The 52701-nt window shown below is 64.1% G+C and carries 45 protein-coding genes and 2 pseudogenes; 22 read left to right on the top strand and 25 right to left on the bottom strand.

The genetic code is table 11. The features are described 5' to 3' along the window. From AAE027_RS35790 to AAE027_RS35775, 4 genes are all read right to left on the bottom strand, one after another. Nucleotides 1-79 (bottom strand): helix-turn-helix transcriptional regulator (locus AAE027_RS35790; RefSeq protein ID WP_479714262.1); only part of this gene is annotated, 79 nt, incomplete at its 3' end. A gap of 56 nt (nucleotides 80-135) precedes the next feature. Then, entirely contained in the window at nucleotides 136-1098 is a 963-nt protein-coding gene (locus tag AAE027_RS35785; RefSeq protein ID WP_479714261.1) for a helix-turn-helix transcriptional regulator, read from the bottom strand. A 324-nt stretch (nucleotides 1099-1422) separates the two neighbouring features. Then, nucleotides 1423-4086 carry a bifunctional diguanylate cyclase/phosphodiesterase gene (locus AAE027_RS35780; protein ID WP_370990588.1) on the bottom strand — a complete coding sequence of 888 codons (2664 nt, stop codon included), beginning with the start codon at nucleotides 4084-4086 and terminating at the stop codon, nucleotides 1423-1425. A 108-nt stretch (nucleotides 4087-4194) separates the two neighbouring features. Continuing rightward, nucleotides 4195-4887, bottom strand: coding sequence for a hypothetical protein (locus AAE027_RS35775; protein ID WP_370990587.1), 693 nt, complete (start codon nucleotides 4885-4887; stop codon nucleotides 4195-4197). A 177-nt stretch (nucleotides 4888-5064) separates the two neighbouring features. On the opposite strand from AAE027_RS35775, the gene AAE027_RS35770 reads away from it, so the two are divergent. Together AAE027_RS35770 and AAE027_RS35765 are read left to right on the top strand one after the other, a co-directional pair. Beyond that, nucleotides 5065-6120, top strand: a complete 1056-nt coding sequence (locus tag AAE027_RS35770) for a LysM peptidoglycan-binding domain-containing protein (protein ID WP_370990586.1) — start codon at nucleotides 5065-5067, stop codon at nucleotides 6118-6120. Nucleotides 6121-6290: 170 nt separating this feature from the next. After that, a complete protein-coding gene (locus AAE027_RS35765) occupies nucleotides 6291-7559 on the top strand; it encodes a Spy/CpxP family protein refolding chaperone (RefSeq protein ID WP_370990585.1) in 1269 nt (422 codons plus the stop codon). On the opposite strand, the gene AAE027_RS35760 is transcribed toward AAE027_RS35765, so the two are convergent. Further along, nucleotides 7560-8387 (bottom strand): hypothetical protein, encoded by an 828-nt coding sequence (locus tag AAE027_RS35760; protein ID WP_370990584.1) that lies wholly within the window; start codon nucleotides 8385-8387, stop codon nucleotides 7560-7562. Nucleotides 8388-8625: 238 nt separating this feature from the next. Between AAE027_RS35760 and AAE027_RS35755 the strand changes: the two genes are divergently transcribed. Both AAE027_RS35755 and AAE027_RS35750 read left to right on the top strand, forming a co-directional pair. After that, on the top strand, nucleotides 8626-8856 hold the full coding sequence (locus AAE027_RS35755) for an AbrB/MazE/SpoVT family DNA-binding domain-containing protein (protein WP_091897901.1): 231 nt from the start codon (nucleotides 8626-8628) through the stop codon (nucleotides 8854-8856). Next, nucleotides 8853-9257, top strand: coding sequence for a PIN domain-containing protein (locus AAE027_RS35750; protein WP_370990583.1), 405 nt, complete (start codon nucleotides 8853-8855; stop codon nucleotides 9255-9257). Before AAE027_RS35755 ends, AAE027_RS35750 begins: the two co-directional genes overlap by 4 nt. 209 nt (nucleotides 9258-9466) lie before the next feature. Here AAE027_RS35750 and AAE027_RS35745 read toward each other — a convergent pair whose 3' ends face one another. After that, nucleotides 9467-11914: an adenylate/guanylate cyclase domain-containing protein gene (locus AAE027_RS35745; protein WP_370990582.1), complete on the bottom strand. Its 2448-nt coding sequence runs from the start codon at nucleotides 11912-11914 to the stop codon at nucleotides 9467-9469. Nucleotides 11915-12130: 216 nt separating this feature from the next. Beyond that, nucleotides 12131-14185, bottom strand: coding sequence for an AsmA family protein (locus AAE027_RS35740; protein ID WP_370990581.1), 2055 nt, complete (start codon nucleotides 14183-14185; stop codon nucleotides 12131-12133). 248 nt (nucleotides 14186-14433) lie between these two features. Here AAE027_RS35740 and AAE027_RS35735 point away from each other — a divergent pair, with 248 nt between their 5' ends. Then, on the top strand, nucleotides 14434-15108 hold the full coding sequence (locus tag AAE027_RS35735) for a Crp/Fnr family transcriptional regulator (protein WP_128930729.1): 675 nt from the start codon (nucleotides 14434-14436) through the stop codon (nucleotides 15106-15108). A gap of 7 nt (nucleotides 15109-15115) precedes the next feature. On the opposite strand, the gene AAE027_RS35730 is transcribed toward AAE027_RS35735, so the two are convergent. The 6 genes from AAE027_RS35730 to AAE027_RS35705 form a co-directional block, all read right to left on the bottom strand. Further along, nucleotides 15116-15406, bottom strand: coding sequence for a DUF4926 domain-containing protein (locus AAE027_RS35730; protein ID WP_370990580.1), 291 nt, complete (start codon nucleotides 15404-15406; stop codon nucleotides 15116-15118). After that, the gene (locus tag AAE027_RS35725; RefSeq protein ID WP_370990579.1) at nucleotides 15349-15681 is read right to left on the bottom strand and encodes a DUF6883 domain-containing protein; all 333 of its coding nucleotides are present in this window, start codon (nucleotides 15679-15681) and stop codon (nucleotides 15349-15351) included. The genes AAE027_RS35730 and AAE027_RS35725 overlap by 58 nt, the downstream gene beginning before the upstream one ends. Before the next feature lie 32 nt (nucleotides 15682-15713). Continuing rightward, nucleotides 15714-18863 carry an efflux RND transporter permease subunit gene (locus AAE027_RS35720; RefSeq protein WP_370990578.1) on the bottom strand — a complete coding sequence of 1050 codons (3150 nt, stop codon included), beginning with the start codon at nucleotides 18861-18863 and terminating at the stop codon, nucleotides 15714-15716. Next, complete coding sequence (locus AAE027_RS35715) at nucleotides 18863-19792, bottom strand: RND family efflux transporter (RefSeq protein WP_091899067.1); 930 nt, start codon at nucleotides 19790-19792, stop codon at nucleotides 18863-18865. Before AAE027_RS35715 ends, AAE027_RS35720 begins: the two co-directional genes overlap by 1 nt. 158 nt (nucleotides 19793-19950) lie before the next feature. Continuing rightward, the gene (locus AAE027_RS35710; protein ID WP_370990577.1) at nucleotides 19951-20622 is read right to left on the bottom strand and encodes an OmpA family protein; all 672 of its coding nucleotides are present in this window, start codon (nucleotides 20620-20622) and stop codon (nucleotides 19951-19953) included. Nucleotides 20623-20766: 144 nt separating this feature from the next. Next, entirely contained in the window at nucleotides 20767-22296 is a 1530-nt protein-coding gene (locus AAE027_RS35705; RefSeq protein WP_370990576.1) for a caspase family protein, read from the bottom strand. A 381-nt stretch (nucleotides 22297-22677) separates the two neighbouring features. On the opposite strand from AAE027_RS35705, the gene AAE027_RS35700 reads away from it, so the two are divergent. The 3 genes from AAE027_RS35700 (at nucleotide 22678) to AAE027_RS35690 (ending at nucleotide 25031) form a co-directional block, all read left to right on the top strand. Next, nucleotides 22678-23484: an N-acyl homoserine lactonase family protein gene (locus tag AAE027_RS35700; RefSeq protein WP_370990575.1), complete on the top strand. Its 807-nt coding sequence runs from the start codon at nucleotides 22678-22680 to the stop codon at nucleotides 23482-23484. 472 nt (nucleotides 23485-23956) lie between these two features. Next, nucleotides 23957-24652 carry an MBL fold metallo-hydrolase gene (locus AAE027_RS35695; protein WP_370990574.1) on the top strand — a complete coding sequence of 232 codons (696 nt, stop codon included), beginning with the start codon at nucleotides 23957-23959 and terminating at the stop codon, nucleotides 24650-24652. Then, on the top strand, nucleotides 24642-25031 hold the full coding sequence (locus tag AAE027_RS35690) for an MBL fold metallo-hydrolase (protein WP_370990573.1): 390 nt from the start codon (nucleotides 24642-24644) through the stop codon (nucleotides 25029-25031). Before AAE027_RS35695 ends, AAE027_RS35690 begins: the two co-directional genes overlap by 11 nt. Here AAE027_RS35690 and AAE027_RS35685 read toward each other — a convergent pair. The 3 genes from AAE027_RS35685 to AAE027_RS35675 all read right to left on the bottom strand — a co-directional run bounded on the left by AAE027_RS35685 (nucleotide 25015) and on the right by AAE027_RS35675 (nucleotide 28012). Further along, nucleotides 25015-25419: an alpha/beta fold hydrolase gene (locus tag AAE027_RS35685; protein WP_370990572.1), complete on the bottom strand. Its 405-nt coding sequence runs from the start codon at nucleotides 25417-25419 to the stop codon at nucleotides 25015-25017. The two genes, AAE027_RS35690 and AAE027_RS35685, sit on opposite strands and share 17 nt — an antisense overlap. Before the next feature lie 131 nt (nucleotides 25420-25550). Then, nucleotides 25551-27476 (bottom strand): potassium transporter Kup, encoded by a 1926-nt coding sequence (locus AAE027_RS35680; RefSeq protein ID WP_370990571.1) that lies wholly within the window; start codon nucleotides 27474-27476, stop codon nucleotides 25551-25553. Nucleotides 27477-27541: 65 nt separating this feature from the next. Continuing rightward, nucleotides 27542-28012 carry a hypothetical protein gene (locus AAE027_RS35675; protein ID WP_370990570.1) on the bottom strand — a complete coding sequence of 157 codons (471 nt, stop codon included), beginning with the start codon at nucleotides 28010-28012 and terminating at the stop codon, nucleotides 27542-27544. Nucleotides 28013-28309: 297 nt separating this feature from the next. On the opposite strand from AAE027_RS35675, the gene AAE027_RS35670 reads away from it, so the two are divergent. Then, nucleotides 28310-28999, top strand: coding sequence for a response regulator transcription factor (locus AAE027_RS35670; RefSeq protein ID WP_370990569.1), 690 nt, complete (start codon nucleotides 28310-28312; stop codon nucleotides 28997-28999). Between the two features lie 392 nt (nucleotides 29000-29391). Next, nucleotides 29392-30053: pseudogene (locus tag AAE027_RS35665) on the top strand (phytochelatin synthase family protein). Here AAE027_RS35665 and AAE027_RS35660 read toward each other — a convergent pair. Next, the gene (locus tag AAE027_RS35660; protein WP_370990590.1) at nucleotides 29973-30191 is read right to left on the bottom strand and encodes a hypothetical protein; all 219 of its coding nucleotides are present in this window, start codon (nucleotides 30189-30191) and stop codon (nucleotides 29973-29975) included. The pseudogene AAE027_RS35665 and the gene AAE027_RS35660 sit on opposite strands and share 81 nt — an antisense overlap. 44 nt (nucleotides 30192-30235) lie before the next feature. Here AAE027_RS35660 and AAE027_RS35655 point away from each other — a divergent pair, with 44 nt between their 5' ends. Continuing rightward, nucleotides 30236-30676 carry a hypothetical protein gene (locus AAE027_RS35655; protein WP_370990568.1) on the top strand — a complete coding sequence of 147 codons (441 nt, stop codon included), beginning with the start codon at nucleotides 30236-30238 and terminating at the stop codon, nucleotides 30674-30676. A 112-nt stretch (nucleotides 30677-30788) separates the two neighbouring features. On the opposite strand, the gene AAE027_RS35650 is transcribed toward AAE027_RS35655, so the two are convergent. After that, the gene (locus AAE027_RS35650; protein ID WP_370990567.1) at nucleotides 30789-31331 is read right to left on the bottom strand and encodes a MarR family winged helix-turn-helix transcriptional regulator; all 543 of its coding nucleotides are present in this window, start codon (nucleotides 31329-31331) and stop codon (nucleotides 30789-30791) included. Nucleotides 31332-31441: 110 nt separating this feature from the next. Here AAE027_RS35650 and AAE027_RS35645 point away from each other — a divergent pair, with 110 nt between their 5' ends. The 5 genes from AAE027_RS35645 (at nucleotide 31442) to fahA (ending at nucleotide 37088) form a co-directional block, all read left to right on the top strand. Next, complete coding sequence (locus tag AAE027_RS35645; protein ID WP_370990566.1) at nucleotides 31442-33055, top strand: FAD-dependent oxidoreductase; 1614 nt, start codon at nucleotides 31442-31444, stop codon at nucleotides 33053-33055. Between the two features lie 8 nt (nucleotides 33056-33063). Further along, the gene (locus tag AAE027_RS35640) at nucleotides 33064-33288 is read left to right on the top strand and encodes a DUF2783 domain-containing protein (protein ID WP_128930744.1); all 225 of its coding nucleotides are present in this window, start codon (nucleotides 33064-33066) and stop codon (nucleotides 33286-33288) included. 24 nt (nucleotides 33289-33312) lie between these two features. Beyond that, nucleotides 33313-34269 (top strand): MBL fold metallo-hydrolase, encoded by a 957-nt coding sequence (locus AAE027_RS35635; protein ID WP_370990565.1) that lies wholly within the window; start codon nucleotides 33313-33315, stop codon nucleotides 34267-34269. Nucleotides 34270-34271: 2 nt separating this feature from the next. Further along, nucleotides 34272-35618 carry a homogentisate 1,2-dioxygenase gene (gene hmgA, locus AAE027_RS35630; RefSeq protein ID WP_370990564.1) on the top strand — a complete coding sequence of 449 codons (1347 nt, stop codon included), beginning with the start codon at nucleotides 34272-34274 and terminating at the stop codon, nucleotides 35616-35618. A gap of 198 nt (nucleotides 35619-35816) precedes the next feature. Further along, on the top strand, nucleotides 35817-37088 hold the full coding sequence (fahA, locus tag AAE027_RS35625; RefSeq protein ID WP_370990563.1) for a fumarylacetoacetase: 1272 nt from the start codon (nucleotides 35817-35819) through the stop codon (nucleotides 37086-37088). Nucleotides 37089-37210: 122 nt separating this feature from the next. On the opposite strand, the gene AAE027_RS35620 is transcribed toward fahA, so the two are convergent. From AAE027_RS35620 to AAE027_RS35600, 5 genes are all read right to left on the bottom strand, one after another. After that, complete coding sequence (locus AAE027_RS35620) at nucleotides 37211-37522, bottom strand: DUF1272 domain-containing protein (protein ID WP_091896601.1); 312 nt, start codon at nucleotides 37520-37522, stop codon at nucleotides 37211-37213. Nucleotides 37523-37628: 106 nt separating this feature from the next. Further along, entirely contained in the window at nucleotides 37629-38753 is a 1125-nt protein-coding gene (locus AAE027_RS35615; RefSeq protein ID WP_370990562.1) for a CaiB/BaiF CoA transferase family protein, read from the bottom strand. A gap of 210 nt (nucleotides 38754-38963) precedes the next feature. Next, a complete protein-coding gene (locus AAE027_RS35610) occupies nucleotides 38964-39764 on the bottom strand; it encodes an FAD binding domain-containing protein (protein WP_091896509.1) in 801 nt (266 codons plus the stop codon). A gap of 15 nt (nucleotides 39765-39779) precedes the next feature. Beyond that, nucleotides 39780-42122: a xanthine dehydrogenase family protein molybdopterin-binding subunit gene (locus AAE027_RS35605; protein ID WP_370990561.1), complete on the bottom strand. Its 2343-nt coding sequence runs from the start codon at nucleotides 42120-42122 to the stop codon at nucleotides 39780-39782. 82 nt (nucleotides 42123-42204) lie between these two features. Beyond that, the gene (locus AAE027_RS35600; RefSeq protein WP_370990560.1) at nucleotides 42205-42705 is read right to left on the bottom strand and encodes a (2Fe-2S)-binding protein; all 501 of its coding nucleotides are present in this window, start codon (nucleotides 42703-42705) and stop codon (nucleotides 42205-42207) included. A gap of 453 nt (nucleotides 42706-43158) precedes the next feature. Here AAE027_RS35600 and AAE027_RS35595 point away from each other — a divergent pair. From AAE027_RS35595 to AAE027_RS35575, 5 genes and pseudogenes are all read left to right on the top strand, one after another. After that, a pseudogene (locus tag AAE027_RS35595) lies at nucleotides 43159-43364 on the top strand (SRPBCC family protein); the annotation flags it as partial. Nucleotides 43365-43778: 414 nt separating this feature from the next. Continuing rightward, nucleotides 43779-45494, top strand: a complete 1716-nt coding sequence (locus tag AAE027_RS35590) for a PQQ-dependent methanol/ethanol family dehydrogenase (RefSeq protein ID WP_128940953.1) — start codon at nucleotides 43779-43781, stop codon at nucleotides 45492-45494. Between the two features lie 139 nt (nucleotides 45495-45633). Beyond that, a complete protein-coding gene (locus AAE027_RS35585) occupies nucleotides 45634-46824 on the top strand; it encodes a c-type cytochrome (RefSeq protein WP_370990559.1) in 1191 nt (396 codons plus the stop codon). Between the two features lie 123 nt (nucleotides 46825-46947). Then, nucleotides 46948-47634, top strand: a complete 687-nt coding sequence (locus AAE027_RS35580; protein ID WP_091896604.1) for a response regulator — start codon at nucleotides 46948-46950, stop codon at nucleotides 47632-47634. Nucleotides 47635-47737: 103 nt separating this feature from the next. Next, complete coding sequence (locus tag AAE027_RS35575; protein ID WP_370990558.1) at nucleotides 47738-48430, top strand: response regulator; 693 nt, start codon at nucleotides 47738-47740, stop codon at nucleotides 48428-48430. Between the two features lie 146 nt (nucleotides 48431-48576). Here AAE027_RS35575 and AAE027_RS35570 read toward each other — a convergent pair whose 3' ends face one another. Together AAE027_RS35570 and AAE027_RS35565 are read right to left on the bottom strand one after the other, a co-directional pair. Further along, on the bottom strand, nucleotides 48577-49935 hold the full coding sequence (locus AAE027_RS35570) for a hybrid sensor histidine kinase/response regulator (protein ID WP_370990557.1): 1359 nt from the start codon (nucleotides 49933-49935) through the stop codon (nucleotides 48577-48579). Beyond that, nucleotides 49932-51098, bottom strand: coding sequence for an FIST N-terminal domain-containing protein (locus tag AAE027_RS35565; RefSeq protein ID WP_370990556.1), 1167 nt, complete (start codon nucleotides 51096-51098; stop codon nucleotides 49932-49934). The genes AAE027_RS35570 and AAE027_RS35565 overlap by 4 nt, the downstream gene beginning before the upstream one ends. A 258-nt stretch (nucleotides 51099-51356) precedes the next feature. Between AAE027_RS35565 and AAE027_RS35560 the strand changes: the two genes are divergently transcribed. Continuing rightward, on the top strand, nucleotides 51357-52701 hold a 1345-nt coding region (locus AAE027_RS35560), incomplete at its 3' end, for a HAMP domain-containing protein (protein WP_370990555.1).

The following is a 52701-nucleotide window of genomic DNA, read 5'->3' as shown; positions in this document are numbered from 1 at the left end:
AGCCATGCGGCGACAGCCCGGTGCTTTCCTTGAAGGCGCGGCAGAAGTGAAAGCGTGACAGACCGGCATCCGACGCCAGCGCAACGAGCGCTCCTCGCGATCGAGAAGGCCTCGTTGCGCTTCGAGCGGCCGTCGTTAGCGCGTGTGGCGCCTCCGCCAGTCGCTCGGCGTCTCGCCGGTCAGCTTCCTGAAGGCGGCTGCGAATGCCGTCTGCGAGGAATAGCCGAGCGCGGCTGCGATCGAGACCACCGCATCGTCACTGTCACGCAGCATCGTCATGGCCTGCTCCAGCCGGTGCTGGCGCAGCCAGCCATGCGGCGACAGCCCGGTGCTTTCCTTGAAGGCGCGGCAGAAGTGAAAGCGCGACAGACCGGCATCGGACGCCAGCGCATCGAGCGAGACGTCCGCATCGCTGTCAGACCGCAATCGTTCGATCGCACGGAGCAGGACTTTCGGCGACAGCCCGCCCACGGTCGGCTGCAACGTGGTCGGCGAGCCCGAATGGGCCGCCAGGACGCGCGTGGCCAGAAGATCCGTCAGCTGATGCCGGAACAGATTATCCAGCGCGCCATGGCCCTCCAGCGCGTCCGCCGCGCTCAGGAGCAGTCGGGACGTGATGGGATCGGGATGCGCCGTTCGCTCCAGCAGGTCGGCGGGTCCGGTGGTCCCGGCCTCGTCGGCAATGCGCTTCAGCGTCGCATCGGGAAGATAGAGTTGAACCACATCGACGGGTTTCGGTATGTCCCACCTGGAGCTCGATCCTTCCGGAATGATGATCAGGACCCCGGGGCGAAACGTACCGATCGCAACCGATCGTCCCGAGCGCCGCTCCATGCGCTGCATCACGCCGTTATAGGCCATGATCACGTGGTGACCCATGGGCTCGACGACGTCGTGCAGCGGATCGTGCTTCCAGTGCGCGATGCCGGCGCCGGAGGGATCCAGCGCCATGCGAAACGGTTCGGTCCTCAGCACGCGCGCCATCTCCGCACCGGCAGCGCGCCGGTCGGAACGGGAGCTGTCCTCCGGCTGTGCGCCAGGCGCGGGTGGCAAGCCCTGCTGCGAGGGATCGCGCGTGGAAGCTGTGTTTCCGGTCATTGTCGCGCCTCCTGATCAGTCGAGCTTCAAATCAGTCGCCCGTATTTGTACGGACCGGCGCGCGTTCTATGGCTGCGAGGGCCCAGCGTATTGCCTGAAGCGACCACGCTTTGTCCGATCCTGCTTTAAGCAGGCGCACGGTTTCACAAACGCACGATGGGGGCGGGGAGGGAAACGTTTTATGACAAAAGGTGTGACAGGCGCCCGCACGTGTCGCGAGCGAACGTTCCGCGTTCGGTCGCGTGGCATTCAGCCGCATCACGAGCGCTTCGGTGCCGATCGTCACGGACACCGCGGATCGAGCGGCAGTCATGAGCGCGCGGCTCAAGCCGCCGCGGCCTGCGCCGACAAGAGCTGCTTCAGTTTCGCCGCAGGTACCGCCGGGCTGAACAGCCAGCCCTGCATCTGGCTGCATCCGAGCTGGCGCAGCACCTCGCGCTGGGCCTCGGTCTCGACGCCTTCGGCGGTCGTCGCCATGCGGCGGGCGGCAGCCATGTGCACCACGGCCTGCACGATCGGCGAGGAATCCTCGGGTTCGCCGATGTCGCTGATGAAGCTGCGGTCGATCTTGATCTTGTCGAAGGGGAAGCGGTGCAGATAGCTCAGCGACGAATAGCCGGTGCCGAAATCGTCGAGCGCGATGCGTACGCCGAGCTCGCGCAGCTGCTGGAGGACGGTCAGCGCCTCCTCGTCGTCGCGAATGAGCACGGTCTCGGTGATCTCGAGCTCGAGCCGTTCCGGCGCCAGCCCCGACTCCGCGAGCGCGGCGGCGACCTTGAGCGCCAGCGTCCGCGACCGGAACTGCACCGGCGAGACGTTCACCGCAACGTGGATCTGGCCGGGCCAGCTCGCGGCTTCGGTACTGGCCTGCTTCAGCACCCATTCGCCGATCTCGCCGATGAGGCCGGTCTCTTCGGCAACCGGGATGAAGTCCGCGGGCGAAACCATGCCGCGCTCGGGGTGGCGCCAGCGCAGCAGCGCCTCGCAGCCGGTGACGACATTGGCCGCGAGGTCGACCAGCGGCTGGTAGTGCACCTCGAACTCGCCGCGCGCGAGCGCCTGCCGCAGATCGAGCTCGAGCTGCCGGCGCGCCTTCGCCTTGGCGTCGTATTCGGGTGAGAAGACGCGGAAGGTGCGACGCCCTTCCGACTTCGCGGCGTACATCGCAAGATCGGCGCGCTTGAGCAGGTCGTCGATATTATCGCCATGGTCGGGCGCGATCGCGATGCCGATGCTGGCATCGGTCGGAATCTCCTGGCCCTTGCAATTCACGGGTGTGCGCAGGGCATTCAAGATCGTTTCCGCAAGCGTGGTCAGCTGGGCCTCATCGTGGGTGCCGGCCTTGATGATGGCGAATTCGTCGCCACCGAGCCGTGCCACCATGTCGTTGCCGCTGACGCAGGCGCGCAGGCGGTTCGCGACCTGGCGCAGCAGCTCGTCGCCGACCTCGTGTCCTAGCGAATCGTTGACGCCCTTGAACTCGTCGACGTCGATATAGAGGATCGCGAACGGCTTGCCTTGGGCAAGCTCGGCGACGCGGCGCTCCAGATGCCCGCGCATCAGCACGCGGTTGGGCAGGTCGGTCAGCGCGTCGTAATGCGCCATATGGGCGATACGCTCCTCGGCGCGGATGCGCGCGGTGACGTCGTCATGGGTCGCGAGCCAGCCGCCGGCCGCGCCCGGCTGGTTCTTGATCTCGATCAGCCGGCCGTCGGCGGTCTCGACGATGGTGCTCTGGATGCGCCCGACATTGTTCAGGATGTCGTCGCAATAGGACGAGACGTCGCCGTCGAACGAGCCGGTGTCGTGGCGATGCTGGATCACCTCGCGGAAATGGGCGCCGGGCTTCACCACCTCGCTCGACAGGGCATACATCTCGATATAGCGGCGGTTGCAGACGATCAGCCGCTCGTCCTGATCGAACATCAGGAGGCCCTGCGTCATGGTGTTCATGGCGGTGTCGAGCCGCTGCTTCTCCACCGAGAGCCGGTGCGTCACCTGACGGAAGATCAGATAGAGCGTGAGCACGAGCAGGCCGATCGACACCACGGCCACCGTGACGAAGAACTTCGTCTGCGTGCGCCAGGTGGCGAGCGTCGCATCCATCGACTTGGTCGCAACCACCACCAACGGCTCGCCGGTGAGGAGGCGCGAGGCGACGATGCGGTCCTTGCCGTCGATCGGGCTTGCGAGCTTCGTGGTGACGAAGGTGCGCTCGAACACCGCCATCTGCTCGGGCGTGCCCTTGCGGTAGTTCTGCCCGATCATCGCGTCGACACGCGGGATGCGCGCGAGCAGCTGGCCGTTCTGGTGATGCATCGCGATCGAGGATTCTTCGCCCAGCCCAGTCGAGGCGAAGAAGGATTCGAGCTGCTCCGGCGCGATCGCGCGCGAGACGAGCCCAAGGAATTCGCCGTGCGGGCCGGAGACGCGCCGGGCGAACACGATCGCCGGTCCGTTGCCGAGCCGGCCCTGTACGACCTCGATCTCTTCCTGCGCGGCCGGATCGTTCTTGAGGCGCTTGAAATAGCCGCGGTCGGCCACCGAGATCTCGGCGACCGGCCAGCGCCGCGACGAGTTGATCAGCACGCCCTTGGAATCGAACACATTGGCGCCGGCGACGTCGGACCAGCCGCTGGCCTTTGCGCGCAGCACCTCGTGCATAGCGAGCGTGCCCATCTCGCTGCGGAACACCTCGGCGGATTCGATGCCGCGGCTTTCGAGCTCGGCGATGATGCTCTTCTGGAGCACCGCAAAGTCCTCGAACTCGCGGTCGAAATGCCGCGCCAGCATGCGGACGGAACTCTCCAGGCTGTCGCGGCCGCTCTCGATCGCGTTCTGCCGGAAGCGGTCGACGGTGAGCGCGGTGCCGATGGCGGTTGCGGCCATCAGCACGAAGCCGCCGACGATCAGCCATGTCAGCGGTGCCCCGCGCCAGCGGCGCAGCAACGCGCGCATCCGCGCGGTCCATCGGATCGATGTGCCCATCCAGCCCTCCCGTGGGACGCAAGATGCAGCAAAACCGACAAGACCCCGTTACCAGCAAGGGTTACGAAAATATGAATCGGAACGGAATCAGGAGGTTGTTCCCCGGCGTCACCGCCGGATCTCCCACTTCAGGGCTTCCGCATTCGCCTTGGCGAACATCGCCGGCACGTCGAAGGTCCCGGTCTTGAGATCATAGCGGCAGCGCCAGTCGGCGAGGCCCTTCATGGCGACGTTCTTCGGGTGCTTGTCCATTTCGCCCGACAGCGAGATCACGAGGTAACGGTTGTCGGGCCATTTCACGCCGAGGCCGCGATAGGCCTCTTCCGTGCCTTTCACGAGATTGGCCGAGATGTGGTAGTCGAGCTTCATCTTCCGCGTGTCCGGCCGGCTGTGGAAATAGGCCCAGGCGAGATCGCTCAGCGAATGCTTCGTCGCGCTGACGAAGGCGCCCTTCTCGACATGGTAGAGAAAGAGGTCCTGCTCGCCGGAGCCGGTCTTCTGCATCCGCACCAGCCATTGCGAATCGCTCGTGAAACGGAAGCCGGCCGGATAGCCCTGCTCGGGCTTCAGCTCGGTCATCCCTTCGCCGTGTCGCGCCCACACCTGCCATTTGACGTCGAAATCCTCGCCGTCCTTCATGTACTGCTCGAGCTTGGTGGCCTTGTCGGGCGAGGTGAAGCCGAGATCTTCATCGTCGGTGAGGACGAAGCCCGGCGGCGGGCCGGAGGCAGCAAGCGCAGGCGAGGCGGCCAGCGTCAGGGCAAGCGCCAGCCATGTTGCAGGGCGGCAAAATGCGTTCACGGGGCAAATCCTTAAAAAAATCGGGCGCAATGCGGTCTCGTTGATTTGACGCCAACGGGGCCCTGCCGGTTCATCTCGGGCGCGGCTGCGCATCATCCCAACGATCGTCTTGCTGCCGCAGCGAAATCGGCGCAATTTGCTGCCCTCGGCTGATTTGCGTCCCAAGGTTCATTTCCGATGATCACCGCATCCAAGGCCTTCATTGCCTTCTGTCTGCTCGCGGTGGGCGGCACCGTGCTGGTGATCGGCCCCACCGAACTGCGCCGCCTGCTGCCGGGCGAGGCGAAGACCGAAGTCGCCGTCGGCGCCAAGCCGGAGGCCAAGGCCGAAGCCAAAGTCGAACCCAAGGCCGAAGCCAAGCCCGCGCTGAAGCCGGAACCCAAGCCGGAAGAGCAAAAGCTTGCCGCCAACGCGCCGCCGGCCCCAGCCGCATCGCCGTCGCCGGCGCCCGAGCCGAAGGCGGGCGCGCTGGCCGAGACGCAGAAGCAGGTCACGGCGCTGGCCGACCTCGCGCCGGTCAAGCCGCCGCCGGCAGCGGCGGATGCGGGTCCGCGTTTTGACGTCGCGCGCATCGACGATCATGGCGAGGCGGCGGTGATCGCCGGCCAGGCCACGCCGGGTGCGAAGGTGGAGCTGCTGCGCGACGGCAAGCCGCTCGACACCGTCACGGCCGATGCGTCGGGCCAGTTCGTGATGACCCCGCCGCAGCTTCCCGCCGGTTCCTATGAGCTGACCTTGCGGGCGAAATCGACCGACGGGACCGTCACGCAATCCAGCCGCAGCATGCCGGTGACCATTGCCGAGGCCGCGCCGCCGCCGGCACCCGCCGTGCGGCAAGAAGCGAAACAAGAGGCGAAACAGGCCGAGAAGCCTGACGACAAGCCTGAAGTCGTGGCCTCCTTGCCCTCGGCATCGCCACACCTGGCCTCAGCGCCCGACAGGCCCACGGCTCGGCCCAGATTGATGGGTGCTCCGAAGCCGAAGGTCATGGCCCGGGCAGCGGCGACCGCAGTCGCATCGGCTTCCCCGGCGGACGCACTTAGCGCCACACCTGCGGAAGCGGGTGGCAGCCGTGTGATCTCCCGCGGCGACAGCCTGTGGGCGCTCAGCAAGCTCGCCTATGGTGACGGCGCCCGCTACGCCGTGATCTTCAACGCCAACCGCAACAAGATCCACAATCCCAATTTGATCTATCCCGGCCAGACCTTCGTGATGCCGCCAAAGGCGCAGTGACGGGAACGGTCTTTCCTCTCCCTCTCGCCAAAAGCGGGAGAGATAAGCAGTTGCCCGCGACGCTTTGCCCCCTGTGGTTCCGGAACAATCGGTTCCCCCGCGCGTCATTGTGATGCGACGCAGTGCGCGCTTGGCGTTGGGAGGAGGCCGAGGTGGTCAGGTCAGTTTTCATGTCCAGACGCATGGGACTGGCGCTGGCGGGCGCTGTCCTCCTGTTTGGAGCCGTGGTGCTGCCTGACAAGGCCGAGGCCCAGTTCGGATTGCGCGGCGGCCCGCTCGGCGTTGCACGTTTTGCCGTCGGCCACATGATCGGCCTGTCGCGCTTGCGCCATGCCCGCATGGCGGTGCGCGGTGGCCGCTACCGCTCGGCCGCGCTGAGGTCGCAGGATCCCCGCGGCGGCGAGCGCGGCCAGCCGGCCAACCCTTACGTCCTGCGTGCGGCGCTCACCGCACAGGCCGCGCTGTCGGGCTGGCAGGGCGGTCGCCGTCCGCAGGGCTGGTGGCGCCATCTCGACGGCAGCTACGGCTGGGTCGGCCCGGTGTTCTGGCCGTTCGCGCATGACGATCTCACCACCGCGATCATCTTCGGCGACACCACCAGCCTCTCGCTCTATGGCTATGGCGACATCTATGCCGCCATCTTCACGCCTTATGCGGCCACGGAGCTTGCCGCCTACACCGCGCCGCAAGGCCGGCGCGCGCGGCGCACCCCGTCCGCGGAGACTCTTTGCGAAGCCAGCGACACCGGCGGTCTGCCGGTCGAACGCATCACTGCCGCTTTAGCGCCGAACGAATCGCAGCGCACCGCGCTCGACGAGCTCGCGTCCGCCTGGAATGCTGCGCGCGACACCATCCGGGCCGCCTGCCCGGCGCAGGCCCCGGCCACCGCCGCCGAGCGCCTCGGCCTGATGCGCGAGCGGCTCGAGGCCATGATCAAGGCAATTGACGCGGTCGCGTCGCCGCTTTCGAAATTCGTCGGCCTCCTCAATGACGACCAGAAAGCCAGACTCAATGCGCTCGGCAATGAGCGTCGCGCCGCGCTTGCCGCAGCTCAGCCCAAGGACGCGCAGGCTGCCGCCGCATGCAAGCCGGGCTACGATCCCCGCTATGACGAAAAGGCGCAGCGCCAATACGAGCAGCTGATGCAGCAGCAATGGCCCGCTGCCGAGATTGCTTCCACGCTCAAGCTCGACGAGACCGCCCGCGCCCGCTTTGAGGTGCTCCAGGACACCACGCTGCGCACCATGGAGACGCTGAGCGCCTGCCCGGCGGAAACCGCCGCGACACCGCAGGCCCGCCTCGCCGCCGTGAAGGCGCGACTTGAGACGATGCTGCAAGCGGTCGGCGGCATCAGCGATGCGCTCGACGATTTCGAGGCCGATCTGAGCGACGAGCAAAAGGCCGGCTTCGAGGCGATCGGACCGAAGCGGGGGGCGTGATCACCCGCACGCCCAGTCGAACTTCATGTCCCTGAAGTCGAGCTGCGCATTGCCGCCGCCAAAATTATAGCCGCCGAAATATTCCTCGAACTCGATGTAGAACGGGCTCATCTCCGGCACCGCCTGGCACGGCCGCATGGTGCCGCCGAGATGATTGTGGGCGTGGTCCTTGCTCCAATCGTGCAGGCGGAAATTGTCGCGGCCCGGCACGCCGCCGACGTAATAGTAGTAGGGCTGATAGCCGGTCGGCGGCTTCTCGCGTGTGTGCTCGTCCTGCGGGCCCTTGCCGGCGTTGGGATCGCTCGCGCGCGGCGTCAAGGCAATCGCGCGATTTTCAATGAGAGCAGTGCGCGGAGCGCTGGCGAACATCTTCTGCCCGTAAGGCGGCGCGGCCTCGAAGAAGGCGCTGGCGCCGCCGACGTCGAGCCAGCGCGGGCGCTCGGCCGTCGCAAGCGCCAGCGGCGCCGGCGGGGTCGCGAGCGCGCCCTCATATTCGGCCTTGGTCAGCAGCAGCGCAGCATATTCGTAGTCAAGGACGTCGGTCATCCGCGACAGCCGCGGATGCGCTGGTAGCGTCAGCATGGCCTCGCGGATTTCTGGGTCGTCGGGCGCGCCGCCGTCATTGTGATCGGGCGCGGTGGCAAAGAACGACACCGCGGCGATGTCTTCGCCATGCACGCGATAATCCTCCGGCAGCAGAAGCGTGAAGCCGTGCATCAGCGGATAGCCGCTGACCGGATCGAGCGGCCATTGTTCGGATGTGATGCCCGGCGGCAGCCCATAGACCCAGCCATGATCGCGCGCACGGTCGGCGGGACGGTCCAGCATCTGCAAATCATAAGCACGCGAAGGCAAGGCAAACGCCACAGGTCGTCTCCATCCGGATTTTCGCGAAGCGAGGATTGGTCGCAGGGAGGCGGGATATGGTTCGTGGGAGGGTGAATTGCGCGAGATCCTCGGCTTCGCCGGTGCGCCTCCCAAGAAGGCATCGGCTGCAGGCCTCTTGAGGAGAAATGATATCCATTTTATAATATACATTAGCTTGATGTATATCATGGAGGGTTCCGTGCTGGTTTCCAAATGGGGAAATAGCTTGGCGGTTCGCCTGCCCAAGGCGCTTGTCGAGGCCCTGAATCTTTCGCCCGGCGACGAACTCAACGTGGTGGAGGCCTCGAAGGGCCGGCTCGCAGTAGAGAAGATCGACAAGCGAGCGGAATTTCTCAGGCAGGTAGAGCAGTTCCAGTTTCCCCTGCCCGAAGGCTACAAGTTCGATCGCGATGAGGCGAACGAGCGGTGAGCGCCTTCTTCGACAGCAATATTCTGATCTACGCCTATTCGACCGACACAAAGCGCCAGCGGGCGCTGAACACGATTGCTGGCGGTGGTGTCATCAGCGCGCAGGTGCTGAGCGAGTTCACCAACGTGTTGCGTAAGAAGCAGAAGCAGGATTGGCCAATGATCGAGGCAGCTGTGCAGTCCCTCCGCTTTCGCTTTCCCGACATCTTGCCGCTGACATCACACACGCACGCCGCGGCGCTTGCGCTTGCCAGCGGTCACACCCTTGCCTTTTATGACGCGCTGATCGTCGCTGCGGCGGTCGAGGCCGGCTGCGACACGCTCTACAGCGAAGACCTGCAACACGGCCGCAGCATCGGCGGGCTCACCATCGTCAATCCGTTTCTCGGGAGCGCACCGTGAACGCCCAGCCTCACGTCGCCAAGATCTGGAATTTTACGCATCTGCGCGATCAGAGCGTCTCTGGAGCGCTTTCGTAACGTCGCGAAATCAGCCTGAGCGCCCGACGTGTCAAATCACGCCGGCACCCGCGCAAGGCCCGCCTAAGTCATTGATCCCAAAGCCGCCGTCTACTGTGCATGGGGTTGTTTTCGCACTTTTTGTTTGGCCGCTCAGCCTCTCCGCCGTGCCGCCGCGGCATCCACCACGTTCTCGACCTCGTCGCGCCAGGACAGGATCTCCATCGCGAGCACGGGGTGATTGAAGCCCTTGAGCTGGAGATCGTCGAGGGCGCGGGCTTCGACCCAGGGCTCGACCATGCCGTAGACGCGGCGGCTCACCACGATCTGGTTGGGCTTGGCCTCGCCGCAGAGGCGGGAGGCGAGGTTGGTGACGCTGCCGATCGCGGCATATTCCAGCCGCTGCTCGAAGCCGACCTGGCCGAGCGTTGCATAGCCGAGCGCAATGCCGATGCCGAAGCCGAGGCTATGTCCGCGGTTGCGCCAGCGCTCGGTCAGCGGGCCGATGGTGTCGCGCATCTCCACCGCCATCTTCACCGCGCGCTGGATGTGGTCCTCGAATTGAATCGGCGCGTTGAACAGGATCATCACGCCGTCGCCGGCGTATTTGTCGAGCGTGCCCTCATATTTGAAGATCAGCTTGCCGAGCGCCGCGTGATATTCGCGCAGCACGTTCATCGCCTCCTCCGGCTCGGTCGCTTCCGTGAACGCGGTGAAGCCGCGCAGGTCGCAGAACACCACGGTCACCTCGCGGCGTTGGCTGGTGAGCAGCCCCTCGGGGCTGTCGGAGGAGGCGATCAGCTGCGCCACCTGCGGCGCCAGGAAACGCTCGAGCTTGCGAATGCGCTCGATCTCGCCGAGCTGGGTCTTGACGCGCGCCTCCAGCGACTTGTTCCAGTCCTTGAGCTGCTCGGTCTGCTCGCGCAGCTTGTCGGCCTGGGCGCGCACGGTCTCGTTCGCCGTCTCCAGCGCGTGGCTCTTGTGGTCGACCTCGGTAAACAGCCGCGCATTGCGCATCGCCAGCACCGCCTGGTTGGCGAAGGTGCGCATCAGGCCGATGATGCTGGGGGCGAATGCGCCGCTGGCACGGCGCAGCACCACCAGCGAGCCGAGCGTGCCCTGCTGATCGACCAGCGGCACCACCAGCACGGAATGGAAGCCGGCATTGACGGCAGCGTCGCGCAGCGGCTGCTCGAAAGCCTGGTCGAGATCGGCCAGCGCGATCGGCTCGCCGCTCCCGGCCGAATCGCTCAGGATGTTCTCGCCTTCGTCGATGGTGACATGCGCGCCCTCGGCCGATTTGTCGATGCCGCCCGCCTCGACCAGGTTGAAGCGGCGCTGTTCCGCGTCATAGCCGTAGATCAGCACGGCATCGGCACGGGTGATCTCGATGGCGCGGGCCGCGATCGTCGGCAGCACGGCATTGAGATCGAGCGAGGAAGAGACCGCGCGGCCGACCTCTTCCAGCACCTTGAGCTCGTGGATCGACTGCGCGAGATCGCGGGTGCGCTCCTCGACCTTGGTCTCCAGGTTCGAATAGGTCTCCTGGATCTGATCGGCCATGCGGTTGAACTGGCCGGCGAGGTCTTCCAGCTCGTCGGAGGTGTGGACGTCGATGCGGTGGCTGAAATCGCCCTCGCCGAGCTTGTGCGCGCCGTCGCGCAGCGCCGTGATCGGGATGATCATGCGGCGGGCGAGCAGCGTGCCGGCGAGGATCGCGACCATCAGGCCCATGCCGATCAGCAGCGCGATGCGCACGAGCTGGTCGCGGATCGGCATCAGGGCCTGCGTGGTCGGCTGCTCGAACAGCACGCTCCAGCCGAGCTTCGGCATCGTGCTTGCGGCGCTCATCACCGCATGGCCGTTGAAATCGGTGCCCGACGTGTCGGGCTCACGGCCGGGTGCGATCGCGGCCGCGACCTGCGGCAGCTTCGAAAGGTCCTTGCCGATGTCGGGCCCTTTCGAGGATGTCGCCAGCACGCGGCCGCGCGGATCGATCACATAGGCGAACGCGGCCTTGCCGACCTGGGCGTCGGAGAGGAAGTCGGAGAGGAAGCTGAGATCGATCTCCGCGACCGTGACGCCGGCGTTGAAGCCGGAATGCGCCACCGAGATCGACATCAACGGGGTCCGGTCGGCGAACCAGGCCGGCGCGTAGCTGACGCCGCGGGCGACGGTGTCGGTGAAGCGCATGTCGCGGGAGAGGTCGGCATTGCTGCCGGTCGTGGTCGACTGGCGCGAGACGCGCAGCACCTCGCGGCCCTCGCCGTTGAGCTGGAACAGCTGGTTGACGACCGCGACCTGATGCAGGAGCGATGCGTAATCGGCACGGCGCTTTTCGAGCGTGTCCTGGCTCGCGCGCGTCACCCAGCTGATCTGGCGCTCGAGCTCCGAGATCGATTGCTCGATCCGCCGCGCGGCGCCTTGCGCCTTGTCCTCCAGCCCGTCGGTCAGCGACGTCCGGGTGGCGCGGTAGGAGATCCAGGTCTCCATCGCGCCGTTGACGGCGAGCACGAACACGACGAGGCCGACGAGGGAGACGACATATTTGGCGAACAGGCCCTCGCGCAGAAACCGTGTCTTGTCGTTCGCTCCTGCCATCCCGATCCTCTCGCGCCGCCATTGACGCTGCGCGCTGCCGGCCGTACGGGCCCTTTCGAGCCCGTTCTACCACAATTTGGGCCAGGGGATTGCCAAGGGGCCGGCCGAGCCGCCGTTGTGGTTACCCGCTGTGGACGTCAGAAGCGGTGGCAAAGGGGCAGTTGGAAAAGCGGCAGTTGGAAAAGCGGTTGAATTGCCGCAGCCTGCGTCCGCCCATCATCGATTGAAGAGCTGCCGCAGCACGTCGTTCATTGGCTGACTGTCCTGCTGCGCGACCGGCGGGTCCTCCGGGGCGGGGGCCGTAGGCGAGGCCTGTGGAGCCGGCGTGGATGGCGTCGCCGGCAGGCTGCGGCTGCGGCCGGCGCCAGTGTTGGATCCCGCGCCGCTGGAAAGCCCCTGCTGGATCAGATTGCCGATGGCTTCGCCCAAGGGGCCGCCGAGCAGATTGTTCTGTCCCGGCGGCTGACCTTGCGGATTGGCATTGCCGGTCGCGTTGCCACCGCCCGGTGCGGTGGTGCCGCCCAGCCCGAGGCCGCCCAGGATATTGCCGAGCCCGGCGCCATCAGGTCCGAACAGGCCCTTGCCCATCTCGCGCAGCTTGGCATAGGCGGCGTCCGGATTATCCAGCACGCCGGCCATGTCTGGATAGATCCGCGGCTGCGACCAGGTGCCCTGGATCATCACGGGAATGCCGAAGCCGACCGGATCGGAGGTGCGGCCCTGGCCCTCGGTCGTCATCACGAGCTTGGGCTCGACGCGAAAGCCCATCATCTTGGTGTCGAGGGCGATGGTGCCGGCGCCGGTCACGCGCACCAGCGGTCCGATCAGATTGAGATCGGTCGTCACCGCCTGGCCCTTGTCGATGCGGAAGGAGGCCGAGAGCTGCGACAAGTCCGTGCTCTGCTCCTTGCCGGGGTCCTGGTTTTCTTGCCAGCCGGACAGCGTGCTCGTGGTCAGCGAGCGGATCATCTGCGCGACATTGATGCCGCGGATCGCGCCGTCCTGGAAATTGACGAAGGCCGTGCCCTGCATGTTCGCCATCAGCGCGCGTTGGCTGGTACCGGCGCTGCGCAAAGCGAGCTTGGCCTGCAGCCTGCCGTCGATCCGGTCGAATTCGGCAAGGCCCTGGAGCAGTGGCCGCGCCCGCACGCCGACGAGATCGGAATGCATGGCGAAGCTCGGCGCGCCGGTGGTGGCATCCAGGATCACCTCGCCCGAGACCTGGCCGCCATAGGCGCCGAGATTGGCGGTGCCGGCCTTCAGCACGCCGCCGGCGAGCTTGGCATCGAGTGCGAGCGGCGAAAGGCTGGCATCGCCGATCACGGCTTCGTTCGCCGAGATCCTGACTTGCGCGTCGACATAATTGAGCCCGGAGACGTCGATCGGCGCATTGCTCCAGGGTTGTCCGGCCGTGCCTTCCGGCGATTTCGCCAGCGGAATCGCGAGCCGCTGGAAGTCGAGATCGACCTTGACCAGCGGCTTGCTCGCGATGTCGACCGAAGCCCAGCCGTTGAAGGCGCCGTCGCCGAGCCTGCCATTGACGCCGTTGATCATCACGACATCGCCGCTCAGCCGCATGTCGGCGTGACCTGCGAGCTGGGATTTCAGCACGTCGGGCATGTCGATGGCGAAGTCGACCGGAATCGTCGGCCGGTCGCCCGGCGCCGCTGGTGTGGCCGCCTTGATGTCGAACTTGGTCGGGTGCTCGCCGACGCGTGCGGTGCCGGTAATGTTGACCTTGCGGTCGCCGCCAACGACGGCATCGGCATTGATGGCACTGATGCGGCCCTCGACGCGATCGCGTATCCGCGCGAATGCAACCTCGCCGTCGATGACCTTGACGCGGTCGATGGTCGCATCGCTCGTGTCAAGCGCGGGCAGCTTCGACGCGGTGCCGGCATTCGGCAGCCGCTCACGCAGCAGCGGCTGGTAGAGCACGGGGTGGGTGACGACGAGCTCGCTGATCTCAGGGTGGCCCGACCAGACGCTGGAGAGCGACATGTCGGCCTGCACGCTGTCGACCGTCAGGCGCGTGATGCCGCTGCGGTCCTTCGGGTCTTGCAGCGTGAGGTCGTTCAGCGTGACGTTCAGCGTCGGCCACAGGCTGATCTTGGTGGTGCCGTCGATCGACAGGCGATAGCCGGTCGCGCTCTCGACCCGCGCGGCAATTGTCGAGGTCAGGAAGCCGGAGGGGATTCCGACCACCAGCAGGACCGCGATGGCGATGATGACGACAGCCAAAGCCGCGCCGACGAATTTCAGTGCTCTCATGTCGACTTCCCAACGACGGACGATCGGCAGCGAACCCGGCAGATTAACTGTCCTTTGCGCCCGTCTTTTGTGCCTGAGTTTATCCCGGGACGGGAAGCGGCTCCAAGCGCGCAAAAATAGTCGGGGGGTGCTGCAAAGTTATGTGACTTATGACACACTTCTCCGGCGCGGTTTTACGCGATCCTGATGTTGATGGTTCCAAGCGATTTGCCAAGGACATTCACGAGTAAATTGACGAGGACATTGAAATGAGCAAGCAGGCCGAATTTGCGGTCATCCTGAAGATGAACGCGATGTTCGCGGATCTCGGTGCGGACGAACTCCAGCGGCTGTCCAATCTCTGCCACACCCAGCATCTGGGGAGCGGCGAGGTGCTGTTTCAGAAGGGCGATCCCGGAAACGCGCTGTTCGGCGTGCGCCGCGGCCAGGTCCGCATCGAGACCGGCGCCTCCGACGGCAGCCGGCTGACGCTGAACTTCATGGGGCCGGGCGACCTGTTCGGCGAGGTCGCGGTGCTGGACGGCCAGAGCCGCACGGCGGATGCTACCGCGGGTGAGGCGAGCGAATTGTTCGTGCTGCGGCGCGAAGATTTCCTCGGTTTCCTCGAGCGCGAGCCAAAGGTCGCGATCAAGATCATCGCGCTGCTCTGCCAGCGCATCCGCTGGCAGAGCGAGCGCATGGAGGAATCCATGCTTCAGCCGCTGCCGGTGCGGCTGGCGCGGCGGCTCTGCGCGCTCGCCGCCGATTTCGGCTCCGAGGTGCACATCTCGCAGGAGCAGCTCGGCGTCTTCGTCGGCGCCGCCCGCGAAAGCGTCAACCGCCAGCTTCAGGCCTGGCGCAAGGAGGCGATCCTGGATCTCCAGCGCGGCCGGATATTGCTGCGGAACATGACCAAGCTGACGGCGATCGCTCGGAACGAGTAGGAGGTAGTTAAGCTGCTTCCGGCACATAGTGCAGGGTTAGCAGCTCTGACCGCAGGCACGGTGCTATAGCATATGATCGGCCGTCATCATCGCTGAATTCGACGAGCACCGTCTTGTCGTCAAGCTCTTCGACGATCGTGCCGACGTTTCCTCGCGCCAAGCGGTGCTCTGGAAGGCTCGCCAGCAAAGCGACGACATCCAGCGTCGCCGGCGCCCGATCTCTCTTGCTCGCTACGCTCATCATAGCACCCAACAGGTGACGAATGTCGGCCGGTCGTCGCCGGTCCGTATGATCCATGCAGTTCTTACCACAGCCTGCTTCTGTTGTCGCCTAAGCAGGATATCCATGCGCCAGTGGCTGCCCCAGCGATCTGTCGCAATCTGGGACGCATCGCCGGAAAGGACTGCATCGAGGAGCGCACTGCGAAGCCAGGTTGCATCACCGCGCTGAAGATCGAGAGCGTCGCGGAAAACTCTCGCTTTGTGTCGACCGCGCGGATGCGAGGGGTTCAGGCAATAGTCTTCGAGCTTCCGAATGTCGACAGTAGCCTTCTTGCCATTCGGAATATGCATCGTGATGGCACCCAGTTTCGTTCCCGCTAACTCTACTCCGCCGCTGGGCGCGCGATGTTCTTCGGCGCCGGGGTAGCTTCCGCCGGCGCCGTTCCGTGATGACCGGCAACCGCGGCGTCCTCACCGTGCACGATCAGCCGCTTGCCGAAGCGCCAGATCAGGGCGCCGAAATCGTCCATCACCATGAACATCGCGGGCACGAACACCAGCGACAGGATGGTCGAGAAGATCAGGCCGCCGATCACCGCGAGCGCCATCGGTGAGCGGAACTCGCCGCCGGCGCCGACCGCGAGCGCGCTCGGCATCATGCCCGCGGCCATCGCGATCGTGGTCATCACGATCGGGCGGGCGCGCTTCATGCCGGCGTCGATCATGGCCTCCTCGCGCGGCTTGCCGGCGTGAATGGATTCGATGGCGAATTCCACCAGCATGATCGCGTTCTTGGTGACGATGCCCATGAGCATCAGGATGCCGATCCACACCGGCGTGGTGAGCTGTTTGCCGGTGACGAGCAAGGCGGCGATCGCGCCGCCGATCGAGAGCGGCAGCGAGAACAGGATGGTGATCGGCTGCAGGAAGGTGCCGAACAGCAGCACCAGCACGGCATAGACCATCATCAGGCCGGCCGTGATCGCGGTCGCAAAACCGTCAGACAATTCGTTCAGGCTTTCGGCGTCGCCGGAGGGCGAGACTTTCACGCCCTTCGGCAGGCTCTTCATCACCGGCAGCTCGTAGATCTTCTTGGTGGCATCGCCGAGCGCGGCGGAGCCGACGAGGTCGGCCGCGACGGTCGCCTGTCGCTCACGGTCGTAGCGGTTGATGCTGGTGGGGCCCTGGTCGAGCTTGACGTCGGCGATGACCGAGAGCGGCACGCCGCCCTTCTCGCCGTGCTCGCCGAGCGGCACGCGGAGCTGCTCGAGCGTCTTCAGATTGCCGCGCGCGGCGTCCTCGAGCTGAACACGGATCGGCACCAGGCGGTCGCCGACGTCGAACTTGGCAAGTGCAGGCCCGACGTCGCCGATGGTGGCGACGCGGATGGTCTGCGACAGGCTTTCGGTCGAGACGCCGAGCCGCGCGGCGAGATCGGCGCGCGGCTCGATGCGCAACTCGGGTCGTTCCAGCGAGGTTTCCGAGATCACGTTGGAGATGGTGGGAATGCGCTTCATCTGCGTCGCAAGCTCGCTCGCGACGTTGTTGACGATGTTGGGATCGACACCGGTCACCACCAGCGAGATCGCGCGCAAGCCGTTCTCGTCCAGGAACCAGAAGCGGATGTCGGGAACGTTCTCCAGCTCCTGGCTGATCGAGAACTCGAGCTCGCGCTGAGTGATGTCGCGGCTGTCCTTGGGCGTGTAGTTGATGATCAGGGCGGCGCGCCGGACTTCCTGAGTGCCCGGCGGGACGCGCCCGCCGTCGACGAAGATGCTCTTCACCTCGGGCCGCTTGCGCAGGCGCGCGACGATGTCTTCGGTGACCTTTTCGGTATAGGCGAGCTGAGTGCCCGGCGGCAGCTCGAGCGCAAGCAGCGAGCGGGCGCTGTCCTGCGCCGGCAGGAAGCCCTGCGGCAGCAGCGTGATGCTCCAGATCGAGGCGGCGAAGATGCCGAGTCCGATCAGCACCGTGATGAAATAGTGCCTCACCGACCAGGCCACGATTCCATGATAGGACCGCAAAATGCGGCCGGGCGGCGGCTCCTCATGCGAACTGTGCTTGAGGAAGTAGGCGGCCAGCACTGGGGTGACGAAGCGGGCCGCGAGCAGCGAGAAGAACACTTGCACCGAAACGGTGATGCCGAACTGCTTGAAGAACTGCCCGGCGATGCCCGACATGAAGCTCGCGGGTGCGAAGATCGCGATGATCGTCAGCGAGATCGCGATCACCGCGAGGCCGATCTCGTCGGCAGCCTCTAACGCGGCACGATAGGGCGACTTGCCCATGTTCATGTGCCGGACGATGTTCTCGATCTCGACGATGGCGTCGTCGACCAGAATACCCGTCGACAGCGTGATGGCGAGGAAGCTGACGAGGTTCAGCGAGAAGCCGAGCAGGTCCATCGCCCAGAACGCCGGGAAGATCGACAGCGGCAGCGAGATCGCGGCGATGATGGTCGCGCGCAGGTCGCGCAGGAACAGGAGCACGATCACGACGGCGAGGATGGCGCCTTCGAACAGGGTCGAGATCGCCGCGTGGTAATTGCCCTTGGTATATTCGACCGAGGTGTCGATCAGCTTCAAATCGACGTCGGGATAGGCAGTCTTGAGCGCGTCGATGCGCTTCTGCACGGCCTCGGCCACCTTCACGTCGCTGGCGCCCTTGGAGCGCTTGATGCCGAGCGCGACCACCGGCTCGCCGTTGAATCGGGCGAAGGTGCGGCGGTCGGCGATGGTGTCGGTGACGGTGCCGAGATCGTGGAGCCGGACCTCGCCGCCGCCGAACAGCGGGATCATGGTGCCGGCAAGATCGCCCAGCGTCTTGGCGCCGGCGAGCGTGCGGATGGCCTGGTCGTTCTTGCCGATCTCGGCGCGGCCGCCGGCGACGTCGACATTGGTGCCGCGCAGGCTCTGGCTGACATTGACCGCGGTCAGCCCCATCGCCTGCAAACGGTCGGGATCGAGCGAGACCAGGATCTCGCGCTCGACACCACCGATGCGCTCGACCTGGGCGACGCCGCGCACGCCTTGCAGCGCGCGCTTGACGACGTCGTCGACGAAATAGGAGAGCTGCTCCGGCGTCTTGCCGGGTGAGATCGCGGCATAGGTGACGATCGGCAGGCCGATGACGTCGACGCGCTGGATCAGCGGTTCGGTGACGTTCTGCGGCAGGTTGGAGCGCACGCGCGTCACCGCGTCCTTGACGTCGTTGAGCGCGCGGTCCGTGTTGGTCTCGAGCGCAAACTGGATCGTTGTGACCGACAGGCCGTCGGTGATCGAAGAGGTGATGTGCCGCACGCCCTCGACGCCGGAGACGGCGTCTTCAACCGTCTTGGTGACCTGGGATTCGAGCTCGGCTGGCGCTGCGCCGAACTGCGAGACCGCAACCGAGATCACGGGGATGTCGGCCGACGGCAGCCGTGTGATCGCGAGCTTGGTGAAGGAGGTCCAGCCGAGAATCAGCAGGATGATCGAAAAGACGACAGACGGCAGCGGATGACGTATAGACCATGCCGAGATATTAAGAGCCATCAGCGTACTCGCGTGCGATCGAGTTCATCGGCGAACATGGTTTTGATCTGGTCGCCGTCATGGAGCGAAGAGCCGGCGTCGGCGACGACGATTTCGCCGACCTCGAGCCCTTCCAGGATTTCCGTCGCGCTGTCGGACGACAGTCCGACCCGCACCTTGCGCGTCTCGACAATATTGCCTTTGACGACTTGCACGGTGAGATGGTCGATCGCGGTCTTGGGGATCGAGACGCCGCAGCTTCGCTTGGCGTCGATCGAGGCGCGGGCGAATACGCCGACCTTCAGCGAGGGATTGTTGGTGACGCTGATGCGGACGCGCCCGAGCTGGGTCGTACGGTCGATTTCGGGCGCAACCAGCCGGACCCGGCCGATCAGATCAGGCGCGTCGTCGCGGCTGATGCGCACGGTCGCGCCGGAGCTGAGCTTGGGCATGTGAACCGCCGGGACCTGGGCGTCGAGCTCGATCTCGTTGTTGACGGCGATGCGGAACATCGGGCCGGCCTGCGGCGAGGCCGGCGCGCCGACGATGGTGCGGACCTCGGTGACGAGGCCCGGCGCAGGCGCCTTCAGCGAGAGCGGGCCTTGCGGGCCGGGGCGCTGCGGCTGGCCGGGCATCTGCGGTGGCGCGGTCAGGCGCGCCAGCTCCTGATTGTCGGTGACAACAGTGCCTTCGGTGACGAAGAGGTCGGTGACCCGCGAGCCTTCCTGGTCGGCAACGACCACGGCCTCGCGGCGCGGCACAAAGAAGCCGGTCACCCGCACGAGGTCGGAGAAGCAGGCATTGGTCGACTTCGTCACGATGACGAGCGCCTCGCCCGGCGTTTCCTTCGCCTCGGGGCGGCGCCGATGCTCGAACAGATAATAGCCGATGCCGAGCGCGACGACGAACGCCACCGTTCCGGCCGGCTTGAGATATGCGGAAAGGTTCATCGCCGGATCACCCTGGCCTGGCTCACGGCCGTCCGTACGAGGCCTATCGAGAGCGTTTCCCCGAAATAAAGCGGCGTCCCGCAAGGCTGCGGGACGCGCTTTGGAAGCGAGACGTTACACCACATCACGACGTGTCACTGCAAAGGATTGCGTCGTGCTTACTTCGATGCGGTGGTCTTGTTTTCCATGTTGACCACCTGCACGCGGCGGTTGACCTCCGCCATCGGCTGGCTCGGATCCTTCAGCTTGCTCTTGCCATAGCCGACGGTGACGAGGTCGGTCGCCGAGATGCCGTACTTGTCGACGAGGTAGCGCTTGATCGAATCCGCGCGGCGCTCCGACAGGTCCTGGTTGTAGGCTTCGCCGCCGGCGGCGTCGGTGTGACCGGCGACCACGAAGGTCGAGCCCTTCAGGTCGGGGCTGGTCAGCGCGCGACCGAGCGCCTGCACCGAAGGCATCGATTTGGTGCTGATATTGGCGGAGTTGTAGTCGAACGTGATCTCGAGATCGATGTTCGGCTTGTCCTTGGCGACGGAGGCGATCTCCTCGCGTTCGGTCGACGACAGCGAGCGCGTCGAGCGGCCGCGCACGGACTGGATCAGCTTGGTCTCCGCCGCGTTCGGCGCGGGATCGGCCTGCGGGGTGATCGAGAGGCCGCGGGTCAAAGGCTTCTTCGGCGGCGGCGCGAGTGCGCGGACGATCTCGTCCTCGGTGACGTTCTTGCTGTTGCTTTCGTCGCCCGCGAAGACGGGCGAAGCCGGCAGCGACAGAGCGGCGCCGATGGTGATGATGGACAGGATCGCGGTCAGTCCCTTTGCAGCCAATTTCATAGCAGTCCCTCCTGCGCAGCCAGCTCGCGCATTTCCAAATTCCTGCAATAGCCCTCGGGAAAGGCCCCCTTGCGGCATCCGCCCATTAGTCTTCCTTGGGCTGTTGAAGGTTCGAGGCGTCTGCTGCCTCAACCGAAAAAAATATCAACGCACTCCGTAGCTTGCGAACTCCTGAACGATGTTCGGATCCATCGCCTTGGCATTGGCGATGTCCAGCGCGCCTTCCTGGGCGGAGCCGTTGCGCTGCTTGGCGAGGCCGCGTCCGTAGAGCGAGGACGTCAGGCGCGGGTTGATCCTCAGGGCCGCGTCGAAATCGGCGATGGCGTTCTTGACCGCGCCCGATTTCAGGTTGACGAGCCCGCGGCTGTCCAACGCATCGACGAAGTTCGGCCGCAGCCGCAGCGCCTCGTTGCAATCCTTGAGCGCGCCCTGGAGATCGCCGACCACGGTGCGGGTCCAGCAGCGATTGTTCAGCGCCTCGACGTCCTTCGCGTTGATGCGGAGCGTATCGTCGAAATCCTTGATGGCGAGGTTGTAGGCGCCCTTGCTGGCATAGACCTGGCCACGCCGGTACAGCGCGTTCACGTCGTCCGGATTGGCGGCAATCTTGGCCGTCAGGCTCTTGATCGTGGGGTCGTCAGCCAGGACGGCGGGGCTCGGTCCGCTGTCCGTGCTCGGCGCGGGACCGGGATCAACCGGCTTCACGGGCGGCGGCGGTGGCGGCAGGGCAGCCTCGACCTGCGGCTTCGGCGAGGGAGCCGGTGCTGGCGCAGGAGGGGGTGGAGGTGCAGGAGCCGCAGCCGTGTCGGCCGGCTTCGGCGGCGAAGGCGGTGTCGGCGGCGCGGGTGGTGCCGGTGGCGGGTTGTTGGCGACCACGGCCGGCGGCGCGGGTGGCGGCGTCGTTGACGGACGCGATCCGCCGGCTCCTGGAATGAACGAGAAATCTTCGGCCAATGAAGAGGATATCCACGGCACCTGCTCGCCCCGCGAGGCGCGGGTGACGCCCATCTTGGTGCGGTTCAGCGTCTCCTCGGCCATCAGGTCGGGGACGCGGATTTCCTTCAGCAGTTCCTGGACGAACAGGCTGTGCTCGCCGCCGGCGTCCGAGACTACCGAGGCCAGCGCCGCCGAATACATCACCAGCGTGCCATTCGGCGCGATCACCGGGGTCAGGCCGGCCGAGAAGCTGCGGAACCGGCGCTCAAACGGGTTGCGCCTGGAGGCGTCGACCAGCGCGATCTTGACGCCAGCGCCGCGGGTGTTGAGTTCGCCGAGCACGGTCTCCAGGCTGAAACCGTCGCGGCGCACGTCGGATTCGGTCCAGATCTGCGCATCGACCGGCAGCATGTAGCTCTGACGCGCGGACTGGATGCCGAAACCGCTGAAGAACACCAGCGCCACGGAGCCGGGCTTGATCTTGCCGTAGAGCTTGTCGAAGGCGCGGCGCATGCCGTCGCCGGTCAGGTTCTCACCGATCTCGACGGAAAAGCCGTCGCGCTTGAGCTCGTCGGCGACGTCGCGCGCATCATTGATCGGTTCCTTCAGCGGGGCATCCGCATCCGGATATTTGGCGTTACCGATCACCAGCGCAAAGCGGTCGCCAGCCGCAAGCGACGGCGCAGTCGGAACAAGCGAGATGAGCAAAGGCAGCAGAAAAAGGAAGCGAATTTTCATAATCAGCGCGGTCCAGCCAAAAAGGCACCGTTCCCAGCTTGCGCCGCGGCGACCTTAACTTTCGCTCCATGCATTATCAGACCCGGGATGGGGGGCGTCAACCGCTTGGAGATTCGACTTTATCGCGACGATCGACCGCAAGGCATGGCCGCGCTGCAAGGGGAATAAAGAGGCTGTCATGGTTGCACTCGATGCGATCTGGCTCGATCCTGTCCGCGGGACGTTAGGGCAGCCAGGGCGACCAAAATGTGATTGGTCTCACATTGCAGGACAGCGGTCGCCGCAACCTCAGGTGTTTGACCTTTGCAACGGACAATGGCTTGGTCCGCCGGCTCGTCTCTGCAGGTCCACTCAGAAAAAAGCAAAACAAAGAGCAGCGTCATGGGAAACGTCTACGAGATCTACGCACTGCGCTATGCGACAATGTCGCCGCGCACCCCCCACATGAACTTCCTCGTGCCCGACCCGCACGACAGCGCGGCGCAGGATCTCGACTATTTCGTCTGGCTGATCCGAGGGCACGGTCGCGACATCCTGGTCGACACCGGCTTCAACGCCGAGGAGGCGAGCGCGCGGGCGCGCAAGCTGACGCTCAATCCGGTCGACGCGCTGGAGCGCTTCGGCGTCGCCGCGGCCGCGATTCGCGACGTCATCGTGACGCATCTGCATTACGACCACGCCGGCAATCTCGATCGCTTCCCACATGCGCGCTTCCATCTCCAGGAGCGCGAGATGGCTTACGCGACGGGCCGTTGCATGTGCAACGGACTGCTGCGACATCCGTTCTCGGTCGAGCACGTCACGCAGATGGTGCGCCATGTCTATGGCGAGCGCGTCACCTTCTATTCCGGCGATGGCGAAGTCGCGCCCGGCGTCACCGTGCATCGCGTCGGCGGCCACTCCGACGGCTTGCAGGTGGTCAAGGTCGAGACCGCGCGCGGACCGGTGGTGCTGGCGTCCGATGCCGCGCATTACTACGCCAATCTGCAGCGCAAGAGCCCGTTCCCGATCGTCTACAATGTCGGCGACATGGCGCAGGCCTGGGAGACGATCGAGCGCCTCGCCGGTCACCCTGATCGATTCATTCCCGGCCATGATCCGATCGTGACCGAGATCTATCCGCGCGCCAGCGACAAGGTCGATGCATGGGCGCTGCACCTGCCGCCGTCGCGATCGTTTGCGAGATAGCCTGACGCAGACCCTCATCCTGAGGCGCGCGCTCTTGCGTGCGTCTCGAAGGATCAAGGCCGAGATGCAGCAGCGGGGCCTTCATGGTTCTCGCGGCGATGCGAAGCATCGTCCGCATGACGGCGCTTGCGCACCTCCGCGATCGAACTAGGTCGCGTGCTTATGAATCCTGCATGTCGGCTTTCGAGGGGCGAGCGGACACGCAGCCCCCACCCGTGGGACGTCGCCTTGTGACTTCAGCTGACCAATGTGACTCGCCACGCTATCCCGCGCGGGATAGGATGCGTCTAATCCTCGGTGTGCGGGCTGCCAGACGCTGGTGTGTTCGGCGCCCCAACGCCTCCGCCCTGGAGTGCGTTTCCGCGTAATGCCTTGCGGCAGCAAGGGCCACGTAAAGGGAGGATTTGATCATGCTACTTTGCCAATGCAACGCAATTCATCGACGTGATGTGGTAGCGGCGGCGGTGCTGCCTTGTTCACCGCCGTCGTGGCGACGCTGATCGGCAGCGGGAAGCCGGTACGCGCAGAATCGATCGCCGGGAAGGTTCCGGAGATCGATCGTGTGGCAGTGCGCGTGGTCGTCGACAGCTACCAATTCGCTGTCGCGCCGAGCCGGAAGGTTTCCGACGTTGAGATTGAGCACTTCGGCTGGGGCATCGGCGGTGGCAAGCCGCCGGGTAAAACGTTGATCAGTGAGTTCGGCCTGTCGATGCACGTCGAGTCGCGGCGCGGCGCCGAAACACGACATGTCCTGGTCGATTTCGGGTTCACACCGGACGCGCTGGTCAACAACGCCAATCTCGTAGGCATCGATCCGGCCGCGATTGATGCTCTTGTCTTGAGCCACGGTCACTACGATCATTTTGGCGGTCTTGCCGGCTTCCTTAAACAAAACAACGCCAAGCTCAAAGCCAAGCTACCAATTTACATCGGCGGCGAGGACGCATTCTGCTCCCGCCAATGGACGGCTCCGCCGGTTCGCGCCGACTTCGGAGTCTTGGATCGCAAGGCACTGGAAGGTGCCAATGTTGCTGTGACCTATGCAGAAGGGCCGGCACTGGTCGCTGATCATGGCTTCACCACGGGGCATATCGGCCAAACGAGCTTTGAGAAGCTGCTGTCCCCCAGCGCCATGAAGATCGGCGTGGATCACGGCATTGGATGCTGACAAGCTTCCGGAGGACGAACGGACGAAGACTGTCGTCCCGGACCAGTTCCGGCACGAGATCGCCACTGCATTCAATCTAAAAGGCCGCGGGTTGGTCGTGTTGATGTCTTGCAGCCATCGCGGGGTCATCAACGCGATCAAACAAGCCCAAGCGGCTTCGGGTATCAGCAAGGTTCATGCGGTGATCGGCGGGTTCCACCTCGCGCCCTACAAGGAGGACTATGTGCGCGACACGATCACGGCGCTGAATGGTCTCGACATCGACTACGTCATTCCACTGCACTGCACTGGCGAGCCGTTCTACGAGATGGCCAGGGCCGAGATGCCGAACAAGCTCCTACGCTCCTACACGGGTACGCGCTTCATCTTCGCTGCTTAGCAAGGACACCCGCGATCCTCGCGCTCACGGCCGCGAACGGGGTGCAATTGCTGGCTGTAGCAGATGCTGGAGGATCTAAATCGCATAGCCATGCCGAACGAGTAGTGCGATGCGCGATGGCGCTAAGCGTCGTGCTAACCATGCGCTGATCCAGGCCGGGAAGCTCAGTTGCCCGATCTGACATGCCCGTCCCGCGCTTATCAAAGATCACAACGCGGGCGTAGCTTGCCAGGTGGGTCAGGAAACGGGCGAGGTCGGGCTCGTCCCAATAATTCTCCACATTCGATACGAAGCCGGGAACCAAGACGAGATTGATCGGACCTTCTCCGAACGCTTGGTACGCGATGTGGATGTCGCCACTTTTGGCGTATTGCGTCACGGGCTGCATGGTAGTCCGCGCTTGCGCTCACGTTCCGACGAGAGTTCAACGCATCTGAGACATTGCGTCCAATAGAGGTATCCGCGCGTCGGCCTTGGGACGTCGGGCACCGTACGGAGACATTGCACCTGTGATACGATTTAGATCGCAACCTGGGCGCCGATCTCCACAACGCGCTCGGTCGGAATCCGGAAATAGTTGGTTGCATCGCTGGCTCCCGAGGCGAGAGCAATAAACAACCGATCTTGCCAGCGCGGCATTTCCGACCTGGCGGCGATCCTGAGCGAGCGCCGTGACAGATAGAACGAGGTCGACATGATCTCGAACTGCCATCCCGCCTTGCGAGCGATGGCAAGGGCGTGGGGGATATTCGGCACGTCCATGAACCCGAACCGCAGAACGACACGAAGGAATCTATCCCCGAGAGGCTCAATGCGGACGCGCTCCTCTGGCGGAACATGCGGCCTCTGGCCATACTCGACCGTCAGGACAACATTCCGGTCGTGCAGCACTTTGTTGTGCTTGAGATTGTGCATAAGCGCAGTCGGTGCATGCTTCGGATCGCCGGTGAGAAAGACGGCGGTTCCTGGCGCGCGAGGCGGCGGCGAGCGTTCCAGCATCTTCACCAGAGTGTCCAACGGGGTTTGCAGCTTAGCGGTCTTTGCCGCCAGAACCGTCGTTCCGCGACGCCAAGTGTACATGATCGCCACCATGGCGGTCCCGAGCATCAACGGCATCCAGCCGCCTTCCATGACCTTCAGCAGGTTGGCGCCAAGGAAGGTGAGGTCCAACATCAGGAAGGGCGCGACCAATGCCGCGGCTGCCGCGGACGACCAGTTCCATACCTTCCAAATCACGACAAAGGCGAGCATCGCCGTCACGACCATGGTGCCGGTGACGGCGATGCCGTAAGCGGAGGCCAGCGCGTTCGACGAGCGAAACATGAAGACGAGCACCAGAACGCCGACCAGCAGGAATCCGTTGACGCGCGGCATGTAGATCTGTCCGACGAGGGCCTCGGACGTGTGCCTGATTTCCAGTCGCGGCAGCAGGCCCAGCTGGATTGCTTGTTGGGTCACGGAGTAGGCCCCGGTAATGACGGCTTGGCTGGCGATGACGGTCGCCGCGGTGGCGAGTATCACCATCGGAATCAAGGCCCATTGCGGGTAGAGCAGGAAAAACGGATTCTCGATCGCCGCTGGGTCCGCCAGGATCAAGGCGCCCTGGCCGAAATAGTTGATCGTCAGTGCCGGCAAGGCGACGAACAGCCAGGCCGTCCGGATCGGTCCGCGACCGAAATGGCCGAGGTCGGCATAGAGCGCCTCCGAGCCCGTTACCACCAGGAATACCGCACCCAAGGTCAGCAGCCCGACGATGCCGTGCTCGAGAAGGAAGCGCACGCCATGAAGGGGATCGAACGCGAGCAGCACCGACGGATTCTGCGCGATGTGCCACAGGCCCGCCAGCGCGAGTGCAATGAACCACACCAGCGTGATCGGGCCGAAGAACGAGGCAACCTGTGCAGTTCCGCGGGATTGCACCGAAAACAGGCCAAGCAGAATCGCGGCCGTTATCGGGACCACATAAGGTTCGAACGCCGGGGTGATGATCTTGATGCCCTCGATTGCCGATAGCACGGAGAGCGAGGGGGTGATGATCGCATCGCCATAGAACAGGCCGCCGCTGATGATGCCTAACAGCACGATGATCGGTGCTCGCGCGCCCATGGCCTTGTTGGCGAGCGCCATCAAGGCGAGCGTCCCGCCCTCGCCATGATTGTCGGCACGCAGCAGAATGACGACGTACTTGAGGGTGACGACCAGGAGCAGTGCCCAGACGATCAGCGAAAGGATCCCAAGCACAGCTTCGTAGCTCGCCGGATTTCCGGGGCCAACCGCCGCCAGCACGGATTCATGCACCGCATAGAGGGGACTCGTTCCAATGTCGCCATAGACGACGCCGATGGCGCCGAGGGTTAAGCCCCAGAAGCCGGCATGCTGCCGACCATCGACAGTTTGCGAGTCTTGAATCTCGGCCCCCGCCTGATCGGCACTATTCGTCGACATGTTTTTTCAAGTACCTCTGTACTCACGGAGGAGGGATCGGACCACTGCACGGAGATCCATCCGGTTCACCTGAAGTTATCGCAGCAGAATGGATCTGCCGCTATGGGGTGGACCTGTGGCACGGATGGCGCGCTAACAAGTGCAGTCGTAGTGAGAAGCCGCTTTGCCTCCACTAAGGACAACAGAATCGCGACCGCCCTCGTTTCATGCCGCCCTTCGGCGATCTCGTCGAACTCGATCGGAACATCGGGATGACGGGACAGCGAGCAGACCCACTCGCCGCCGTCGTAAACCAGCCGGCGAAGGCGCCACATCGGCAGTTCCAACTCGATCAGAGAGAGCGCCGCCTCCGTCCAGGCCTCTGCGAGAATCAGGCGATCGAAACCTGCCGCCTTGCCGGCTCTCGCCAGGCTTGAGACTCGCGTGCAGGCATCCGCAACAACCTTGGCGATCAGATCGGTCGTGAGCACCCCTGCGCCGCGAAGCTCATCGGCCATCCGTTCAAAACGCTCAGTCTCATCGCTTCCGGTTGACAACGCACACTCCATCATCGATGGCGCGAATGCGGACCGCACCCGCAAGATGGATGCAAAGGACATAGAGAAACCAGAGTTATCGGAGGGCCGGAATATAGGAATCTTATAGGAATCGGGGGTCGTTGATATAGACGACTCTTCCGGCCGCATTGCCGTCGCGCAGACGATCTTGGCTTGCCTCCGTGCACGGCCACAATGCCGCAGCTATGGGCAGAACTTCGGCGGTAGAATTGAGCGACCGCATCGGCGCGCTATCCGCCTGCCGATCCCAGCACTACCGGAGGCATGGCTGGTTGCATGAGCACTGGGTCTGTCAAGGTTCTGATCGTCGATGACGAGCCGTCGATCCGAAAGCTGCTCAGGATGGGCTTGGTCACGCAAGGCTATGAGATCCTTGACGCTTCAAACGGAAAGATCGCTCTGCATCTGCTATCGCACAATCCTGACGTGATCCTCCTCGATTTCGGGCTGCCGGACATGGAGGGCCTCGATCTGCTCCGCATGCTCCGCGCGCAAAACGAGCATGTCGCGATCGTCGTGCTGTCCGGTGGAGGTGACGAAACCGGCAAGGTCGAGGCGCTCGATTGCGGCGCCGACGACTACGTTACAGTGCCGTTTGAGATGAATGAACTGCTTGCGCGGATGCGGGCAGCTCTGCGCGACCGCCTGCAAATCCACGGTGAGCGCCCGAAGTTCCGGATCGGCGATCTGTCGATCGATCTCGTCCGCCGCACTGTGAGGGTGCGCGCTCGCGAGGTGCCGCTTTCGCGCAAGGAGTACGACCTCCTGCGACTGCTGGTGCAGCACGCCGGAAAAGTGCTGACGCATCGGTTTCTCCTCGGAAAACTTTGGGATCAGAACACGGATCCGCAACACCTTCGGGTCTATGTTCGCCAGCTAAGGCAAAAAATCGAAGACGAGCCGGACCGACCGGAATACATCCTGACCGAGACCGGTATCGGCTACCGTTTCCGCGCCCCTGATTGAGCGCATGGTGAGATCGCAGTCTGCCTAACCCGACCGGGCTGCGGCGCTTGTTCATTTGAGTTTGGTGGTTCGCGCAACGTGGTGATCGAATGTGATCAGGGATGTCCGCCTTTGGCCCATCGGCGAAACCGCGGATAGCCTTTTAGAGTTCTGCTTCGCAGGGTCTAGCGGATGCGAATTGCTCTCGTTGAGCTTTTCTCAGTTTGACCCGAAGGCGAAGATCGCGATAGCGCCCGGACGTCAGCAGCTGACGCCAGACCGGACGTGGTGGCGACGCGGCCAAATCGACGCGAATGACCTTCAACGGACGTTTACTTGGGGTCGCTTCCGCCAATCAGCTTAAGGATATAATCTGGCCAGCCTCCAGTCGGACTGCTGCCAGGTTCAGACCCATGAAGCGGTGGCGCTCAGTCAGCATTATCTGCACGGTTGTCACTGCGGGCCTGCTGGGTGCCGGGGCCCTTGTCGTCGGCCAGTCACGCGTGCCGACAGAAGCCATTGCATTCTCGGTAACACGTACACCGGAGCTTATGGAACGCGCGTGGCACCTGCCAGTGGCCGCCACATTCCATAGGAACGTGAACTGGCAATCAAATAGCTCTCGTTGCGGACCTGCAGCTGTTGCGAATGCGTATAGGTCGCTCGGCGAGACGGCAAGCACGGAGGGTAAGGTGTTGGCCGGCACCGGGCGGTGCTGGACGGGCTTATGCATCCTGGGTCTCACGCTTGACGAACTGGCCGAGGTGGCGCGGACCAACACGAGCCGCAAAGTCACGGTCTTGCGTAATCTCAGCGAGGGTCAGTTTCTGGAACATTTGCGTCGCTCCACGATCCAAGCCGGCGCTACATCGTGAATTTCAATCGCGCGCAAATTTTTGGTGCTGGTGTTGGACATCATTCGCCCATTGGCGGCTATCTGGAAGCCGAAGATCTAGTTTTCGTGCTCGATGTCAATTCCAATTACCAGCCATGGCTAGTCGAGCGAAAGCGGCTGTTCGCAGCTGTGAATACGTACGATGGCGATAAGAAGCGCGGGCTGCTGCTGATCGAGTAATTGCAAATCCCTGCGGCCTGTCACGTACAGCCCTGGGAAGGCGAGCGAGGCGGTGGAGATGACCAGGCGATCGAATAAAACAAAGCTGCGAGCAGCGGCCTTGCGACGGGTCTGCTCGTGGCCCTGATCGAACAGCACTGCAGCCGTCACGACGTCGGCTGTCTGATGTGGTCCGGATTCCGATGAAGCATTTTCTGGAAGGACAGTCGGTTTTAGCGCGTCTCCCTGTTTTACTTTTGCTGGGCGGTTGTGCCGGAACGATGCCCGAGTGTAATTCTTTGGATGCGCGTAATACAGTGATTAAGATCGTTTCGGACGACAGCAACAACGCGCTTGTCAACTACGCCGTTATGAATTCGAGCGCGGTTGCGGCGATGATAAGTCATGCGACCACAGAGGCCGAAAAACTAGCGATTTGGGAAAAGGCGAGACAAGGTGCCTCTTACAGGTTGGATGATGCGATAAGCACAAATTCAAGAAGCAAAGCCAAGCGAGCAGTTACCTGTACCGCCTTATTGTCTGCGACCGTTGAGGATGTGACAGCGCAAAAGGAAGTGGACTTCGAGGTGGAACTAACCGCAGACGGCAAGATTTCCGTTTCGGTTAGTCCGTTTCAATTTTGACCGATGCCACGTAGCGGCCTCTTTCATATCAGGCCAAGCAGGGAATGTCGCCTGTTGGGCCCGTAGCAGACCTTGGCCTATGTTTCGTCGATTTCCGCTATAGCTACCCACCCTAATACGCCTGCTTGGCGTCCGCCTCTTCGCTGGTCTGGATCAGGTCGAGACTCTGCTCGATCTTGCCGAGCAGCGCCGAGAGCTGCTTGCGCTCTTGCGCAGAGAGGCAGGCGAGGATCTCGTCTTCCCGCCGCAGCAATTGCGGGAATAGCTCCTCATAGAGCGCGCGGCCCTTCTTCGTCAGTTGCAGGCGGAATTCGCGACGGTCGGCTTCGTTCTCGACCCGCTCGATCAATCCCTGGTGCAGCAGCATCGTCACCGCCCGACTGATGGTCGATTTGTGCGTGCGGGTGCATTGCGAGATGAATTGCGCGCTGCAGGCATCATTGCGGAAGCCGAGCGTGGCGATCACGCGCCATGCCGGAATGTCGAGGCCATGCCGCTCCTGATATTCGACCGCGAGCGCGGAACTCACCTCAGCCGCGAGCCGGTTGAGGCGGAACGGCACGAATTTGAACAGATCGAGCCGGGGCTTTGGCCGCGGCGAAGCCTCGTCGGCTTGCCGTGCCTTCAGCGCGATGTCGCTGGATGTCCTCGCCAAGGAAAGCGCTCCGAATTCAGTTGACGGCCGGCCGGCTCCGGTCCAAAATAGTTGCACGTGAGACTATCTAGCAGATCAGTCCTCTCCTGACCAGAGAGAAAGGTTAGCGCATGGCGCAGGCCAAATCCCAGTTCGGCTATCGCCGCCACCCCGATCAGGATCGTCCGGGCCAGGACCCGGCCGCGCATCCTGTCGTGGTCGTTGGTGCGGGCCCGGTGGGGTTGTCGCTCGCGATCGATCTTGCCCAGCGCGGCCAGCGCGTCGTGCTTCTGGACGATGCCGACCGTATCGGCGAAGGCTCGCGCGCGATCTGCTTCTCGAAGCGTTCGCTGGAATATTGGGACCGCCTCGGCGTCGGCGACCGCATGGTCAAGAAGGGCGTGGTGTGGAGCGTCGGACGGATCTTTCACGGCGAGTCGCAGCTCTACCAATTCAATCTGCTGCCCGAGGACGGTCACAAGCGCCCGGCCTTCATCAACCTTCAGCAATATTACGCCGAAGCCTATCTGGTCGATCGCATCCAGGATCTGCCTGCGATCGACCTACGCTGGCGCAACAAGGTGACGGCGCTGGGTCAGCGCAACGATGCCGTCGCGCTGACGATCGAAACGCCGGAGGGAGCCTATCGGCTGCACGCGCAATATGTCATCGCCTGTGACGGCGCGCGGTCCTCGCTGCGGCAGATGGTCGGCGCCGAGTTCGCGGGACAGGTGTTCGAGGATCAGTTCCTGATCGCCGACGTCAAGATGACCGCGGAATTCCCGACCGAACGCTGGTTCTGGTTCGATCCGCCGTTCCATGCCGGACGTTCGGCGCTGCTGCACCGGCAGCCCGATGACGTCTGGCGCATCGATCTCCAGCTCAATCGCTACGCCGATCCGGTTCTCGAGAAGAAGCCGGAAAACGTGCGGCCGCGCATCGCGCGCATGCTCGGCCATGACAAGTTCGAGTTCGAATGGATCTCGCTTTACAAATTCCAATGCCGGCGGATGGACCGCTTCATCCATGGCCGCGTGATTTTTGCCGGCGATTCCGCGCACCAGGTCTCGCCCTTCGGCGCACGTGGCGCCAACTCGGGACTCGAGGATGCCGAAAACCTCTCCTGGAAGCTCGTTCGCGTGCTGCGCGGGACTTCGCCCGCGAGCCTGCTCGAGAGCTACCATGTCGAGCGCAGCATGGCGGCCGACGAGAACATCCGCGAATCCACCCGCTCGACCGATTTCATGGCGCCGAACTCGCACCAGGAAGCGCGGTTGCGCAAGGCGGTGCTGTCGCTCGCCAAGGAGACCGAGTTCGGCAAGCGCATGGTCAATGCCGGCCGGCTGTCGGTGCCGTGCAGCTACCACTCGCCGCTGTCCTCGCTCGATGCCGATACGTGGCGCGGTGGACCGTCGCCCGGCTGTTCCATGCTCGACGCGCCCGTCGCAACGCGCGCCGGCGAGCTGATCTATCTGACGGATGCCTTCCGCAAGGGTGGAACGGACTTCACCTTGCTGTCGTTCAGCAATGGCGCGCCGGTCGATGTGCCCGATGGCATCAAGGGCATCTGCATTGGAGATGAGGGCGGACTTGCCGATCCCTCGGGCCTGGTCGCAAAGCGCTACGGCGCCGAGCCGGGTGCCACCTATCTGCTGAGGCCCGACGGTTATGTCGCAGCGCGCTTCCGCCGCCCGACGCGTGCGACGATCGCGGCGGCGCTGGCGCGGGCCGAAGGTTTGTATTGAGGTTTCGCATGCCGCTCTCCACCAACTCCAACTTCGCGCGTCCCGACGATGCCTTTCGCGCCATCGTCGAGGCGCATCGCGGCCTCACCGAGGAGCAGAGCGCCGATTTCGACGCGGCGCTGGTGCTGATCCTCGCCAACCATATCGGCGACATCGACGTGCTGCGCGAAGCGATCGGCCTTGCCAAGCGGCGCATGATCGACGGCCAGCAGCAACAACAGCAACAACAATAACCCAATGACTTGAAGGACGAATTGATGGCGAAGAACTTCGCATCCACGGGCGATCTCTCCGAGAAGAAGATCACCTTCTCCGAGATCGGCACCGATCTCTATGCCTTCACCGCCGAGGGCGATCCCAACACGGCCGTCATTGTCGGCGACGACGGCTGCCTCGTGTTCGATGCACAGGCAACGCCGGCGATGGCGAACAAGGTGATCGAGCGCGTGCGCACCGTCACCGACAAGCCGATCAAATATGTCGTGCTGTCGCACTATCATGCGGTGCGCGTGCTGGGCGCATCCGCCTACAAGGCGCAAGGTATCGTCGCCTCGCAGGAGACCTACCGGCTGATCGAAGAGCGCGGCAAGCAGGATTGGGATTCCGAATACGGCCGCTTCCCGCGCCTGTTCCAGGACGCGCAGAGCATCCCCGGCCTGACCTGGCCGACGCTGACCTTCGAAGGCGAGATGTCGATCTATCTGGGAAAGCGCGAGGTGCGCCTGATGCAGTTAGGGGCCGGCCACACCTCCGGCGACATCGTCGCCTGGGTGCCGGATGCCGAGGTGATGTTCTCCGGCGATCTCATCGAATATCACTCGGCCTGTTATTGCGGCGATGCGCATTTGCGCGAATGGCCGATGACGCTGAACGAGATCCGCAACTTCAATCCGAAGGCGATCGCGCCGGGCCGCGGCGATGCCCTGAAGGGCCTCGCCACCGGGCGCGAGGCCATCGCGATGACGCGTGATTTCGTCTCCACACTCTATGGCGCGGCCGAAATCTCCGTCGCCAAGGGCCGCACCTTGAAGGAGACGATGGCGGCGACGCGCGAAGTGATGGATCCGAAATTTTCGAGCTTCGCCATCTACGAGCACTGCCTGCCGTTCAACGTGTCGCGCGCCTTCGACGAAGCGTCGGGGATCGACGACCCCGTGATCTGGACCGACAAGCGCGATCAGGAGATGTGGTCTGCCCTGCAAGGAGGAGGATAGTCATGAACATCAACACCTCGCCCGATCAGATCGTTCGCAGTTCCGCACAGGTGACGCCGGGCTACATGTCCGGCTTCGGCAACAGTTTTGAGACCGAGGCGCTGCCGGGCGCGCTGCCGATCGGGCGCAACTCGCCGCAGCGCTGCGCCTATGGCCTCTATGCCGAACAGCTCTCGGGCTCGCCCTTCACCGCGCCGCGCGGCACCAATGAGCGCTCCTGGCTGTACCGTATCCGCCCGTCGGTGAAGCATTCCGGCCGCTTCGAGAAGATCGATGCCGGGCTGTGGCGTTCGGCGCCGTGCCACGAATACGATCTGCCGATCGCGCAGCTGCGCTGGGATCCGACGCCGATTCCGAAGGAGGAGGTGACCTTCCTCCAGGGCGTGCAGACCATGACGACCGCGGGTGACGTCAACACGCAGGCCGGCATGGCGGCGCATGTCTACCTCATCACCAAGTCGATGGTGGACCAGCATTTCTACAATGCCGACGGCGAGCTGATGTTCGTGCTTCAGCAGGGCGTCTTGCGTATCGTCACCGAGTTCGGCCGCATCGATGCCGAGCCCGGCGAGATCGTGGTGATCCCGCGCGGCGTCAAGTTCCGCGTCGAAATCCCGAACGGTCCGGCGCGCGGCTATCTCTGTGAAAACTATGGCGGCGCTTTCACGCTGCCGGAGCGCGGGCCGATCGGCGCCAATTGCCTCGCCAATGCGCGCGACTTCCTGACGCCGGTCGCGTATTACGAGGACAAGGACACGCCGACCGAGCTTTACGTGAAATGGGGTGGGTCGCTGTTCAAGACTCAGCTCGCCCATTCGCCGATCGACGTCGTCGCCTGGCACGGCAATTACGCGCCCTATAAGTACGACCTGCGCACATTCTCGCCGGTCGGCGCGATCAGCTTCGACCATCCTGATCCGTCGATATTCACGGTGCTGACATCGCCCTCGGAGACGGCGGGCACCGCGAATATCGACTTCGTGATCTTCCCCGAGCGCTGGATGGTCGCCGACAACACCTTCCGCCCGCCCTGGTATCACATGAACATCATGAGCGAGTTCATGGGCCTGATCTACGGCGTCTACGATGCCAAGCCGCAAGGCTTCGTCCCCGGCGGCATCAGCCTGCACAATTGCATGCTGCCGCACGGTCCCGATCGCGACGCGTTCGAGCATGCCAGCAATGGCGAACTGAAGCCCGTGAAGCTGACCGGCACCATGGCCTTCATGTTCGAGACCCGCTATCCGCAGCGCGTCACCGCGCATGCCGCGAAGTCGTCGACGCTGCAGGACGACTATGCGGAGTGCTGGAAGGGCCTGGAGAAGCGGTTCGACCCGAACAGGCCGTGAGGCTTCTTACCCTCCCCTGGAGGGGGAGGGTCGATCGCGCGTAGCGCGAGCGGGGTGGGGTGACGGTCTCTCCACGTCCAACAGTGCTCATGTTGAGAGATCACCCCACCCCGTCTCATATTTCGCTGCGCTCAATACGAGCCGACCCTCCCCCTCCAGGGGAGGGTGACACCGCCACCGCTGCGCCACGGAAAACCAATGCCCCACCCCAACGACCCCAGCCTCCGCTCCTTCATCGACGTCGATTCCGCTTCCGACTTCCCGATCCAGAACCTGCCTTACGGCGTGTTCTCGACTGTGGGCAATCCGACGCCGCGCGTGGGTGTTGCGATCGGCAATTACGTGCTCGATCTCTGGGAGCTCGAGCAGGACTCGCGGCTCGACGTTGGTCCGCTCGGTGTGTTCTCCGGGGCCTCGCTCAATCCCTTCATGGCGCTGGGACCGAAGGTCTGGACCAAGACGCGGGCACGGATCAGCGAGCTCTTGCGTCACGATCATCCGGAGCTGCGCGACAACGAGGAGCTGCGCAGCCGCGCGCTGGTGCCGATGCGCGATGCAAGACTGCATCTGCCCTTCTCCGTCTCGGGCTACACCGATTTCTATTCCTCCAAGGAGCACGCCACCAATGTCGGCGTGATGTTCCGCGGCAAGGACAATGCGTTGCAGCCGAACTGGCTGCATATGCCGATCGCCTATAACGGCCGCGCCTCCACCGTCGTGGTGTCAGGTACCAAGGTGAAGCGCCCGCGCGGGCAGCTGAAGCTGCCGAACGTCGAGCTTCCGAGCTTTGCGCCGTGCAAGCGGCTCGATTTCGAGCTGGAGATGGGCGTCGTGATCGGCCAGCCATCGCCGATGGGCGGCATGCTACGCGAGAGCCAAGCCGAGGAGATGATCTTCGGCTTCGTGCTGCTCAACGATTGGAGCGCGCGCGACATCCAGCAATGGGAATATGTGCCGCTCGGTCCGTTCCTGGCAAAAGCGTTCGCAACCTCGATCAGCCCGTGGGTGGTGACGCGCGAGGCGCTGGAGCCGTTCCGGCTGAAGGGGCCGGAGCAGGAGCCGGTGCCGCTCGACTATCTCAAGCAGAGCAAGCCGCAGAACTACGATATTGCACTCGACGTGTCCTTGCGCGCTGCCGGCGCCAACGCCACCGCCAGCATCAGCCGCACCAATTTCAAATACATGTACTGGTCCTCGGTGCAGCAGCTCATGCACCACGCCTCCAGCGGGTGCGCCATGAATGTCGGCGATCTCCTAGGGAGCGGCACCATCTCCGGTCCGGAGAAGGATCAGCGCGGCAGCCTGCTCGAGATCAGCTGGAACGGCACCGAGCCGGTCGAATTGCCCGGCGGCATCAAGCGGTCGTTCCTGGAAGACGGCGACAGCCTCGTCATGCGCGGCTGGTGTCAGGGCAAGGGATACCGCGTCGGGTTCGGCGAGGTCGAGGGGACGATTTTGGCGGCGGAGTAGGGCGCGCCGCCGCCACGACCTCCGTCATTGCGAGCGCAGCGAAGCAATCCAGAATCTCTCTGCGGAGGGATTCTGGATTGCTTCGTCGCAAGGGCTCCTCGCAATGCCGGTGTGGCAGGAGTTCACCGCCTCTCCGGCGCTACGTCCTTGATCCGCGCGCAATGCGCCGCGACATCGTCCAGGCTGTACTTCAGATGCACCCGCTTGTCGGACGGCACCTGCTTCGCGGTGCACACACCCGGCCGCCATTCCTGCGCCGGCCTGATCGGGCGCGGGGCAAAACCGCCGCCGCAGTTCGGGCAGACGTTGAAGAGTTTCGTCTCCACGCAATCCGCACAGAATGTGCATTCATACGAGCAGATCCGCGCGTCGGTTGCATCAGGCGGTAGGTCGCGGTCGCAATATTCGCAGTTCGGTCGAAGCTGGAGCGCCATGGTTGAATCTCCGCGGATTGGCCGGGATCATCGCAGATCGCGCCCGCGGCGCGAATGACGTAGTTCCCTCGATTTCAGCCGGGCTCCAGGCGATTGCGTAGCGCCGCTAGCGCCCGGCCTTCCACGCAGCCGTCACAGCCCCGATCTCCGCCGCCTCCGGCTCGCGGACGGCCGAAGGCGTGCGTGAGAATCTCGGCGCGGGCGCTGGCTGCTTCACGCCGTGACGCTCGACGAAGACATTGCGGGCGACCATGTGCGGGTGTTGCGTGGCTTCCGACATGGTCAGCACTGGCGCGAAGCAGATGTCGGTGCCTTCCATGATCTTGCACCAGTCCTCGCGCGTCTTGCTCTTGAACACCGCCTTCAGCTTCTCCTTCAGCGCCGGCCAGGCGTTGCGGTCCATCTGCGCGTCGAAATCGGCGTCGGTCAGGCCCGCGTGCTCGCGCAGCAGCGCGTAGAATTGCGGCTCGATCGACCCAATCGAGACGAAATGGCCGCAGGCGCATTCGTAGACGCCGTAGAAATGCGCGCCGCCGTCGAGGAAGTTCTGGTTGCGCCCCTCGGTCCAGCGTCCCATCGTGGTCATGTCGAAGAAGAACGACATCAGCGACGCCGCGCCGTCGCACATGGCGGCATCGACCACCTGGCCCTTGCCAGATCTCTGCGCCTCCAGCAGTGCCGCAAGCACGCCGACGACGAGGTAGAGCGCGCCGCCGCCGAAATCGCCGACCAGATTGAGCGGCGGCACCGGAGCCTCCTTAGGTCCGATCGCGGCGAGCGCGCCGGTGATCGAGATGTAATTGATGTCATGGCCGGCGGCGTTCGCGAGCGGGCCTTCCTGACCCCAGCCGGTCATGCGGCCATAGACCAGCTTCGGGTTGCGCGCGAGTACGACGTCTGGGCCGAGCCCGAGCCGCTCCATCACGCCGGGACGAAAACCTTCGACCAGCGCATCGGCGCTGGCGAGCAGGTCGAGAACTTGCGCGATCGCCGCCTTGTCCTTGAGGTCGAGCTCGATCACCTTGCGGCCGCGGCCCGCCACCGACTTCATGCTCTTCTTGGCGCCGATGCGATCGAGCGTGACGACGTCGGCGCCCATATCGGTCAGCATCATGCAGGCGAACGGGCCGGGTCCGATGCCGGCGAATTCGACGATGCGGAAGCCCGACAGCGGGCCGGAGGCGCGGACGGAGGAGCCATCTGATTTTTGTTGGGCTGGTTTATCGAGCACGTTGTTGTTTCCTCGGGTCGCGGGCGGATGCCGGTGATCCGGCAATGGCCTCGGACATTGCTCTTTGGGGCGAGTTAATTGGCTGATTAACTTTTCTCGCCTTCACACCAGCGAGGCAAGCGGTTTTCATGCCGCATGGCCAAAATAAAAACGGCGCGCACCGAAGTGCGCGCCGCGGAAAATTTGTGTCGAGGCGCTAAAGCGCGATTGTCAGCCCGCAGCGGTCACCGCGCGCTGTGCCATCACTTTGACGAGGTTGGCGCGGTACTCGGCCGTGCCATGGATGTCAGCCAGCAATCCGCTCGCAGAAATATTGACGCTGTCGATCGCCGATGGCGACCAGTTCGCCTTCAACGCGGCTTCGATGGCGGGGACCCGCATCACGCCGTTCTGCGAGGCGCCGGTGGCGGCTACCCGCACCTCGCCCGATTTGGTCTGCGCCACGAACACCCCGGTCAGTGCGAAGCGCGAGGCCGGATGCCGCATCTTGGCGTAGCCCGCTTTCGCCGGAACCGGGAACGACACGGCGGTGATGATCTCACCGTCTTCGAGTGCCGTGGTGAACAGGCCCTTGAAGAAATCATCCGCCGAGATCGACCGCTTGTTGGTCTTCACGGTGGCGCCGAGCGCGAGCAGTGCGGCGGGATAGTCGGCGGCAGGATCGTTGTTGGCGATCGAGCCACCGATCGTGCCGCGATAGCGCACCGCGGGGTCGCCGATCAGCGACGCCAGATAGGCGAGTGCCGGAATCGCCTTCTTCGCGGCGTCGCTGGTGGCGACGTCATGATGCGGCGTGGCGGCCTTGATGGTCAGCGTGTCGCCGGAGGCCTCGACGCCGATCATGTCCTTGATTTTGCCGAGGTCGATGACGTCTGACGGATTGGCGAGCCGCTGCTTCATGACCGGCAGCAGGGTTTGTCCGCCGGCCAGGAATTTCGCCTCGCTGCTCTTGCCGAACAGGCTCACGGCTTCGTCGACCGAGGAAGCCCGATGATAGGTGGTCTGGTACATCTTGGTTCCTCCCTCTTAAGCGGCGTTGATCGTGCGCCACACCCGGTCGGGGGTCGCGGGCATTTCCAGATTGTTCTTGCCGATCGCATCCGTGATCGCGTTGATCACGGCTGCAGAAGCGCCGATCGCGCCGGCCTCACCGCAACCCTTGATGCCCAGGGGATTGCCCGGGCACAGCGTCGTGGTGTGGGAGAGGTTGAACGAGGGCAAATCGTCGGCACGCGGCATGGAGTAATCCATGAACGAGGCCGTGACCGGCTGGCCGTTGGCGTCGTAGATCGCGTGCTCGAGCAGCGCCTGCCCGATGCCCTGGGCGAGGCCGCCATGGACCTGTCCCTCGACGATCATCGGGTTGATCAGCCGGCCGAAATCGTCGGCCGCAACGAAGTTGACGAAGGAGGTCTTGCCGGTGCCGGGATCGACCTCGAGCTCGCAGATATAGGCGCCGGCCGGGAAGGTGAAGTTGGTGGGGTCGTAGAAGGCGCTCTCCTTCAGGCCCGGCTCCATCCCCTCGGGCAGATTGTGCGCGGTGTAGGCCGCGAGCGCGACCATCGGGAAGGCGATCGCCTTGTCGGTGCCCGTGACCTTGAACTCGCCGTTCTCGATGACGATGTCGGCCTCCGAGGCCTCCAGCGCATGCGCGGCGATCTTCTTGGCCTTGGACTCCATCTTCTCCATCGCCTTCAGGATCGCGGTGAGACCGACGGCCGCCGAGCGCGAGCCATAAGTGCCCATGCCGAACTGCACCTTGTCGGTGTCGCCATGGACGATCGAGACCTGGCTGATGGGAACGCCAAGGCGGTCCGCGACGAGCTGGCAGAACGTGGTCTCGTGGCCCTGGCCGTGGCTGTGCGATCCCGTGAGGATCTCGATGGTGCCGACCGGATTGACCCGCACCTCGGCCGATTCCCACAAGCCGACGCCGGCACCCAGACTGCCGACAGCTTTTGACGGCGCGATGCCGCAGGCCTCGATGTAGCAGGACACGCCGATGCCGCGCAGCTTGCCTTGCGACTTTGCTTGTGCCTTGCGGGCAGGGAAGCCGGCATAGTCGATCGCCTTCATCGCGGCATCGAGCGAGGCGTTAAAGTCGCCGGTGTCATAGGCCATGATGACAGGCGTCTGGTGCGGGAACTGGGTGATGAAGTTGGTCCGGCGCAGCTCGGCCGGATCGACTTTCAGCTGCCGTGCCGCCGTCTCCATCAGCCGTTCCAGCAGGTAGCTGGCCTCGGGGCGGCCGGCGCCGCGATAGGCGTCGACCGGCGTGGTGTTGGTGTAGACGCCGATCACCTCGGCATGGATCGCCGGGATGTTGTACTGGCCCGACAGTAGCGTCGCGTAGAGATAGGTCGGCACCGACGACGAGAACAGCGACATGTAGGCGCCGAAATTGGCGTAGGTCTTCACCTTCAAGCCGGTGATCTTGTTGTTGGTGTCGAAGGCCATCTCGGCATGAGTCACATGGTCGCGGCCATGCGCGTCGGTGAGGAAGGCCTCGGTGCGGTCGCCGGTCCACTTCACGGGACGGCCGACCTTCTTGGAGGCCCACAGCGCCACCATCTCTTCGGGATAGATGAAGATCTTCGAGCCGAAGCCGCCGCCGACGTCGGGCGCGATCACGCGCAGCTTGTGCTCCGGAGCGATGTTGTAGAACGCCGACAGCACGAGGCGGGCGACGTGCGGGTTCTGCGACGTCGTGTAGAGCGTGAAATGCTCCTCCGCCGCGTCGTAATCGGCGATCGCCGCGCGCGGCTCCATCGCATTCGGGGCGAGGCGGTTGTTGGTGACGTCGAGCTTCACCACATTGGCGGCCTTCGAGAAGGCTGCATCGACCGCACCCTCGTCGCCGATCACCCAGTCATAGACCTGGTTGCCGGGGGCTTCGGGATGCAGCTGCGGCGCGCCGGCCTTGATGGCAGCGTGCATGTCGGCGACCGCGGGAAGCTCCTCGTAATCGACGACGACAGCTTCCGCCGCGTCGCGCGCGAGATTCTTGCTCTCGGCGATCACGACCGCGACGGCCTGGCCAACGAACCGCACCGTCTCCGGCGCCATCGCCGGCCATGCGCCCATCTTCATCGGGCTGCCATCCTTGGAGGTGATGGCCCAGCCGCAGATGAGGTTACCGACCTTGTCGTCGACGAGTTGCTGTCCCGTGAGCACCGCGAGCACGCCCGGCATCTTCAAGGCGGCAGAGGAGTCGATCCCCTTCACCTTGGCATGCGCGTGCGGACTTCTGATGAAATAGGCATGAGTCATGCCCGGCAATTTGATGTCGTCGACGTAGCGGCCCTTGCCGGTAATGAAACGCTTGTCTTCCTTGCGCACGACGCGCGCGCCGATGCCTTCAACACCCATGTCTGGTCCTCCCGACCGGAAATTTGTTGACCTGCGCTTTCCATCGAAAGCGGCAGTGGTTTTCTTGTTCGCGGCGGCCGCTCTACTCGGCCGCCTGCGCAACCTTCATGCGACCGGCTGCATCCAGCACGGCCTTGACGATGTTGTGGTAGCCGGTGCAGCGGCAGATATTGCCCTCGAGCTCTTGACGTACGGTGGCTTCGTCGAGCTGGCCGCCAGATCCTTGAGCTTGATGGCGCTGCACGATGTCGATCGCCGACATGATCATGCCCGGCGTGCAATAGCCGCATTGCAGGCCGTGATTGTCGCGGAAAGCGGCCTGCATCGGATGCAGCTCATCGCCCTTGGCGATGCCTTCGATCGTGGTGACGCTCGCGCCGTCCGCCTGTCCTGCCAGCATAGTGCAGGATTTCACGGCGCGGCCGTCCATGTGCACGACGCAGGCGCCGCACTGGCTGGTGTCGCAGCCGACATGGGTCCCCGTGAGGTTGAGGTGATCGCGCAAGAGGTGGACCAGCAGCGTGCGGTCCTCGACGTCGACAGCAACGGCCTTGCCGTTGACCGTCAGTTTGACTGTAGACACGTGGAGTCCTCCCAGAATGATTTTGATTGGTTCTAATTAGAAACAGCGCAACGGAACTTTGCAACTGGCATTTTGGTGACCTCGCGTCATGGAAAGGTCATCGTGGCGGCCGGCACGGCGCGCGTTTCGATCATGATGCGCCAGGCCGTCGCCAACGCGTGGCGCGACCGCAAGGTAGGTTCGGAAAGTTCTCATCGCGTCCGCGGACAACGTCGCATCGTCGAAGCCGCGTACCGCCGCTGCTCGCCTGCGAGCTCAGCCCTCCCGCACGTTGTTCTCCCCAGGATGTCTTGTTCCCTAGTGTGAATAGGAGCACGCGCTCGCGGCTTTGCAATCGCGATCTTGGTAGTAGGTGGCGTGACGCTAAGCCATTGATTTTATTGCAGGTGCGCCCTGGACCTGCCGAGCGCCTGATGTCGCTGCGCCGGCCCTCGCGCCGCGTCGGCGAGGGCCAGCGGCGTGGCCGGCTTCGCCAAGGGCGGCGCGAAGGCCAGGCTCGAGGGAGAGGCGGCGACGTCACCACCCTGCATTGCGAAGCCGAGGCTCAGATCGGCGGCAAGCTCGCGCAGCTCGGCTCGCGATTGATCGATTCGACGTCGCGAAAGCTCGCGGCGAATTTCTTCGAGAGCTTCGCGGCGGTGGTAGCGCCATCATCGTGACTGCGGCGCACGATCGTTGCGCGATGCCCGATGCGTGCGGCCGGCTTGCGCGCGACATTGCCAAGCTGACGAAGTAGTGGGACGAGGCAAGGTCAACACAAACTCCCCTGTCGTCCCGGACAAGCGCTCACTTCGTTCGCTTGTCCGGGACGACGACCGAGAGTGAGGCGATGTCGTCGGTCCCCACACTCGCTTGGTGCGTTTCCACCTGAAAATCAAGGCAAAGAGCCGAGATTCGACAACGAGATGCGCGGCGAAAGCCGCCGACGATTTGCACTACTACCTTCCGCCTATACTAAGCGCGAAAAGCCGATGCTGTAATTTGCGCGATGGCTCGCAGGCAAACTGCGCATCGGGAGCGCAATGCGTTCCAGCGCCCAACCGGCGTACACAACAACACCGCGGAGGGAATACATGACCTTTGGAACGAAGGGCTTTTTGGCTGGTATTTCGATGGTTGCGATGCTGGCCGCCGGCACATCAGGCGTCCGTGCCAACGACTCGCTGATCAAGGCGCAATCCGATTCGAACCAGTGGGCCGTTGCCGGCCACGATTACGGCAATACGCGTTACAGCCCGCTCAAGCAGATCAATACCGAGAACGCCGGCAAGCTGACGCTCGCCTATTCGTTCTCGCTGGCGTCGTTGCGCTCGAACGAATCCTCGCCGATCGTCGTCGGCAACACGCTGTACGTCTCGAGCTCATGGGGCCCGAAATACGTCTATGCGCTCGACGCCGCGACCGGCGCGCGCAAATGGACCTGGGAGCCCGAAATTCCCGATGACGTGCTGCAATATGCCTGCTGCGACGTGAACAACCGCGGCGTCTCCTATGCGGACGGAAAGATCTTCGTCGGCCGCCTCGACGGCAAGCTGACGGCGCTCGATGCCGCGACCGGCAAGGCGCTGTGGACGACGAAGGTCGTCGATTACAAGCAGGGTTCGGTCATCACCTCGCCGCCGCTGGTGGTGCGCGACAAGGTCATCACCGGTTTCGGTGGCGGCGAGTACGGCGTGCGCGGTTCGCTCCAGGCCTTCGACATCAACAGCGGCAAGCAATTGTGGCAGACCTTTACGGTTCCCAGCCCGGATGAGCCCGGCGGCGACACCTGGAAAGGCGATTCCGCCCAGCATGGCGGCGGGGCGGCCTGGCTGGTCGGCTCCTACGATCCCAAGAGCGACACCGTCTATTGGGGCACCAGCAATCCTGGTCCGTGGAACACCGGCGTACGTTCGACCGGCGACGGCAATTTCGGCAAGCTGACCAACCTCTACACCGCCTCGACGCTCGCGCTCGATCCCAACACCGGCAAGATCAAGTGGCATATCCAGACCACGCCGGCCGATGCCTGGGACTATGACGGCGTCAACGAGGCCGTGCTTGCGGATCTCAAGATCGGCGGCAGCACGGTGCCGGCGCTGATGAAGGCGGATCGCAACGGCTACTTCTTCGTCGCCAACCGTGAGACCGGCAAGGTGCTCTCGGCGGAGAAATACGTCTTCTCCAACTGGGCGAAGAAGTGGGACGTCAACACCATGCGGGCGGTCGAAGATCCGGACAAGCGTCCGGGGCCAGGTCATCCTGCCAAGGACATCTGTCCGAACCTGATTGGCGGCAAGAACTGGCAACCGATGTCGTTCAATCCGCAGACCGGGCTCGTCTACATCCCCTCGAACAATGTCTGCATGGACTGGTCGGTTTCCGACGTCGCCTACAAGCGCGGCGTGTTCTATCTCGGCGCCGAATTCCCGACCAAGGAAGGCCCCGGCGGCTTCCTCGGCGAGCTCGTGGCCTGGGATCCCATCGCCCAGAAGAAGGTCTGGTCGATCAAGGAAGACCTGCCGTTCAACGGCGGCACGCTGACCACCGGCGGCGGCCTCGTGTTCGCCGGTAACATCCATGGTGACTTCCGCGCCATCGATGCGAAGTCCGGCAAGGTGCTGTGGAGCAAGAATCTCGGCTCCGGTATCGGCGCGGGCCCGGTGACCTACAGTGTCGACGGCAAGCAATACGTCGCCATCGTCGTCGGCCGCACGGCTGCACTGCCCGCGTTCCTGGGCGAGGTTGGGAAGAAGATGACGGCCGCAGCCCCCGAGGGCGGTTCGCTCTTCGTGTTCTCCGTCCAGTGACGACTCGCGCGCGTATCCCGGAGGAACGGGATACGCGCGCGCTTTCTCGACATCGCGCGGCGATGGCATAGGCCAGATCTCGGGCCAGATCCTGTGCCGCCACGCCTGGTCCAACAATTCCCAGCTGCCGGAGATGAGGATGCGTCCGATCAATCCAGGAAACGGCAAGAGCCGCCATCGCACCATCGCGGGACTGTTCGCATGGGCTGCCGCGTCTGCGCTGATTGCACCGGCCGCAACCGCTCACGCGGACGAGGCGAAGCCGTTCCGTCTCTGCGCCGATCCGACCAATCTGCCGTTCTCGAGCGATGATCCGTCGCGGCCGGGCTTCTATGTCGAAATTGGCCAGGCGCTGGCGCAGGCGCTCGGCCAACCGATCACTTACGACTGGTACAAATCCTATTTCGGCAAGCGCACCGTGCGGGTCACGCTGCTGGGCAAGCAATGCGACGCCATGATCGGCTTGCCGCGCTCCGAGGATTTCATGGGACCTGCCGTGATCTTCTCCAGCACCTTTGCGAAGGAAGGCTACGCCCTGGTCGCGGCGAAAGGTCAGGCGATCGGCGGCGTGGACGACCTCAGGGGCAAGCGCGTCGCTGTCCAGTACGCCAGCACACCACAAAACCTCCTTGCGACACGTGACGACATCCAGAAGCTGACCGTGCTGTCGCCCGAGGAGGCCATGCAGGCGCTCGATCAGGGCAGGGCCGACGTCGCCTTCATCTGGGGGCCCGTCGCCGGCTGGTTGAACATGACCGCCTATCATGACCGCTATCAAATCCGGCTCACCGAAGGCGAAGGCCTGTCATGGGATGCCGCCATCGGCTTTGCGAAGGGTTCGACCGAGCTGCGCGATCGGGTCGATGCGATTCTGCCGACGCTTCAGAGCACAATCGCCGATCTCGCGGTGAAATACGGCTTACCGGCTGGACAGCCTGTCCGCTTTGGCGCGGCCCAGGCTGTGCCGGCGGGAACCACGACAGGAGCGGGCCCCGGGCCGAGCGTGAGGCAGGTCGCAAATGTGGTGGCAACCGAGATCAAGGGCGATGCATCTACGCCGAATGCGGAGACCATCGGCGCGGGCAAGGAGATCTTCAACGGAACCTGCGCGCATTGCCACGGCCCCGACGCCATCCAGAGCGAACGGAAGATCGATCTGCGGCTCTTGCGTCACCGCTACGGCGACGACATGCGCGACACGTTCTGGAAGACCGTGCACGAGGGGCGCCCCGCCAAGGGCATGCCGGCCTGGAAGGAGGTCTACACCGACGACCAGTTCGACAGCATTTATTCCTTCCTGCTGACGGTCCAGGTCGAATCGAACGACTGAACGGCCTTGACCGGACGGGATCGGGAAGATGTGGTAGCGTCCATCATGCATCTTTCCGACGCCGGACCGGCGCAGGATGGGTGCGCTGCCGCCGCTCGTGCGGTGGATCCTTTGGAAGGCGCCATGGCCAGCTTTCTGATCATCGACGATCATCCGCTGTTTCGCGAAGCGCTGGGCAATGCAGTGCGGCTCGCCTTGCCAGAGGCCCGCATCCTGGAGGCGATGTCGATCGAGGACGCCCTGCACATCCTGTCGGCCGAGCAGGGGATCGACCTCGCGCTGCTCGATCTGTCGCTGCCGGATGCGACCGGCTTCTCCGGCTTTCTCCGCTTGCGCGAAACCTATCCGCGCCTGCCGGTCGCCATCGTATCGAGCGAGGAGGACCAGCATGTGGTCCGCGAAGCGCTGGCGCTCGGCGCGGCCGGCTATCTCCCGAAGTCGACGTCGAAGCGCGAGCTGGCCCAGTCGATCGAGGGCGTGCTGTCCGGATCGGTATCGGTGCCCCGGGATTTCGTGCCGACGCCGCCGCGGCGAAAAGCCGAGACCAGCAAGGCCCTCGTGGTCAAGCTCCGCGAGCTCACGCCGCAGCAGCTTCGGGTGCTGGACCTGCTTCGCCGCGGTTATCCGAACCGGCAGATCGCGCAGGAGCTACAGCTCGCCGAATCCACGGTGAAAGCGCACATCACCGAGATCCTGCGCAAGCTCGGACTGTTCAGCCGCAACAAGGCGATCATCGAAATCGGCAAGATGGACCTGCCCGATCCCAGGAGCCGGCCCTATGCGAGGGTCGATCGTGGGAGGCCGCAATGATCCGCGCCGTCGTTCTTGACCTGGATCAACCCGGCGCGGGCCGGCTGATACATCCTCGGTTCAAGCTCGAACCCGGCAACGATTTGGGAATGGCTCACGCGTGATGCGATTTCTGATTGTCGAAGACCATCCGTTATTTCGCGAGGCGCTCGAAGGCGCGCTGCAAATGGTGGCGCCCGGGGCCGAGATCCTGCAGGCGACGTCGATCGACGGCGCGCTCGAACAGCTGTCCGCGGGCGCCGAGCTCGATCTCCTCCTCCTCGATCTGTCGATGCCGGGCACGACCGGCCTCTCGGGCATCATTCGCATCCGCAAGGCATTCCCGAAGGTTCCCGTCGTCATCGTGTCGGGGCATCAGGATCCACGCATCATCTCCGGCGCCTTGTCGCTCGGGGTGGCCGGCTACATCTTCAAATCCTCGTCCAAGCAGGAGCTTGCCCAGTCGATCGGCGAGGCGCTGCAGGGTCTCGTCTGTATTCCCGACGCCTATCGCGCACTCCGGCCGCGGCGGGCCCCAAGTCCCGCGCATGATCTGCTGAAACGGCTGCATGATCTGACGCCGCAGCAATTGCGGGTCCTCGACATGCTCAAGCGCGGCCTGCAGAACAAGCAGATCGCCTATGAGCTGAAGATTTCCGAGACCACCGTGAAGGTCCATGTCTCGGACATCCTGCGCAAGCTGAACGTGCTGAGCCGCACCAAGGCGATCGTCGAAATGTCGCAGATCGATTTCGCGACGCTGGCAGACGAGGGCACCATGCCGAGGCGCGAGCGTGCCCAACCGGATCAGCAGTGACGCAAATTTCCCCTGTCCTGTCCCGTCGATTGACGGTCGTTCTGTCGATGACTTTGCTTAGGAATCAACGTCTTGGCGGGATGTAATAAGTTACCGCTACTGTGCATGGGGTTGTTTTTCGATATTTTGTGTGACCGTCGCACCAGCTAGCTCAGCAGGAACGACAGCAGCGCGCGCATCTCGGCAGGCTTGACCGGCTTCTTCAACACTTCGAGGCCGGAGAGGCTCGCTTGCTTGGCGGCCTTCTCGGAATAGTCGGCGGTGATAATCATCGCGGGCACGTCGAGCTTCAGTTGCTGCCGGATGTCGGCTATCGCCGACAATCCGCTTTCGCCGTGATCGAGATGAAGATCGGCGATGACCGCGTCGGGCGCGCCGCCCAGCTCGCTGAGACGCAGCAGCGCTTCCGCAGTCGATCGCGTGGTCGCGACATCGCAGCCCCAGCCTTCCAGCAAGGCGGCCATGGCCTCGGAGCCGGATGGATCGTTCTCGACCAGCAGGATCTTGGCGCCTTCGAGGCCACCATATTGACGTTCGGCGAGCTTGGTCTCGTGCACCTCGTCGCTGACCTCGGCGAGATCGGCCGGCTCCAGCTCCAGGACGAACGTCGATCCTTTGCCGACCTGCGACGACAGCTGCACCGCATGTCCGAGCACCGTCGCGAAGCGGCGAACGATGGAGAGACCGAGCCCGAACCCGGCCTGGTCGGTTGCGCTGGCCTCACCGCGCTGGAATTCGCGAAAGATTGCCTCTTGTTGCGCCTGCGCAATTCCCGGTCCGGTATCGGAGACCTGGACGCAGATACGGCCGTTTCGGCGCCTGCATCCCATCACGACGCCGCCGCTGCGGGTATAGCGGATGGCATTGGCAAGCAGATTTTGCAGGATGCGTCGGAGCATCATCATGTCCGACGACACCGCGAGCGTCGAGTTGCGGATGCGCAAGGACAGGCCTTGCCGTGCGGCGATCGGCGCGAACTCGTTGCGGAGCTGCTCGAACAGCGGCGCGAGCGCCAACGGACGCACGTCGGGCCTGAGCGCGCCGGCGTCGAGCTTGGCGATCTCCAGCAACGACCGCAACAGGTCCTCCAGCGTCACCAGCGAGCGGTCGACCTGGTCGATCAGCAGGCCCGCCTCCTGCGTCTCCATCATCTCGGCCAGCGCCGAGAGCGTCAGGCGCGCCGCGTTCAGCGGCTGCAACAGGTCGTGGGTGACCGAGATCAGAACGGACGATTTGAGCGAGCTTGCGGCCTCGGCCTGCTGCTTGGCGCGATACAGACCCTCATTGGCGCGTTCGATCGAATGCAGCGCCTCGCGCAACTGGTGCGTCCGGTCTCGAACCTGGCGGTCGAGCGCGATGGCTGTCTCGAACAGCGAGAAGGCATTGAGCTGCTGGTCCATCGAGCGCTCGACGCGGGACATCAGCGCGGCATTGATCTTCTTCAGCTTCGCGGTTTCCCGCTGCAGCTGCTCGACCGTTTCGGCATCCTGCCATAGCCCGGTCACGAGGGGCGCCTGCCGATGGCGACGCCCGTGAACGTCTGGTTCACATGCATCGAGCCGAACTGTTCGCCGTAGGTATGAAAACCGACGACGCGATTCTGGCGGTAGAGCTCGGACATGTCGCGGGCGAGCTGGTGCTGCTCGGCGTCGAGCCGGCGCAGCAGGCACTCGAAACCGATATAGAGCGAGACCTCGCCGATCTGGTCGCGCGTTTCCGCGAAGGCCTCGCGCGTCGTGCCGACGAGGCTGCGCGATGTTGCCGCCGTCAGCACCATGCCCTCGTCGATGGCGCAAAAGAAGTGCAGCGAGCCGTCCGGTTCGACGCGCTGGATCGACCGAGCGTAGTAGGAGCCGCCGACGCGGACCAGAACCGGATGCGAGGCGAACGAGAACGGATCGAGCTTGGCGTCCATGATCCCGACGACGCGGGAATATTCCTGGGCCGCGGGCTCGGCGTTCAGCTCCCTGACCGTTCGATTCTCGATGTCGGCCTCGGTGACCACCATCTTCTGCGGCCGCGGTTCGAAATTGTCACATTTAAATACCCGGAACGGCAGCGACGTGCTCAAGACGATCAAGAGAGCGGCATTCGTGTGCGCCTTGCCGTCGAGGAACACCCAGGTCCTCTCGAAGCGCATCCCGTCGCCCGCAGATCCACCGACGATCGGAATGTCGTCCAGCGAGGCGTAGATCGCGGACATCACCGCTTCTTCCCGGCGGCACAGGCCGTCGATCAGGACCAGGCCGAACGGATTTCCGCGCTCGACCTGGGAGGACACCCGCAGCAGCTCCTGCCGAAGCTCGGCGCCGATCCTGCGGCCGTCCTCGACGCGAAAACTGTCGAGATTGAGAATGGGGCGCACCACGGCCGAGAAGTCGGCTCGGCTGAACGCGAGAGCGACGACGCTGTTCTCGTCCCAGCCGTCGGGGGCCAGCTCGCCGGCAGTGGTGCAGCCGCAGACCGGGACTCCGTCAAATTGTCGGCTGATCTCGGCGATGAATTGGTGCGGATCGTAGCTCGGGGAGACGAAGAGCAGAATGAGCGCCAGCTCGTCGGATGGGAGCTGGCCGGCGAGGTCGGCAACGGCTTGCTCGGCGCCCGCGGCCTTCGACTTCGCGACAGCAACGCCAGACGAACCGCCAAACCGAAAGTCGGTTTGCCCCACTCCGTTTCTCCCCTCGAGGACCCGCTCGGTCTAATGCCAAGTGCCTGACAAGTGTCCAAAGAGTATGGCCTTTCTCGCCCGGTCGCAACACGGTGGCCAGGTCCCCGGGGCGCGTGTTCCGCACCAAGCCGCCGTTGCGGAGGAGGGGCGGAAGAATTTACCGCCCCTTGACGATTCTGCCCTAATTTTCATCGCCGGTCCGGAAGGGGCTGCTTCCAGGCCGCGTTGCACGTGCAAGAACAGATCTTGGGGGTTGGAATGTCCGGGCGTACCGCATCGCCGTCGAAGCGCACACTATTTCCGACCCTCAGGTTTCGTACCAAGATCATTCTGGGCTTCGCCGCAGTGCTGGTGATTTCCGCCGGCAGCATGGCCTTCTCCTATTTCGGCTTCGAACGGGTTTCCTCCGGGGTCGGGTCCTACCGCACCAGCGTTTCCGAGGCCGACCTTGCTCGCAACATCGACCGCGAGCTGCTCGCCTATCGTTCGGCCGCCCGCTACTTTGTCGTGACCGGCAAGGAGGACGACGCCAAGGCGGCGCTGGAGGCGGAAGCCAGCCTGAAGGCCGCGATCGACCAAGCCATCAAGAGCGCCAAGAAGCCGGCGAGGCAGGAGGGCCTCAACAAGCTCGCCAAGGAGTTTTCCAACTTCTCCGCGACCTTTGCCAAGATCTTGCAGGCCAAGCGCGACAGCGCGCTGCTGGTCCAGAACCAGCTCCAGCGCAACGCCAATCTCCTGAAATACAAGCTCGACGACATCGGCAACAACGCCTCCGACGCGGAAGCGCAGGCGATCGAGTTCGGCACCAAGCAGGTCAATGCCCAGTTCCAGACCGCAAGTTCTGCCGCGAGCAATTTCATCCTCAATTCCGACCAAGCGGTCGCGGCAAGCGCGCTGGCGCGGCTGAAATTCGTCGATAACTCGCTCGGTGCGGTCTATTCCATGGACGACAAGATCGTCGCCGGGCTGAAGGACGCCAAGGCGCTGTTGGGAGCCTATCGGCAAGCGCTGGAGAAGCTGATCGCCAACGCCAAGATGATCGATGACCTCGTGACCGAAATGAGCGGCTCGGCCGGGGCGATCCTTCAGGGCGCCACCGCCATGAAGGCGGACCTCGTCGCCGAACAGCAGCGGCTGGATGCGCAGTCGGAAGCGACTATCGGGCAGACCGAGCAACTGGTGCTGATCCTCGCCGTCGGCGGCACGCTGCTCGGTGCGGTCCTCGCCTTCCTGCTCGGGACCGGCATGTCGCGTCCGATGATCGCGATGTGCAAGGCGATGCGGGAGCTGGCTTCGGGCAATTTCGACGTGGTGCTGCCGGGACTTGGCCGCAAGGACGAGATCGGCGAGATGGCCGGCGCGGTCGAGGAGTTCAAGGTTCAGGCGGTGGCCAAGGCCGAGCGCGATGCCGCCGCCAGCGAGGTCCAGAACCGGGAGCAGGCGGCAAGCCGACGCGCCGAGCTGATCCGCTTTGCCGACGATTTCGAGAGCGCCGTCGGCGCCATCGTCTCCAACGTCTCGGCCTCCGCCGTGCAGCTGGAATCGGCGGCCTCCACGCTGACCCGCACCGCCGAGACCACGCAGAGCCTGTCGAGCCAGGTCG

The sequence above is a fragment of the Bradyrhizobium sp. DN3 genome (genome assembly GCF_041357655.1).
Taxonomy (GTDB): domain Bacteria; phylum Pseudomonadota; class Alphaproteobacteria; order Rhizobiales; family Xanthobacteraceae; genus Bradyrhizobium.
The sequence above is the reverse complement of the archived record's forward strand: the minus strand, read 5'-3'. Positions and strand labels throughout refer to the sequence as shown.

What these genes read in the sequence shown, in the direction of transcription:
- AAE027_RS35785 (WP_479714261.1), bottom strand. Translation starts at nt 1,098, where the DNA reads ATGACCGGAAACACAGCTTCCACGCGCGATCCCTCGCAGCAGGGCTTG.
- AAE027_RS35780 (WP_370990588.1), bottom strand. Translation starts at nt 4,086, where the DNA reads ATGGGCACATCGATCCGATGGACCGCGCGGATGCGCGCGTTGCTGCGC.
- AAE027_RS35770 (WP_370990586.1), top strand. Translation starts at nt 5,065, where the DNA reads ATGATCACCGCATCCAAGGCCTTCATTGCCTTCTGTCTGCTCGCGGTG.
- AAE027_RS35765 (WP_370990585.1), top strand. Translation starts at nt 6,291, where the DNA reads ATGTCCAGACGCATGGGACTGGCGCTGGCGGGCGCTGTCCTCCTGTTT.
- AAE027_RS35760 (WP_370990584.1), bottom strand. Translation starts at nt 8,387, where the DNA reads ATGCTGGACCGTCCCGCCGACCGTGCGCGCGATCATGGCTGGGTCTAT.
- AAE027_RS35745 (WP_370990582.1), bottom strand. Translation starts at nt 11,914, where the DNA reads ATGGCAGGAGCGAACGACAAGACACGGTTTCTGCGCGAGGGCCTGTTC.
- AAE027_RS35740 (WP_370990581.1), bottom strand. Translation starts at nt 14,185, where the DNA reads ATGAGAGCACTGAAATTCGTCGGCGCGGCTTTGGCTGTCGTCATCATC.
- AAE027_RS35735 (WP_128930729.1), top strand. Translation starts at nt 14,434, where the DNA reads ATGAGCAAGCAGGCCGAATTTGCGGTCATCCTGAAGATGAACGCGATG.
- AAE027_RS35730 (WP_370990580.1), bottom strand. Translation starts at nt 15,406, where the DNA reads ATGGATCATACGGACCGGCGACGACCGGCCGACATTCGTCACCTGTTG.
- AAE027_RS35725 (WP_370990579.1), bottom strand. Translation starts at nt 15,681, where the DNA reads ATGCATATTCCGAATGGCAAGAAGGCTACTGTCGACATTCGGAAGCTC.
- AAE027_RS35720 (WP_370990578.1), bottom strand. Translation starts at nt 18,863, where the DNA reads ATGGCTCTTAATATCTCGGCATGGTCTATACGTCATCCGCTGCCGTCT.
- AAE027_RS35715 (WP_091899067.1), bottom strand. Translation starts at nt 19,792, where the DNA reads ATGAACCTTTCCGCATATCTCAAGCCGGCCGGAACGGTGGCGTTCGTC.
- AAE027_RS35710 (WP_370990577.1), bottom strand. Translation starts at nt 20,622, where the DNA reads ATGAAATTGGCTGCAAAGGGACTGACCGCGATCCTGTCCATCATCACC.
- AAE027_RS35705 (WP_370990576.1), bottom strand. Translation starts at nt 22,296, where the DNA reads ATGAAAATTCGCTTCCTTTTTCTGCTGCCTTTGCTCATCTCGCTTGTT.
- AAE027_RS35700 (WP_370990575.1), top strand. Translation starts at nt 22,678, where the DNA reads ATGGGAAACGTCTACGAGATCTACGCACTGCGCTATGCGACAATGTCG.
- AAE027_RS35685 (WP_370990572.1), bottom strand. Translation starts at nt 25,419, where the DNA reads ATGCAGCCCGTGACGCAATACGCCAAAAGTGGCGACATCCACATCGCG.
- AAE027_RS35680 (WP_370990571.1), bottom strand. Translation starts at nt 27,476, where the DNA reads ATGTCGACGAATAGTGCCGATCAGGCGGGGGCCGAGATTCAAGACTCG.
- AAE027_RS35670 (WP_370990569.1), top strand. Translation starts at nt 28,310, where the DNA reads ATGAGCACTGGGTCTGTCAAGGTTCTGATCGTCGATGACGAGCCGTCG.
- AAE027_RS35655 (WP_370990568.1), top strand. Translation starts at nt 30,236, where the DNA reads ATGAAGCATTTTCTGGAAGGACAGTCGGTTTTAGCGCGTCTCCCTGTT.
- AAE027_RS35645 (WP_370990566.1), top strand. Translation starts at nt 31,442, where the DNA reads ATGGCGCAGGCCAAATCCCAGTTCGGCTATCGCCGCCACCCCGATCAG.
- AAE027_RS35640 (WP_128930744.1), top strand. Translation starts at nt 33,064, where the DNA reads ATGCCGCTCTCCACCAACTCCAACTTCGCGCGTCCCGACGATGCCTTT.
- AAE027_RS35635 (WP_370990565.1), top strand. Translation starts at nt 33,313, where the DNA reads ATGGCGAAGAACTTCGCATCCACGGGCGATCTCTCCGAGAAGAAGATC.
- hmgA (WP_370990564.1), top strand. Translation starts at nt 34,272, where the DNA reads ATGAACATCAACACCTCGCCCGATCAGATCGTTCGCAGTTCCGCACAG.
- fahA (WP_370990563.1), top strand. Translation starts at nt 35,817, where the DNA reads ATGCCCCACCCCAACGACCCCAGCCTCCGCTCCTTCATCGACGTCGAT.
- AAE027_RS35620 (WP_091896601.1), bottom strand. Translation starts at nt 37,522, where the DNA reads ATGGCGCTCCAGCTTCGACCGAACTGCGAATATTGCGACCGCGACCTA.
- AAE027_RS35610 (WP_091896509.1), bottom strand. Translation starts at nt 39,764, where the DNA reads ATGTACCAGACCACCTATCATCGGGCTTCCTCGGTCGACGAAGCCGTG.
- AAE027_RS35605 (WP_370990561.1), bottom strand. Translation starts at nt 42,122, where the DNA reads ATGGGTGTTGAAGGCATCGGCGCGCGCGTCGTGCGCAAGGAAGACAAG.
- AAE027_RS35590 (WP_128940953.1), top strand. Translation starts at nt 43,779, where the DNA reads ATGACCTTTGGAACGAAGGGCTTTTTGGCTGGTATTTCGATGGTTGCG.
- AAE027_RS35585 (WP_370990559.1), top strand. Translation starts at nt 45,634, where the DNA reads ATGCGTCCGATCAATCCAGGAAACGGCAAGAGCCGCCATCGCACCATC.
- AAE027_RS35580 (WP_091896604.1), top strand. Translation starts at nt 46,948, where the DNA reads ATGGCCAGCTTTCTGATCATCGACGATCATCCGCTGTTTCGCGAAGCG.
- AAE027_RS35575 (WP_370990558.1), top strand. Translation starts at nt 47,738, where the DNA reads ATGCGATTTCTGATTGTCGAAGACCATCCGTTATTTCGCGAGGCGCTC.